The organism is Amphritea sp. 1_MG-2023 (assembly GCF_030547545.1).
GTDB lineage: Bacteria > Pseudomonadota > Gammaproteobacteria > Pseudomonadales > Balneatricaceae > Amphritea.
Genome location: NZ_JAUOQE010000015.1, coordinates 1 through 57,671, shown reverse-complemented (window position 1 = coordinate 57,671; position 57,671 = coordinate 1). Strand labels below are relative to the sequence as shown.

Sequence of the window (57,671 nt, the reverse complement as noted above, 5' to 3'; positions counted from 1 at the left end):
AGCGATCTTCTAGGCTATCGTTTAAAAGATTTAGCTGCTTATACCGGCGATGCCTTCTTTGCGCTGTTCCACCCTGATGATCAGGTCAAAGCGCGGGAAACGTTTGCACACTTGAAGCATGGTGGTGTGGGTGATGTGCAGGCGGTTAGCTGTCGCTTTAAAATACTGAACTCCGATGATTATCTGCCACTGCATACTAATCAGACGGTGTCTGATATTGATGAGGTGACGGGACAAGTCAAACAGCTATTGATCACTTTCTTTCGTTCAGAGGCCGTTTAAATGACCCAGCCGTTGGGGGAGAGATTCATGAAACAGGTTGATGATAGTGCGCAGGCGTACTTGATGGATCATGACCCCGCCTCGTTGGAACAGTTCTTAACGCAGTTGCAACAGTCTGAACTGTTGTTAGATCAATTACCGATACCCTATCTGATTTTGGATGAAAAGCTAAACATAGTGTTTTGTACCTATGAGTTTGCCTCTCTTCTGGGATTGTCGCTAAAGAGTATTGATCCTTTTAAGCCGAGGCAAACGTTCGCCAAGTATATTAATAGTAATCTTCGCGCCTTTATTGACTGGATCGCTGATGAACATAGCATTCAGGGCTTTGAAATCCTTTTACATACATCGCTTGAGGCGCGCTTTATTGCTTTTCGCAGGACGCAATCGTTTGGGAGAAAGAAACTCTATCACCTGAAATGTGTCCCCAGTGAACAGTTTCTCCTGTTGAACTCAGAGGTGAATGTTTATAAAACGGTTTTTAATCATGTCGATAAAGCGGTCTTTATCACGGATCAGAACGGTAAAATTCAAACGGTAAATCCTAAATTTACCGAACTCTTAGGCTATGAAGCCAGAGTCGCCGTTGGCCGTCGTTTTGATTATTTGTTCGATGATAAGGGGCGTCTTGTCAGGGATGAAATTGAGATCAAATTGCTGGAACAGAATCGCTGGCGGGGCCGAGTGTCGCTCATCACTCAAAGTCAGGGGACGATGACTTTTAGCCTTAGTGTTATCCTACCGGCCGCCAATGTCGAGCAACTTGAGCGGGTTGAGCGGGTGTATATTGCCGAGAGTATTGAGGATCAACTCGACCTTGAAGACGAATTGAAAAAACGGGCAGAAACGGATGCGCTGACGCAGTTACATAATCGGACGGCATTTAATCGTTATTTTACGTCTGCGTTTACTGAGGCGCAGCGTACAGGCGATAAGTTATCTTTAATGTTTATTGATCTGGATAGTTTTAAACGTCTCAATGACAGCTATGGTCATGATAAAGGCGATATGCTGCTGAAAATGTTGAGTGAGCGTTTACTGAATTGTATCCGCTCGAGTGATTTTGTGGCTCGCTTAGGGGGGGATGAGTTTATCATCATGCTTGAAGGCGAAATGGAAGAACGTTTTTTAGCCGGTATTGCTGAGAAAATTTTGGCAGCGATCAATGCGCCGTTTCAACTCGGCGATTTGCTGTATCAGAGTTCCGTGAGTATTGGTATAGCTGCGTATCCTCAGGATGCGCTGGATGAAAGCGGTTTGTTGCGAGCCGCCGATAGCGCGATGTATGTGGCGAAGAAGAACGGCCGTAATCGGTTTCATTTTTATGATAATACCGAGTTAAAGCATGAAAATAAGGGCCCTGAAATTCGCGATGAGATAACGCAAGCATTAGCTAGCGGTGCTATAAAAGCATTCTATCAGCCGATTCATAATATAGAGACGGGTCGAGTGGTTGGCTTTGAAGCATTAGCGCGGTTGGTATTGTCTGATGATGATATTCGTCTGCCGGGCTATTTTTTGCCGCATATTCAGGGTGATGCGTTGATGCTTCAGCTGGGGATGCATATCGCGTCGTTAGTGTTTGCGATGGCGGATATCTTGGTGGCTCGAGGGTATGAGACGTATATTACGCTTAATCTATCGGCCGATCAGTTACGTTCCGTTAAGCTAATTGATCATCTAGAATTATTGACCACCAATCATCCCACTGGACGGTCACTGGTTAAAGTCGAGATCACCGAGGTGGTGTTGTTTGAAGATGATGAGCAGGTGGCTCTTAATATCGAAAAGCTGATCGGGCTGGGTCTCGACATTGTATTGGATGATTTTGGTACTGGGTACGCCTCCATTCTGGCGTTAAAGAAGTTTAACTTCTCAGCGATCAAAATCGATCGAAACTTCATAAGAGATATCCAAAATCCTAAAAGTGTGAGTTTATTAGAAGGGATGATTTCACTGTTACAAAGCCTGAGTCTTGATATCGTTTGTGAAGGCATTGAACAGGAGTCTCAGCTACAATTTTTGAGAGAGCATGGCTGCACCTTGGGACAAGGGTTTTACTATGCCAAAGCATTTCCGAAAACGAAGTTGTTAAAATATTATCGCGATCACTGTTGATGCGTCAGTTTTTCAGGAGAGACGATGTTAAATAAAAAGCCACGGATACTCATTGTTGATGATGAACCCTCAACGATTGAATTGCTTTGCGCTTTGTTAGATGCGAGTGCGGAACTGTCTATTGCGATTACGGCAGAGAAGGCCTTAGCGCTGGCTCAGGCTCAGTTGCCAGACCTTATCTTGCTGGATATCGAGTTACCTGACGGTAGTGGGTTTGATGTTTGTCAGCAATTACGTAGAGCATCCGATACGGCGCATATCCCCATCATTTTTCTGACCGCTTTTACAGATATTATGTTCGAAGCACGGGCTTTTGATGTCGGTGCAGTCGATTTTATTACCAAACCAGCCAGCCCGTTTCGTGTCATTATGAGGGCGAATGCCCATCTTAAAGAAGAGCTGAAAATATCCAGAGATCATATACGTCAGATTGCCCAGGGTATTATGCCTCCGCAGTCTGAGTGATAGATTAATCCAAGTGTCTGAGAAACCCTGTTTGCGTTAGGGAGTTAGGATTCGAGCGACGCCTCTTGGTTTATGTGATGCCTGACCGATATCGGTGTTAATCCTTTGCACGGTGTCAATTATGTTTCGGATACCCTGAGTTTGGCATTAATAAAATCTCGGTGTGATACATGAATAAGGTCGGCTATGCGGCGAATCACGTGCTCTTCGTAATGATGTAGTTCACCGTCGGCATAAGCGACCCGCCAGAGGTTCTCGATGAGCGTTACTTTTTCGTCAGGCTTACACAGCTCATTGATCTGTGAAGTGAAACGAAAGTAATCGGTGGCATCATGCTGCGCTTTTTCGGCCTGAGTGAGTAGTGCTTGCGCGGTGGCTTGATTGAGTGAAAAGGTATTTTTTAATACATCTATCAGGGTATCGTTTTCTTCGGGTTTGCGTTCATAATCAGAGATTAGCACTTCAACCATCAAGGCCGCCGAGGCCAGTGAAAGCAGGGCTTGTGGATTTTCATCGGCATCCGTTTCGGGTAAAAAGGCTGCCAGAAAGGATTTTAGCTTGGCTATCATTATCATTTCTCCAGTACCGCCAGTAGACAAACAATCGTCGGTATAAGTTCCGGTATACGTTGTTATATCATGACCGATGGTTATCAGTTCAATTGTTCGTATCCGTTAAAGCATTTTTGACAAAATTTAGCTGCCATGGCAGTATTTTATTTTCTTTTAGCTGCCTAGGCAGTTAAATGACGTTTATCAGAGCATATCTCATGATCCATTTTAACGAAGACAATGTGCCTACACGGCTGAGCATTGCGCATCTTATTTTTCTCTTGAATCAGCACAAAGACAGATTATTGGAGAAATACCTTAAGCCGTTCAATATCACTGGGCCTCAGTTTCGGGTGATGCGATTGATTATGGTCGAGGGTATCGAGACCCCCTCAGAATTAACTCGATTACTGTCGATTGATAGTGGTGCGATGACGCGAATGCTAGATCGGCTCGAGCAGCGCAATATTTTGGTCCGTGAGCGCTGTCCCCATGATCGTCGGCAGGTGCGCCTAAAACCGACAGCAGAAGGGCTTGCATTGAGCGATCAGGTACAGGGTCTCGCCGCAGATTTACTGAATGAGCTGACCGCTGAACTCAGTCACGATGAATTAAATGAGCTAGATCGGCTAGTCCGTAAAATGTTGGTGCCGACGGGCCTATTAGACGAGCCTAAGCAGCAGACAAACCTGAATCAAGAAGAGTGCGGAAGTCAGTCATGAATGACAGTAATGCTCCGGTCGAAAGTCGGCCAGCTTCAGCTAAACGTAGTCGCCTGATCTTACTGAGCGGCTTATTTTTTATTGTGCTTATTATCGGTGTCTCGGTGTTTGCCTATGAACACCTTTATGGTCGTTTTTACGAAGCGACGGAGGATGCCTATGTCGATGGTAATCGGGTGCAGATTGGCTCGGGTATTAACGGCACAGTGATTCGTATTAATGCGGATGACGGCGATTATGTTGAACAGGGGCAGGTGTTAGTTGAGTTGGATCCGAGTGATACGGCTATTGCGCTTGCTGCAGCGCAGGCCGATCTGGCGGCGACGGTACGAGAAGTGCGAGGCTTGTTTTCCAGCGTGGCTAACCACCGCGCTCAATTAGCCACCCGTCAACTCGAACGGCAGCAGGCTTATAGTGATTTTAATCGTCGGGATAAGCTGGCAGCGGCGGGCGTGTTGTCGCAAGAAGCAATGTCTCATTCTCGGGATGCATTGGGTCAAACGGAGAATGCACTCATTATTGCGCGTCAGCAGCTGTCGAGGTCGCAAGCGCTGGTGGAGGGGACTAGCCTCGAGACGCATCCACAAGTACAAGCGGCCCGCGCGAAATTGCATCAAGCCTATATTAATCATGCGCGTACCCATCTGTTGGCGCCGGTGAGCGGTTATGTGGCACAACGGCGTGTTCAGCCGGGGGCGCGAGTGGCGGCAGGGCAGGCATTGATGGCGGTGATACCATTGCATCAAGTATGGATTGAAGCGAACTTTAAAGAGACGCAAATGCGGCAGATGCAGATTGGTCAGGCGGTGGATATTACGGCTGATCTGTATGGCAGTGATGTGCATTATCAAGGACACATTGAAAGTTTAGGCGTGGGCACGGGCGGTGCTTTTGCGTTGCTGCCGGCACAGAATGCCAGCGGTAACTGGATTAAAATTGTTCAGCGGGTACCGGTACGAATCGGTTTACAGCCAGAGGCGTTGCAGACGCACCCATTACGTTTAGGCATGTCGACCAGGGTTGAAGTCGATCTGCATCAGCAGGATGGAGATGTGTTGGCGCGTCGGGCAGACCCTACTGCGCGCTACACGACCGATATCTATGACAACCTGCTACAAGAAGCCGATCAACTTGCGACGCAATTGATTCAGGCGAATAGTACGGCATCGATAGAACATAGTAGCGCGGTATCGCAGATCCAATGAGTGCGATCAGATTTGTGCCAGCCAATTTGGTACTCGCTACGATTGGTTTAGCGTTGGCGACCTTTATGCAGGTGTTAGATACTACGATTGCCAATGTTGCACTGACATCGATCACAGGGAATCTCGGGGCCAGCAGTGAGCAGGGCACTTGGGTGATTACCTCGTTTGCCGTCTGTAATGCGATTGCATTGCCGTTAACCGGTTGGATGGCACGTCGTGTTGGCGAAGTGCGTTTGTTCATTGGTTCGGTTTGTCTCTTTATGTTCACCTCTTTTTTGTGTGGTATCGCCACGTCTCTGCCGGAGTTAGTGTTCTTTCGTGCGCTACAGGGGTTTGTTGCCGGGCCACTTTATCCCATCGCGCAGACGTTACTGATTGCCATCTATCCTGCGGCACGGCGCGGTATGGCATTGTCGCTGTTAGCCATGGTTGCGGTGGTGGCTCCGATTCTGGGGCCTATTTCTGGAGGCTGGTTAACCGATAATTATTCTTGGCCGTGGATCTTCTTTATCAATTTGCCTATCGGTCTATTTGCGGCGCTGGTGGTTTGGTCGCAGTTACGCAATCGGCCGGAAGAGACTGAACAGAAGCCGATCGATTATGTTGGGCTTGCCCTGCTGGTGTTAGGTGTGGGTCTACTGCAGGTGGTGCTCGATAAGGGTAATGATCTCGACTGGTTTGAATCAGAATTTATTATCTACAGTGCGGCGATCGCGGTCATTGCGTTAATGGCGATGCTAATCTGGGAGATGACCGAGGAACACCCCGTGATTAACTTGAGGCTGTTCAAGCATCGTAACTTTACCTTTGGCACGATTGTGTTGGTGCTGGGCTATTCCGCCTTTTTTGGGCTCAACTTGCTGTTACCGGTGTGGCTACAAACACGTATGGGTTATACCGCGGTTTGGGCGGGGTTGGCCGCAGCGCCGATCGGTATCGTGCCGGTGATACTCTCGCCCATCGTAGGGCGGTTTGGCTATAAAGTGGATATGCGATTACTCACCAGCCTTGCGTTTCTCGCCATGGCGCTATCCAGTTTTGGCCGGGCCGAGTTCACCTTAGGGGTGGATTATTATCATATCGCGATGATTCAGTTAGCCATGGGGTTAGGTGTGGCGCTGTTCTTTATGCCTGCGACGACTATCTTACTGTCGAGCTTATCGCCTCGAGAGATTGCTGATGGTTCCGGCTTGGCGACATTTTTACGTGTGCTTGGCGGTAGCTTTGCTTCATCGTTGACCACTTGGTGGTGGCATCGTCAGGCCGCGGTGGAGCATGCACGGCTGACTGAGCATATCACTCCATACAGTGCTGCAACGCAACACTATCTGGATCAACTAGGTGGGCCGACATTGCAGCATTACGGACGTCTTGAAGAGTTACTCGAGTCGCAGGCGTATATGATCTCGACGGTTGATTATTTTGCCTTGCTGGGATGGATCTTCTTGGCGCTCATGGCGGCGGTTTGGTTTGCTAAACCGCCGTTTCTATCCGCCGTTTCTATCCGCCGCTAAGGGACGTTAATGAAGTAAATTAAGCGGTGAGTCTGCGAGCTTGACGGGCGGCATACAACACCGCTTTAAGCCTTTTCTTCGCCGCGATAGGCGTAGGTGTTATTGAAGCAGTAAATCATCCACTCACCAGCTGAAATGGGTTCATATTTAGGGGGAGTCCCTGGTAAACTGCAGTTTTCTAAACAGCTAACGTCGGTGTCAAAGTCGGGTTCGACAAAAAAAGGCATGGAGTAGCGTTCGCGGCCACTCGGGCTAAATACGCGGTGCGGCGTCGATTTATAACGATCGTTGCTCCAACGCGCCATCATATTGCCGATATTAATAACAAAAGCACCATCGATGGGCGGTGCATCAATCCAGTTACCGTTGCTGTCTTGTACTTGCAAACCACCGGTTTCATCCTGCCAGAGAATCGTAATGCAGCCATAATCGGTATGCGCTCCTGCGCCGATATGCGGTGCGCCATCCGTGGATACTTCGGGATAGTGAATAAAGCGCAAGACACTCAATGGATGTTCAAACTTATCCTCAAAGAAGGCTTTATCGATGCCTAAAGCCATCGCCAGTGCGCTGAGGATGGTTTTGCCTAAGGCTAGCATATCCCAATAATGACGTTCCATTTTTTGCTGGAAATCCGGCGGCGTGAGAGGATATTGATTCGGTCCGTAAAGTGGCCGCTCTGAGCCAATCAGGGGGTGATCGGCGGGAAGGTTTAACGCCATATCGAAGGTTTCTTTGATATCACTCGGGTGATGCGGATCGAGTTGTTCTGCCTTCATGCGGCCATAACCACGATGATTGCTTGAGCGAGTGATATCAATGGTTAATTTTTCGGCTTCAGGAAGGGCAAAAAAAGCGGCCGACAGGGCGCGCATCTCATCGATACGGGCCTGACTAATGGGGTGTCCCTGAATATAGAAAAAGCCACTTTCTCGGCAGGCGGTATCGATTGCATGAGCGACCTTCAGTTGTTCCGCTTTATCGTCGGAATAGAAGCTCGAAATATTGATCAGAGGAATGTTCATAGCAGTATCGGTCATTAGTGAAAGGAGACTGACCACCATCGGTGATAGTGGTCATAGGGTAGCGGGTTTACTGCGGAATATCAGACTCAATGCCTTCGACATACCAGTTCATTTTTTCCAGCTCTGCGTAAGTCATACGCGCACCTTCCGGCACCATTAACTGACCGGCTTTGTTTTTAATCGGACCGGCAAAGGGGTAAACACTGCCATCTTTAATGCCCGCAATTAATTCTTCTGCGTGAGCGATTACATCGCCAGGGATGCTTTCATTGAAGCTTGGAATCACGATAGCCCCCTCTTTCATCCCTTCGACATTCGCTTTGGGTTTCCAAGTATCGTTCATGACCGCATTAACGGTATTGATATAGTGAGGGCCCCACTCATCAACAACCGATAGCAGGTGCGCCTTAGGGCCGAATGATGACATATCCGATGCCTGACCAACGGCATAGGCGCCACGGCGTTCTGCTGCTTGCATCGCGGCGGGGCTATCGGTGTGTTGGAGAATAACATCGACACCCTGATCCATCATCGCATTGGCGGCATCGGCTTCTTTACCTGGATCAAACCAGCTATTCACCCAGATGATTTTTAATTCGGCGTCTGGATTATATTTATTGAGAGACAACTGCACCGCATTGATATCACGAATGACTTCAGGGATAGGGAATGAGGCGATATAGCCTATTTTGTTACTTTTGGTGACTTGTGAAGCGACATAGCCGGCTACGTAACGACCTTCGAACGTGGTGGAGATATAGGTGCCGACATTTTTCGCCATTTTGTAGCCGGTTGCGTGTTCAAATACCACATTAGGAAACTGTTTAGCGACCTTCAGAGTGGGGTTCATGAAGCCAAACGAGGTCGTGAAGATGAGTTCGTGTCCTGTTTTGGCGAGGTTATAAATGACTCGCTGAGCATCAGCACCTTCGGCCACGTTTTCAACGTAGGTGGTTTTAACCTTGTCTCCAAATTCGGCTTCCACAGATAAGCGCCCTTGATCATGCTGATAAGACCAACCGTGATCACCAATCGGGCCGACATAAACAAAGCCGACTTTGAGCGGATCAGCGGCTTGCACAGAAAGCGATAAGGCGGTCATGCATACACCGGCGGTAAGCCCGGCAACCAGTTTATTAAATTGACGACGTTTCATGCGTCCTTCTCCTGTTGAGACATTGATTAGCGACAGGCTAAAAAGTTGACCGGTGGGTCAGCTATGGTTATATAAGCAAAAATCCGACCAACTCAATATTATCGCCGTTAACGTGGTGAATTCCGTATCATCGGGTTGATAGTAGATCATTAGTAAGCCATTCCGAACGGCTGTCATTACGTTTAGTTGCTCCTAAATAGTGCGTAACGCTTAAACTATTGTAGCGGTTTTCATAAAACAGGGCGTTGCTCTGTTCTAGCCTTTGGCGTAAAAGGGTTTTCCTAGCGACATGGGCGCCACCAATCGGCTTCGAGTTTGATTGCTTGAGAGTATGACGAGCACCACAACGGTGGCTAAATACGGCAATATGGCCAGTAGATTAGGCGATACGGCAAAGCCAAGCCCTTGAAAGACTAAGTGTAGAATACTGGCTAAGCCAAACAACCAGGCACCCAGCAGTACGCGGCCTACTTTCCAGCTCGCAAAGACAACCAGGGCTAACGCAATCCAGCCGCGTCCAGCGGACATATTTTCAGCCCACAGCGGAGTATAGGCCAAGGATAGATAGCCGCCGGCTAATCCCGCCATAGCGCCGCCAAAAATAATCGCCAGATAGCGGGTTTTCATGACCGGTAAACCAATCGCATTGGCGGCATGAGGGTTTTCGCCGACGGCTTTAAGTATTAGCCCCGGGCGAGACGTGTTAATAAACCAATAGACCGCCCCAAACAAGAGGAAGGAGAGGTAGACGACAAGGTCCTGACCAAACAGCATCCGCCCAACAATGGGTAGATCGGTGAGGCCTGCAATAAACACAGGATCGAGTCCGGTAATCGGTTTACCCACAAAATCACTGCCAATAAAGGCGGATAGGCCGGTACCGAATATGGTCAGTGCTAGCCCAGAAGCAACCTGATTGGCACTCAGTTCCATGGTGATTAAGCCGAAGATGAGTGACATCAACACGCCGGCTAGCATCGCCAGTAGGAACCCCAGTAACAGGCTGCCGGTGGTTAAGGCGACAATAAAGCCGATCACAGCGCCCATCAACATCATGCCTTCTTGTCCTAAGTTGAGCACGCCGCTTTTTTCGCATACCAGTTCACCCAAGGCGACAATCAATAGCGGCGTACCCGTGCGGATCATGGCGTAGAGTATGTTGGTAATTAGATCGATATCCATGGTCTTATCCTTGAGTCTCAGACGCTAATGTTGATAAGCGAGGCGATGTGGTTATTTTCTTGGGCTTCAGGCGGATACGGAAAGAGATCAGCACATCACAGGCCAATAAGTAGAATAGCAACATGCCTTGAAACAGACCGGTGAGGGCCAGCGGTAAGCCTAGGCTAATTTGCGCCATTTCACCGCCCATATATAGCAGCGCCATTAATAAGCTCGCCAGTAAAATCCCCAGCGGATGAAGGCGACCTAGAAAAGCCACAATAATCGCGGCGTAACCGTAACCGGGTGAGATTTGTGGAATTAACTGACCTATCGGGCCGGCGACTTCGCCCACGCCAGCGAGACCTGCTAAGCCACCACTGAGTAATAGCGCAAAATAGGTGAGACGCTTCTCTTTGAAGCCTGATAGACGGGCGGCACCCGTATCCATGCCCATGACTTTAATTTGAAAGCCATAAAAACTGCGACTCATTAATACCCACACCGCCACAACGGCGAATAAGGCGAGCGCCATACCAAAATGTACCCGCGTATTGTCAATTAATATGGGCAGTAATGCGGCATCACCAAACAGGGCTGATTCGGGGAAGTTATAGCCATCAGGGTCTTTGAGCGGCCCATGCACGGCCCATAGGAGAATATTTAAGGCGATATAGTTCATCATGATGGTGGTGAGTATTTCATTGGTGTTGAAACGAACTTTCAACAGCGCGGCAATTCCCGACCAGCACATCCCGCCAAGGACGCCCGCGATGAGCACTAGAGGCAATACCCAGAACGCCTCGACCTCAATGAACTGTAACGCCATATAGCTCCCGAATAAGCCACCCATTAATAGCTGACCTTCGGCGCCGATATTCCATATTTTCGCTTTGAAGACCACCGACAGGCCTATCGCACAGAGCAGAATAGGGGCGGTTTTAACGCACAGTTCAGCCAGACCATGGGTGTCTGAGATGGGTACGTAGAGAATGGTGATCAGCGCTTCGACAGGATCAACGCCCAGCAGCGTGAAGAGGATCAAACCGGTTAACATGGTTAGCAGCGCGGCTAATACCGGTGATAGATAAGCCATTGTGCTGGAGCGTTCACCGCGCGGTTCCAGTTTAATCATGAGTTGACCCTCTCGTTGCTGTTGGATGGGCTAAAGTCGCCTGCCATCATTCTGCCTAACTGCTCGATGGAGGATTCAGGCGTTGGTTTTATGGGGGACAGTGCGCCATCACAGATGGCACCGATACGATCCGAAATGAGGAACAGCTCATCGATATCCTCAGACACCACCAGAATGGCCGCGCCTTGATCGCGCAATTGAATCAGTGCTTTATGAATCGCCGTGGCGGCACCGATATCAACGCCCCATGTTGGATGGGCGGCGATCAGAATGCGAGGGTTTTGCATGATCTCCCGTCCGATAATGAATTTTTGTAGATTGCCGCCGGATAAACTGTCGGCTTGCGCCTGACGTCCCGCTGTTTTGACCTTATATTGCGCGATAATGTTATCGGCAAACGTTTCTGCTTTTTGCCATGCCACCATGCCTTTGCTAACCATACCGGTGAGAAACCCTGTGAGCAGCGCGTTTTCAGTCAGGCTCATTTCCGGAACCGCACCACGTCCTAGACGCTCTTCTGGCACAAAGGCGAGACCCCATTGGCGGCGCTGATCGGGCGGCTGAGTACCCATCGGTGTTTGAGCAAAGGTAATCGTACGCTCATCCTGACACGGAAGTTCTCCACTCAGGCTGGCGAGTAACTCCTCTTGACCATTGCCCGCGACACCGGCAATGCCGACAATTTCACCGGCATTAACCGTTAGGTTGATATGCTTGAGGTCAACCCCGAAAGGGTCGGGGCTAGCACGGTTGAGATCGATGATCTTGAGTAAGGGCGTGCTACCCTGTCTTTTCGGGTAGGTGGTGCTGATAGGCGTGTCATCACCCACCATCAGCCTAGCCATACTGGTGGTATCCTCATCGGCGGGTATGCATTCCCCCGAGACTTGGCCGGCCCGTAACACGGTCGCTTTATGGCACAGGGCTTTGACTTCGTTGAGTTTATGGCTGATAAAAAGAATTGAACAGCCTTCATTGGCGAGTTGTCGTAGAGTAATGAAGAGGGTATCGACCTCTTGTGGTGTCAACACCGATGTCGGTTCATCAAGGATGAGTAATTGAATGTCTTGCACTAGGCAGCGGACGATTTCAACTCGTTGACGCTCACCCACGGAGAGCGTGTGTATCTCGCGGTCAGGGTTGATCGCCATACCGTATTTTTCTGACACCGCGCGAATCTTTTCAGCCAAGGCATTTAGTTCACCGGCTTCATTGCCGAGTGCTAGAGCGATGTTTTCGGTAACGGTTAGGGTTTCAAACAGGGAAAAGTGTTGAAAGACCATACCGATTCCTAGCTGACGCGCATGCGCTGGGTCTTTGACCTCAATCGGTAAACCATCCCAGAGAATCTCGCCTTGATCGGGTTTAACTAAGCCGTAAATAACTTTCATCAGGGTGCTTTTACCCGCACCATTCTCACCTAGCAGCGCATGAATCTCGGCGGCAGCGATATCTAGATGGATATCATCATTGGCTAGGCAGCCGGGATATTGTTTACTGATGCCGCGTAACGTTAGTCGCGGAGGGAGTGTGTGCTGCACGCTGGCTACCTCGCCTCTATAGAGAGCTAAAAGAAAACTATACTCAAACGGGATGCTCGAGTCGCCTATGACTGAAACAAAAGCAAAAAGCTGGCCAATCGGTCAAAAAATATTAGATTATTCAGCTTGACGTAGTTAGTGGCGCATCCTCATGGGCAGTATTAGCCGATAGAAGAGTAGAACAGGGAGCGATGATAATGCGTCAAGCGATGATCGCACCAGATTAACTCGCCGTTGAAATTAGCGCGCACTCTCATGATGCGTTAGTGATTTTAACTGAGCCATTGGTTTGTAAGCAATCTAGGCTTGGCGATTTTAGTTGGCGGCGGTGATGCCGCAGCCTTTCAGAATAATGTGTGTGAGGGTGCTGATCGCCTGCTCGTAGTCACGGTTATCGAGTTGTTGTTTGCCTAGTGCGGAAGATACTTGCAGGGCAAAGTCAGCATAGTGCTGTGTACTCGACCAGAGAAGAAAAATAAGATGACTTGGGGCAATCTCTTTATCGAGCTTACCCTGTTGTTGCCATTGCTCGAAAACCGCCGTGCGAGATCGAAACCAAGCTTCATACCCTTCACTAAAATAGTCGTTTAAATTAGCGCCACCGCTAATAATCTCACTCGCAAAGATGCGCGAAGCTAATGGGTGATCCCTAGAAAACTCGATCTTTTTTCGCAGATAATAGGTGAGGCTTTCGATTGCGTCATCTTCGGGCTTCAGGTGGCTGAGTGTGCCATCCCATAGATCAATAATATCGCTGAGGACGGCAAAATAAAGCCCCAGTTTATTTTTAAAATAGTAATGGATATTGGCTTTCGGCAAGTTGGCTCGTACAGCGATCTCTCTAATACTGGCCCCTTTATATCCACAGGCGGCAAACTCATGCTCTGCTGCCGCTAGAATCCGTTGCTCGTTTTGCTGACGAATGCGGCCTGCGGGCTTTTCGCCGGTGTGTGAATTGATGTCTAACGGCATGACAGGGTCTCAGGTAACAAAGTGATGGCGAATTATAGCGTAAAAAAAACATCCGTCAGGCGAGCGGCGGCTATTTTATTGCGTATTGACTGTATTCCTGGCTGTGATTGAGGTGAATGAAGGGTAGGGCGGTGTTAAAAACGCCTCAGATGACGCTATGCTGTCTCATAATTGAAGTAACATGACGCGAGGGTGATCTTTTTTATACGGTCGATATACAGTTATGATATCGTTTCACTGAAACTTTACAGTTGGGGTCAAGAGCTTAATGACACAGGATTTTCTGACCACGCCGGCAAAAATATTGATTACTGGGGTGGATGGCCAGATTGGCTATTTTTTAAATCAGGCAGCACAGGCAGACCCTTTTTTCTCCGTGGTTGCCTTTACGGATGCCAAGCTGGATATCAGTCATCGTGCGCAGGTGCAAAAACAGCTAGATGAACATCAGCCCGATTATGTCATTAATACCACCGGTTTTAATGCGGTTGACCGAGCAGAAGCCTCTGCGGAACGTTGTTTTGCGTTAAATCGTGATGCGGTGGAAAATTTGGCGTTAGCCTGTGGTGATTTGTCGATCCCGCTGATTCATCTATCATCTGATTATGTTTTTGATGGTCACTATGCCAGCGGCTACACCGAAGATGATCAAGCGCACCCGCTTGGACTCTATGGCGAGAGTAAGTGGCAGGGTGAAGAGTTGTTACGGACGGCATTGCCACAGCATGTGATTCTTCGGGTGAGTTGGGTGTTCAGTACCATCGGTGATAATTTTATGCGCCGTGCACTGCTACAAGCTAGACAAGAAGAGGAAATATCCGCCGCGGATGATCGGCGCGGCTGCCCCACCTCCGCCAACGATATTGCTCGAGTCATTATCGCGATTTTGAAGCAGTTACATAATGGCGCAGAAAACTGGGGCACTTATCACTATTGCTGTGCCGAGGTAACCACCCGTTATGGCTTTACTGAGGCGGTTTTAGCCGCCGCAGGGCAATATGAGAAGCTTAAGGTCGATAAGCTGATTCCGATTAGTTCATCAGATATGGGTAGCGATGCTGAGCGTCCGGCCTCTTCTGTGTTGGTGTGTAGTAAACTATTGAATCATTTTGGGATTCGACAGCGCCCTTGGCGAAGTCAGCTAGTGGCGATGATTCGCGAACAGTATCAAAACGAAGAGATTAGTCATATTTCGGCTTAGTTTCACCAAGGGAGGTTAACACCCTCCCTCTTGAACATGAGATTAGAGCCAAGGTAAGGCCGAGTGCTTGAATGCCACCCAGACGATATATGCCACACATGTCAGTGCCATCAGCAGTGCTAAGAGCCTGATGTTGCGAGTTTTCCCTCTCTTTAGGGCAATAGTGCCTAACACAATATAAGCGATCAGTCCGAGCAGTTTGGCCGTAAGCCAGTCATGTGTAAAGGGATATTGATTGATGCTAACGGTCAATGCAATGGCGCTTAGTAGCAACAGAGTATCGATAATATGCGGTACAATTTTGACCCAGCGGCGTTGTAGTTTTTCCGGCGTCGTCAGCATCCAAAAGCCGCGCAGGCTGAAAAGTAAGATACTCAAGACGGCAAAGGTGATGTGCGTATGTTTCAGTGCTAAATACATTCGTTAGAGACTCGTTTAGAATAGAGGGTATAACCGATAAAATTGGTCGGGTATATTTTTGCCGAAAAAACTTTGAGATACTAGCCCGAAAATGATTCAGAAGCATAAAAATACGGTGAATAGACTGGTTGATCGCTTTGGTCGACAGGTGGATTATATTCGTCTATCGGTGACTGATCGTTGTGATTTTCGCTGCGTCTACTGCATGGCTGAAGAGATGGAGTTTCTGCCTCGCAGTGAAGTCCTATCGCTGGAAGAGCTCTATCTGGTTGCGCGAGCTTTCGTTGAGTTAGGCGTGAATAAAATTCGTCTCACTGGCGGTGAGCCGCTGGTGCGGCGTGGCATTCTTAAGTTGATTGAGCAGTTAGGGCAGCTCCCCGTCGAGCTATTGATTACCACGAATGGCTCTCAGTTAGCGGGCATGGCCACCGACCTGAAACGCTTAGGCGTGGATCGTCTGAATATTAGTCTAGATAGTTTGCAAGAGGATAAGTTTAAACGGCTGACCCGTACCGGGCGTTTGCATCAGGTATTGGCGGGCATTGATGCGGCAATTGCCGCAGGCTTTCAGCGGATTAAGCTGAATGCGGTGGTGCTGAAGGGCCGCAATGATGATGAGGTATTAGATCTAATTCGTTTTGCTCGAGATAAAGGCGTCGATATTACCTTTATTGAAGAGATGCCGCTGGGCGCGATTACCGAACACGATCGTGCAGAAGCTTACTGCTCTAGTGATGAACTATTAGCCTTGATCAAACCTAGCTATCCGTTACTCGATTGTACTGAGAAAACCGGTGGTCCATCGCGTTATTACCGGATGGCTGATAGTGATAGTCGAGTGGGCTTTATCTCACCCCATAGTCATAACTTTTGCAGTGAATGCAATCGAGTGCGGATGACAGTGGAGGGACGTTTACTGCTCTGCTTAGGCAACGAACATTCGATGGATCTGCGTCAGGTGCTGCGAGAGCATCCCGGCAATATTGAACGGCTAAAACAGCAACTGATATCTGCGATGGACCTGAAACCCGAGCAACATCATTTCGATTTGGATGATCAGCAGCCACAGATTGTCCGCTTCATGAATATGACTGGCGGCTAATATCGGGGATTTAAGCTAAAGAATCGTTATTGTTCGCTGAAATTATTCCTATCTCCCTGTAAAATACCCGCCTCGATATTTTCAATGCCCAGGAGGCAGAATGCCAGTCAGCCCTAGCAATGATCCATTTCAGAACATTCGACCCTATCATGACCGTGAGGTCAGTGATGTTCTGAACCGGCTGATACATGATGAAGAGCTTATCTCGGTGTTAACCCGTTATCAGTTTCCACAGCTGGCATCGTTGTTCGGTTGGTTGTTGAAGCCTGCTGTGCGTATCTTTCTGGCACAAAAAACCGGCGATATCGAAACCATTCAAGGGTTTCAGACGCTGATTGCCGGTTATATGACGAAGATGATTGGGCGTACCACAAGCCGTCTCTCCTGTAGTGGTATCGATGCACTATCAACCGATGAGGCCTATTTGTTTGTCTCTAATCATCGCGATATCGCTATGGATCCTGCCTTTATTAACTGGGCGCTGTATCAGCATGGCTTCGATACACTGCGTATCGCCATTGGCGATAATCTTTTACGTAAGCCCTATGTCTCTGATTTAATGCGCTTGAATAAAAGCTTTATTGTCAATCGCTCAGCCAAAGGGCGAGAAGTGCTTACCGCTTTGAGTCAGTTATCCGCTTACATCGATCATTCGTTAGTTCAGGATGAAGCGAGTATTTGGATTGCACAGCGGGAAGGGCGAGCCAAAGATGGTAATGATTTTACCGATCCGGCTATTTTAAAAATGTTCTACATGGCGCATCGTAAACAGCGTAGCTTTGCTGAATTTATCGCGCGAGTAAAAATCGTGCCGGTATCGATCTCCTATGAGTATGATCCCTGCGATCGGGCTAAAGCGCTGGAGCTTGATTCTAAGCAGCAGGGAGGCGCCTACGAGAAGTCTCAGTTTGAAGATATCGAGAGCATTGTTGCCGGCATTAACGGTAACAAGGGTCACGTACATGTGGCCTTTGGTCAAGTGATTGCCCCGATGGATACGCCTGAAGAACTGGCTGCGGAAATCGATCGACAGATTATGGCAAACTATCACCTGCATCCCTCTAATTTATTGGCCGCGGGAATTGAGTCGGATGACATCGATGCCACGCAAAAGGCCGAATTTGCGGCGCGCTTTGAGGGCTTATCGGCTTCGACGGCAGATATCTTGAAGCAGATGTACGCCAATCCCGTTTTGAATAAGCAGCGCTATCAGGAGGCGGTATGAGCCGGCTAACGCATCTGGATGAGCAGGGTAACGCGAATATGGTTGATGTGTCGGCTAAGGCCGTCACCCATAGAGAAGCGACGGCACAGGCGGTGGTGAGCATGCAGCCAGAAACGTTGCGCATGATCACGGCAGGAGAGCATAAAAAGGGCGATGTATTAACCGTCGCGAGGATCGCTGGCATTCAGGCGGCTAAGCGATGTGCGGATCTGATTCCATTGTGTCACCCATTGATGTTGAGTAAAGTTTCGCTTGAACTGCTGCCGCAAGCTGATTCTGATTCGGTATTGATTTTAGCGACCTGTAAGTTGGCGGGTCAGACCGGTGTTGAGATGGAGGCGCTGACGGCCGCTTCCGTGGCGGCGTTGACGATTTATGATATGTGCAAAGCGGTTGATAAAGGGATGATTATCTCTGAGATCCAATTGTTAGAAAAGAAAGGTGGTAAAACGGGACACTGGAAAGTGACCCCTTAAGGCCGCGATTAATTGATTCTCATACCGGAAAGGATAGTGACTAGGCGATGATCAGGCAACCTACTCTGTTTTTGTATCTGCGAGCAACGCTGTTTTATATCGGTTTTTATCCGGTAACAATACTGTTTGCTGCGTTTTGTTTGCTGGTGGGCTGGGCATTGCCCTTTCGCCCTCGGTTTAAGCTGTTTACCTTGATGAACTATTTCAGTATGGCTTGGCTGTATCTGTGTTGCGGCGTTAAATATCGTATTGAAGGTCGCGAAAACTTACCACAAGGGCAGGCATACGTGGTGGTGGCTAATCATTCGAGTGAGTGGGAAACACTGTTCTTGCAAACCTTGATTCGTCCGCAGAGCACGGTGTTAAAACAGGAGTTATTAAAAATACCGTTCTTCGGTTGGGCGTTGGCGATGCTGAAGCCAATCGCGTTGGATCGAAGTAAGCGCCGAGGCGCGTTAAAGCAACTGCTAACGCAAGGTAAAGCGCGCCTAGAAGACGGAATTAATGTGGTGATCTTCCCGCAGGGCACGCGCGTTGCAACGGGTAAGCTGGGTAAGTTTAATAAGGGCGGCGCGATGCTGGCCGCGAGTGCGCAAGTGCCGGTTGTACCGTTGGCGCATGATGCGGGTTTATTCTGGCCGGGTAAGAGCTACGTTAAATACCCCGGTACGGTGACGGTGCGAATCGGGACGGCGGTTGCCTCGGTGGAGCGGAGCATCGATGAGATTCACAGTGAGTCGATTGGCTGGCTAGAAGCACAGATGCATGCGATGCATCTGATTGATGATTAACGCCGGCACGCTTAACTAAATAATAAAAAACCCGCTCATGTAAATGGCGGGTTTTTTTATTGTCTTGTTTTTAAGGCGCTGGCTTAGTCAGTGAATTTTTGGAACACCAGTGTCGAATTGGTGCCGCCGAAGCCAAAGCTGTTAGACATAACACGTTGCAGATCAACATTGTCTTTACGTTCAGTGACAACAGGTAGGCCTTCAGCCGCAGGATCTAGGTCATCGATATTAGCCGATGCGCAGATGAAGTTGTTTTCCATCATCAGTAAGCTATAGATCGCTTCTTGAACACCAGTAGCACCCAGAGAGTGACCTGTGAGAGACTTAGTCGAGCTAACCGGCGGCATCTCAGAGCCGAAGGTTTCTTTCATCGCCTTCAGTTCTTGAATATCGCCAGCCGGCGTTGATGTGCCGTGGGAGTTAATGTAGTCGATGTTGCCATCAACGGTGCCCATCGCTTGTTTCATGCAACGCACGGCCCCTTCGCCGGAAGGTGCAACCATGTCGTAACCATCAGAAGTAGCGCCGTAGCCAACCAGTTCGCCGTAAATTTTAGCGCCACGGGCTTTCGCGTGTTCTAGTTCTTCTAATACCAGCATACCGCCACCGCCAGCGATGACGAAACCGTCACGGTTGGCATCGTAGGCGCGAGACGCTTTTTCTGGGGTCTCGTTATATTTGCTAGACAGGGCACCCATCGCATCAAACATCATGCTGAGTGACCAGTGCAGTTCTTCACCGCCGCCAGCAAAGACGATATCTTGTTTGTTTAGCTGAATCTGTTCCATCGCGTTGCCGATACAGTGGGCGCTAGTGGCGCAGGCAGAAGTGATGGAATAGTTAATCCCTTTGATCTTAAAGGGCGTAGCCAAGCAAGCGGATACGGTTGACCCCATAGTGCGAGTAACTCGGTATGGGCCGACGCGACGCACACCTTTGCTGCGCAGAATATCGGCGGCTTCGACGATATCGGCAGATGATGCCCCGCCAGAACCGGCGATCAGTCCGGTGCGCACATTGGATACTTGATCTTCGCTGAGATTAGCATCTTTAATGGCTTGATCCATTGATAGGTAGGCGTACGCGGCAGCATCACCCATGAAACGAACCAGTTTACGGTCGATCAGATCGGTATAATCTAGATCGATACTGCCAGCTACCTGGCTACGGAACCCAAGCTCTTTGTACTCTTCCTGAAATTTAATGCCGGAACGGCCTTCTTTCAGTGAGTCCAAGACGGCTTCTTTATCAGTACCCAGACAAGATACGATACCCATTCCGGTAACAACGACACGTCTCATAGGATGCCTCTTTTATTCAGTAAAACGTTGTAAGTATAGATCTACCGCGGCGCAATGTCCGCTGAATGCTTCGTTGACTCAGAAGCTATCGGTAGACACGAACAGGCCTACCCGCAGATCTTTTGCTGTATAGATCTCGCGGCCATCGACGGATACGCTACCGTCAGCAATGCCCATGACTAATTTGCGCTCTATAACCCGTGATAGATCAATACGGTAGGTCACTTTCTTAGCGGTTGGCAGAATTTGGCCGGTGAACTTGACTTCACCGCAACCCAAGGCGCGTCCACGACCCTTATTGCCACGCCAGCCGAGGAAGAAACCAACGATCTGCCACATGGCATCAAGGCCTAAGCAGCCTGGCATAACGGGATCGGTGGGGAAATGGCAGTCGAAAAACCAAAGATCAGGATGGATATCCAGCTCTGCTTCGATATAGCCTTTGCCATATTTTCCGCCTTCGCCGGTGATCATAGTGATGCGATCCATCATAAGCATATTGCCGACAGGTAGACGGGCATTGCCCTCGCCGAACATTTCGCCGTTACCACACTGAAGGAGTTCTTCTCTGTTGAATGAGGAAGGATTTGTCATTTGAGCTGTATATCCACTTTTTATAGCCAAAATATCGGAGGGATTATACCGGTTTAGCGGTCTGGGATCACGGCCTGTATCATTAAAAAGGAGAGATTCGAATAGATTTGGTCGTTTTTAAGGGAGTTTATTGCAGTATGCACAGTGAATTTTGGCATAAGCGGTGGGAAACAGGGCGTATCGGTTTTCATCAGTCACAAGTGAATGCGTTGTTAAAACGTTATTGGGTAGCGTTGCAGTCTGCCGGTGAAGGGCGGGTGCTGGTGCCGTTATGTGGAAAGAGTCTCGATATGATCTGGTTGCGAGAGCAGGGGCATGAAGTGACCGGAGTTGAGTTAAATGCGCAGGCGTGTGAGGCTTTTTGGCAGGCGCAGTCGAGTAACGATAGCGTGCCGATCACGCTGTATCAGGGCGCGTTTGCCTGTCGCGAAGTGGAGGGGCTGCGAACGCTCTGTGGTGATTTTTTTGCCCTACCGGTTGATGAATTTAATTCGATCGCCTGGGTTTATGATCGCGCCGCTTTGATTGCCTTCCCTGAAGCGATGCGCCGGCGTTATGCGCGAAAGCTCAGCAAACAATTACCTGCGGGTGTGGGAATACTGCTTATCACGCTTGAATTTGAGGGGTGCGAGGGGCCGCCGTTTGCAGTATCAGAAGCGGAAGTGCATGAGCTTTACGGTGAGCGATTTGAGATTCAGCGGTGTCACTCCGTCTCTTTAGAGAGGCGGGATGCGGAGCGCTCAGAAGTGGTGTATCTCTTGCGAGATCGAATGGCGATTGCGTAGTGGTGCAAAATTAAGTGACCGTGGCTCGAGCATCGATGCGCTTTGATGGCTCACGGCAGGCAGATTTTCTGCCGTGAGCCACGCATAAAACTTTAGCTGCTGCGCTTAACGGCGAGGTCGGCTAATTGGATCATGGTTTGTTTGAATGAGCTTTCAGGCAGAGCATCGAGCGCTTCGATCGCTTTATCCGCTTCGGCATAGGCGATAGAACGGGCGTATTCGATAGAGCCTGTAGACTGGACGATATCCATAATCGGTTGTAAATCGTCAAGCCCGCCTTTACGGATCGCTTGACGGATCAGCGTGCGTTGTTCTTCGCTACCATGCTGCATAGCATGGATGAGCGGGAGAGTGGCTTTGCCTTCGGCAAGATCGTCGCCGACATTCTTACCCATCTCTTCGGCGCTGCTCAGATAATCCATAACATCATCGATGATTTGGAAGGCGATGCCGATATGTCGGCCGTAGAGGCGTAAGGCTTCTTGCTCAGCTTTGCTGGCATCGGCCAAAATTGCACCCACTTCAGTGGCAGCCTCAAATAGCATCGCGGTTTTGCCTAGAATAACCTGCATATAGGATGCTTCGGTGGTATCTGGGTTGCGGGCATTGAGGAGCTGCATGACCTCGCCTTCGGCAATAATGGTGGTGGCGTTAGAGATAACGGCCATGATATCCATCTTGCCAATCTCTACCATGATCTGGAACGAGCGGGAGTAAAGAAAGTCACCTACGAGTACGCTAGGCGCATTGCCCCACTTGGCGTTAGCGGTATCATTGCCGCGGCGTAATTCTGAGTTATCCACAACATCGTCATGCAGTAGCGTCGCGGTATGAATAAATTCAATGACCGCGGCCAGAGAAACATGTTGCTTGCCTTTATAGTTAACGGCATTGGCTGCCAATAGCACTAATAGCGGTCTTATCCGCTTGCCACCGCTTTCAACAATGTAATGTCCGATTTTTTCAACCAGCGGTACACCCGAGTGTAAGTGATTGATAATATATTCGTTTACCGCTTCGAATTGCGGTTCGATAACTGGATTTAACTGATGTGGCAGCATGTGAACTGATACTAGGCTCGTCAATGGGTATGGGCGCATGCTAGGGGGAGAGTATCCGAGTGTCAAGAAAGTAAGGTTATTATCTCTGATTATGCTTGAGTCGTCGCCTAGGTTTCTATATAATCTCGCGCCCTAACCCATCCAAATTCGCTCCCTACCATATGGTTTAACCATTTGAAGTAGGCGTCTTATTTAGTAGCAGGGTGGGTTTTAAACTGGAGATTGAAATGTACGCAGTAATTGTGAGCGGTGGTAAGCAATACCGAGTTCAGGAAGGCCATACGCTGAAACTGGAAAAGCTGGCTGTAGAAGCGGGCGCTAATGTTGAATTTGACCGCGTTTTGCTGGTTGCGAATGGCGATGATGTTAAAATCGGCGCGCCAGTCGTTGAAGGTGCTAAGGTTACAGCTGAAGTTGTAAGCCACGGTCGCGCTAAGAAAGTTCATATCATGAAGTTCAAGCGTCGTAAGCATCACATGAAGCAGATGGGTCACCGTCAGCACTTCACTGAAGTAAAAATCACTGGCATTAATGCCTAAGACTGTTTGATAGGAGAGTGACAAATGGCTCATAAGAAGGCGGCAGGTAGTACTCGTAACGGTCGTGACTCCGAGTCGAAACGCTTAGGTGTTAAGCGTTTCGGTGGTCAGGTAGTAACGGCTGGTAACATTCTGGTACGTCAGCGCGGAACTAAGTTCCATGCGGGTGTAAACGTAGGTATGGGTAAAGATCATACTTTGTTTGCGACTGCAGATGGCGTTGTTAAGTTTGTTGTGAAAGGCCCGCAAAAGCGTAAGTATATTACGATAGAAACCGCTTAATACGGCTTGTATACTTAAAAAAGCTCCGCGGTTGCGGGGCTTTTTTTGTTTTTAATGGCTAATTAAGCTTGTTGTTGAAAGGGTCTGCGAGGCGGGCGTTATCAACAGCCGGTTTATTGCCGGTGGCGTGCACAGAATGCCAGTATAGCTGGAGGTGTAGGATGAAATTTGTAGATGAAGCGACGATTACGATCGAAGCGGGTAAAGGCGGTAACGGTACCCTGAGTTTTCGCCGCGAGAAGTATATCGCTAAAGGCGGTCCAGACGGTGGTGATGGTGGTGATGGCGGTTCCGTCTATGTTGAGGCGGATGAGTCGCTGAATACGTTGATCGATTATCGTTTTCAGCCACGCTATAAGGCGGAAAACGGTAAGGGTGGTCAAAGTCGTAACTGTACCGGTTCTAAGGGCGAAGATCTGATCATGAAGGTGCCCGTCGGTACGACGGTCGTCGATATTGATACAGATGAAGTGCTGGCCGATATGACTAAGGTGGGTCAGGTCGAGAAGATTGCTCAGGGCGGTTTTCATGGTTTGGGTAATACGCGCTTTAAGAGTAGTGTGAATCGTGCGCCGCGACAGACGACCAATGGTAGTTTGGGTGAAACTCGTAACGTTAAGCTAGAGTTGAAAGTGCTAGCGGATGTCGGTTTGCTGGGGTTGCCTAATGCGGGTAAATCAACCTTTATTCGTTCGGTTTCGGCGGCGACGCCAAAGGTAGCGGATTATCCGTTTACGACCTTGGTGCCAAATCTAGGTGTGGTGAGTGTTGAGCAGCATAAGAGCTTTGTGATTGCGGATATTCCCGGAATTATTGAAGGTGCGGCTGAGGGGGCGGGTCTAGGTATTCGTTTCCTCAAGCATCTAGCGCGTAACCGTATTCTGTTGCATCTGGTCGATATGGCGCCTTGGGATGGTGAGGCACCTGCTGATTCGGCTTGTGTGATTGTTCGTGAGCTGGAAAAGTTTAGTCCGACGTTGGCGGCGCAGCCGCGCTGGTTGGTGCTGAATAAGCTGGATATGGTGCCAGAAGAAGAGCAGGAAGAGCGCTGTCAGGCGGTGATTGATGCGTTGGGCTGGGAAGGGCCTGTGTATCGTATTTCTGCGATTAATAAGATGGGTACGCAGCAGCTGGTGCAGGATGTTCAGGTATTGCTCGATCAGTTGGCTGAGCGGATGGCGGAAGAGCCTGAGCTGGTTGAAGCTGAATTGGAGTTGCGACGTGCTATTGATCGTGAAGGGCGTGAGCGTATCGAGCAGATGCGTGACGAAATACGTGCGAAGCATCGTGGCGACGATGATTTTGATGACTTTGACGACGATGATTATGACGTTGAAGTTGAATATGTAAAAAATTAAGACTGACTTGAGGTGCCTGGCTGCAGTAAGTGGTCGGAAAGGAAGTGGCCTTTAAGCGGTCTATCGAGAGAGTAGTGATCCGTGAGCTCAGCGCGAAGTAGACTGAAAGCATCCCGTCGTTGGGTTGTTAAGATTGGCAGTGCATTGTTAACTAATGATGGTGCAGGGTTGGATTTGGTGGCGATCGGTCGCTGGGTCGATCAGTTGGCACAGTTACGTCGCAGCGGGGTTGAGATCGTGCTGGTGTCCTCTGGTTCGATTGCTGAGGGCATTGTTCGTCTGGGTTGGAAGGAACGGCCCTATGAAGTGTATAAGCTTCAGGCGGCCGCCGCTGTTGGGCAGATGGGGTTGGTGCAAGCATACGAGGCTAATTTTAGGCGACATGATGCATTAACGGCGCAAATTCTGCTGACGCATGAAGATCATTCCAATCGTAAGCGTTATTTGAATGCTCAGGCCACGCTTAAGACGTTGCTGTCGGTGGGTGTTGTGCCGGTAGTGAATGAGAATGATACCGTTGTGACTCAAGAGATTCGCTTTGGCGATAATGATACCTTGGGAGCGTTGGTGGCTAACTTGGTTGAGGCGGATGCGCTGATATTGCTAACCGATCAGCATGGATTGTATACCGCTGATCCGCGCTCAAATCCGGACGCGACGTTGATTTCTGAAGCGATGGCGGGGGATCGGTCATTGGTAGCGATGGCTGGCGATGGTGGTCGTTTGGGTCAGGGTGGCATGGCGACGAAGGTGCGAGCGGCCAAGCTGGCGGCGCGATCCGGTGCGGTGACGGTGATTGCCAGTGGGCGAGAAGATAATATCTTGTTGCGCCTGCGCGAAGCTGAAGAGTTGGGTACTCTGTTAGTGCCGGAGCAGTCGCCGATGGCGGCACGTAAGCAGTGGATTGCAGGCCATCTTCAGGCGCGCGGTACATTGATCTTAGATGATGGTGCCGTGCGAGCCTTGGTTGAGCGTGGTAAGAGTCTTTTGCCGGCGGGCGTAAAGGCGGTTGCGGGTTCTTTTTCTCGTGGCGAGATGGTGGTGATTGCGAATGAGTCGGGTCGGCCGATTGCTCGAGGTTTGGTGAATTACGGTATTGAGGATGCGCAGAAGATTATCGGTCATCCTAGTTCATATATCGAAACGGCGCTGGGGTTTGTGGGTGAGCAGGAGTTAGTGCATCGAGATAATTTGGTCTTGGTTTAAGCGGTTTGCTTTCCGTATCGTTTGTTAAAGCAAAAAAAACCGGCCTAGGCCGGTTTTTTTAATGGCTTGTCTCTCGAAGAGATTAGGCAGCTAGCTTCTTGATAGAGGCGTTCAGGCGGCTCTTTTTGCGAGCAACCTGGTTTTTGTTGAAGATGCCTTTGGTTACTGCGCTATCCATTAATGGCTGAGCGGTAACGAAAGCAGCTGTTGCAGCAGCGTGATCGCCTGCTTCAATAGCAACTGCAACTCTTTTAACGTAAGTGCGAACCATGGAACGCAGGCTCGCGTTATTTTGACGGCGCGTCTCGGCTTGGCGAGCGCGTTTACGGGATCCTGCGGAATTTGCCACAATCCGACTCCTCTAAACAGTGTAAAAGTTGATCGATATAAAATAATCGATATTGAGACGTCCATGGTTCATTATTGAACTGTTGGGCATCTAAAATTAAGACGCGAGATTATTCATGTTTGTGGCGCTAGTGTCAATAGCTAAGTGTTAATTAAGTCGCTGGCAGGGGTGTTCTTATTGCGTTGCGGCTTGGTTTGCGCAAGCATTTTGAGGACTTAATCGGTATTATCAGCCACAATTCATTTTCGCTGGCAGGAAAGCAGAGCATTGAGCAGAACAGAACCGCCATCAGCAGGGGCTGAATCGATTAGCCCGCAGCCCGATCAACCCCCTCAGGATAAGCCGCCGAGGTCTCGCAGTTTATTACGCTCGAGCGCTCTGGTCGGCATGATGACGATGCTATCACGCGTGCTAGGTTTGATGCGTGATGTGGTCGTGGCTAACTATTTTGGTGCGGGAAGCAGTGCCGATGCGTTTTTTGTGGCGTTTAAAATTCCTAACTTTTTGCGGCGACTGTTTGCTGAGGGGGCTTTCTCTCAGGCGTTTGTGCCGGTGTTATCTGAATATCGCAGTCTCAAAGATCTGGCGGCAGTGAAACAGCTGGTTGATCGAGTGGCGGGAAGTCTCGGCGTAGTATTGGTTGCCGTGACCGCGCTAGGGGTGTTGGGGGCTCCCGTGTTAGCCGCCATCTTTGCGCCTGGGTTTTATCTGCATGATCCGCTGCGTTATGGTTTGGCCGTGGATATGTTGCGCTATACCTTTCCCTATCTATTGTTGATCTCCTTAACGGCCCTGGCAGGTAGCATTCTTAATAGTTATGAGCGCTTTGCGGTGCCGGCGTTTACCCCTGTGTTATTGAATCTGTCATTGATTGGCGCGGCTATCTGGATGCAGCCGTTATTTGAACAGCCGGTGATGGCGTTAGCTTTCGGTGTATTGATTGCAGGCTCGGTGCAATTATTATTTCAGATGCCGTTTCTTTGGCGACTGCAGTTATTACCTGCGCCTAAGCTGGGGTTTCAGGATGAGGGCGTGAAGCGGATTCTTAAGTTGATGATTCCGGCGTTGTTTGGCGTGTCGGTGAGTCAGATTAATCTGCTGCTCGATACCTTGTTGGCCTCTTTTCTACAAACAGGGAGTGTCTCGTGGTTATATTATTCTGATCGTTTAGCGGAATTGCCGTTAGGGGTGTTTGGTATTGCGATCGCCACGGTTATTTTGCCGAGTTTATCGCGTAAGCATGCTGAGAAAAGTACCGAGCATTTCTCGCGCACCCTCGATTGGGCGATGCGAATGGTTTTGTTGATTGGTTTGCCGGCTGCGATGGCGCTATTGGTGTTGGCTGAGCCGTTGTTGGCAACGTTGTTTCATTATGGTGAGATGACCGATCACGATGTCAGCATGGCGGCGATGAGTTTGCGTGCCTATGCCTGTGGGTTGTTGGCCTTCATGCTGATTAAAGTATTGGCGCCAGGTTATTATTCTCGTCAAGATACCAAAACGCCGGTGAAGATTGGTATCTATGCGATGGTCGTTAATATGGGCTTAAATCTATTACTGATTTGGCCGTTGGATCATGTCGGTTTGGCGTTGGCGACGACCCTGTCGGCCTTTTTGAATGCTGGCTTGTTGTTGCGTGGTTTACTTAAAGAGGGCGTGTTCTGCTGGCAGTCGGGTTGGTTGCGTTGGCTTGTCCGCATGGCGTTAGCGAATACGGCAATGATTGCGTTTCTGTTGTTGCTAGCCGGTACACCGGAGCAGTGGTTAGGGTTTACGCTATGGCAGCGAGTCACTCAGATGACTATTCTGGTGGCGGGCGGAGGCGTTATTTATCTGCTGGTATTGGCAGGAATGGGGATGCGACTGCGGCATCTACGTCATTAATCCTGCGATATCGCGGTTGATTGATAGCGAATATTGCTCTAACTGGGGTATAATTTCGCGCTTATTTTATTTGCCAATGAGACTGAGGTGACATGGAGCTAATTCGGGGCTTGCATAATCTGCGTGACAAGCATAAAGGCTGTGTCGCAACGATCGGCAACTTTGATGGCGTGCATCTGGGTCATCAGCAGGTGCTGACGCAGGTGCTGCGTAAAGGCAAAGAGCTCGGCTTGCCTGCGGTCGTGATTATTTTTGAGCCGCAGCCGAGGGAATTCTTCGCCGGTCAGCATGCACCACCACGCTTGACGCGCTTTGATGAGAAAGTGCGGTTGTTGCAAGCGGAGGGTGTCGATCGGGTGTTATGTCTGACCTTTAACGAACGCTTGCGTAGCATGAGTGCAGATCAGTTTGTTGATGAGTTGTTGTTAAAAGGCTTGGCCGTGCGGCACTTTGTCGTGGGTGATGACTTTCGTTTTGGCTGTGATCGCAGCGGCGATTACAACATGTTACGTCAAAGTGGTGAGCGTTACGGCTTCAGTGTTGTGAATACAGACACCTTCGATGTAGCCGGTGAGCGGGTGAGTAGTACCCGTGTCCGTCATGCGCTACAACATAATGACTTAGCACAGGCTCAGAGATTGTTAGGGCGCCCCTACAGCGTCACCGGGCGGGTCATGCACGGACAAGAACTGGGCCGTACCATCGGTGTACCGACCGCCAATGTGCGGATGCACCGGTTTCACGCGCCTCTCAAGGGCGTCTATGCCGTTACGCTGACGGGGAAAAACCTGTCGGCTCAAGGTGTCGCCAATATTGGTATGCGGCCAACGGTGAATGGCAAGCAGCCGGTACTTGAAGCACACCTGTTCGATTGGCAAGGTGACCTTTACGGTCAATTACTGACGGTAGAGTTTAAAGCGTTTATCCGTTCGGAACAGAAGTTTGACGGGTTGAAAGCGCTGAAGCAGCAGATAGATAATGATATTCAACAGGTCAGGAACTACTTTCTGACAGGTGCCTTGTAAATTAAGGCCAAATTAGACGATTCAGAAGCGATACGACAATGACCGATTATAAACCGACCCTGAACTTACCCAATACTAAGTTCCCGATGCGCGGCAATCTGGCTCAGAAAGAGCCGCAGATGCTGAAACAGTGGCAAAAGATGGATCTCTACCAGAAGATTCGCGAAGTCAGTGCGGGTCGGCCAAAATTTATTTTGCATGATGGCCCACCCTACGCGAATGGGGATATCCATATCGGTCATGCGGTGAATAAAATACTCAAAGACATTATCGTTAAGTCTCGCACCATCGCCGGTTTCGATGCGCCATATGTGCCGGGTTGGGACTGTCATGGTTTGCCGATTGAGCACAATGTTGAGAAGAAAGTCGGCAAAGCCGGTGTCAAAGTCTCGTACAGCGATTTCCGCAAGAAGTGCCGTGAATATGCGACGCGTCAAGTCGAAGGGCAGAAGAAAGACTTTATCCGTTTGGGCGTGTTGGGCGACTGGGAAAACCCCTACCTAACCATGAACTTCGCCACTGAAGCCAATATCATTCGTGCCTTAGGCCGTATCGCTGAAAACGGTCACTTAGTGAAAGGCTATAAGCCGGTTTACTGGAGCGTCGTCGGTAGTTCTGCGTTGGCTGAAGCGGAAGTTGAATATCAGGATAAAACCTCGTTAGCCATCGATGTGCGTTTTGCCCCGGTTGATCAAGCGGCATTCTTAAGCTGTTTTAACGACCTTGCCGGTGAAGGCGAAGCCACGGTTGTTATCTGGACCACGACACCCTGGACGCTGCCTGCCAATCAAGCGGTATCCCTGAACGCCGAGCTAGAATATGTGCTGGTGCAGGTGGATGGTGAACGGCTATTGGTGGCTGAGGCGTTGGTTGAAGATGTGATGCAACGTTATGGCATCGAAGAATACAGTATTGTCGGTCACTGTAAGGGTGAGGCGCTGGAACATCAGTCGTTACAGCATCCGTTTTACGATAAACAGGTGCCGATCATTCTTGGCGATCATGTCACTACTGAGGCGGGTACTGGTGCGGTGCATACGGCGCCCGATCACGGCGTAGAAGACTTTAATGTTGGTCGTGCTTACGGTATCGAGACATTAAATCTAGTCGGCCCCGATGGCGTATTTACCGAGCATGCCGGTGAGTTTGCTGGTCAACATGTGTATAAAGTTGAAGATACGATTGTCGCGGCGCTGGAAGCTAACGACCGGTTGTTATTGAAGAATAAATTCAGCCACAGCTACCCTCATTGCTGGCGCACCAAGACACCTCTGATCTATCGTGCGACACCGCAGTGGTTTATCAGTATGGAAGCGAAAGGCCTGAAAAAAGATGCTTTAGAAGCGATTAAAGGCGTTGAGTGGTTCCCTAGTTGGGGGCAGAACCGTATTGAATCGATGGTTGAGCAAAGCCCTGACTGGTGTGTATCCCGTCAGCGTACTTGGGGTGTGCCGATTGCGTTGTTTGTCAATAAAATCACCGCCGAACTGCACCCTGAAACCCCGCGCTTGATTGAAGAAGTGGCGTTGAAGGTTGAGCAAACCGGTATTGATGCGTGGTTTGATTTGGATGCTAGCGAGCTGTTGGGTGATGAAGCCGATCAATACGAAAAAGTACTCGATACTCTCGATGTATGGTTTGATTCCGGTGTGACGCATTACTCTGTACTGGATCGTACCGAAGGCCTGCAGTTCCCTGCGGATATGTATCTTGAAGGTTCCGATCAACACCGTGGTTGGTTCCAATCATCGCTGAAAACCAGTATCGCCATCAAAGGCTGTGCACCTTATAAGCAGGTGCTGACTCATGGTTTCACCGTGGATGGTGATGGTCGCAAGATGTCGAAGTCGGTGGGTAATGTTGTTTCGCCTCAGGAAGTGATGAATAAGTACGGTGCGGATATCCTGCGTTTGTGGGTGGCATCAACTGATTTTAGCTCTGAAATGACGGTCTCTGATGAGATTCTAAAACGGACTGCCGATGCATATCGCCGCATTCGGAATACCGCCCGTTTCTTATTAGCTAACTTAGACGGGTTTAATCCAGAAACCGATATGGTGGCGCCAGCCGAGATGGTGGCGCTGGATCGTTGGGCGGTTGATCGTGCAGCACGGTTGCAGGAAGAACTGGCGGGTCATTATGATCAATATCAGATGCTACAGGTCTATCAGAAGATTTCACATTTCTGTTCATTGGATTTGGGTGGCTTCTATCTGGATATCATTAAAGATCGACAATATACCGCGAAGTCGGACTCGATTGCGCGTCGCTCGTGTCAAACGGCGTTGTACCATATCGTCGAAGCGATGGCCCGTTGGATCGCGCCAATTCTAAGCTTTACCGCGGATGAAATCTGGAAAGAACTGCCGGGTGAGCGAGCGGAATCCGTGCAGCTATCAACTTGGTACACGGGGCTGACGGTGATGGATGACGCGACGACGATGGGGCGTGATTATTGGCAGCAGGTGATGGCTGTTAAAACCGCGGTTAACAAAGAACTTGAAAATCAGCGTAATGCGGGCCACATCGGTGGTAGCCTTGAGGCTGAAGTCACCCTGTATTGTGCGCCAGCGTTAGCCGTTCAGTTGGAGAAATTGGCCGATGAACTACGCTTTGTACTGATTACCTCAAAAGCAGCGGTACGGCCTGCGGCTGACGCTGTGAATGCGGTGGCGACTGAATTGGACGGGCTGAGCATTGCGGTGGTTAAGAGTGAACAGGCCAAGTGTGGTCGCTGTTGGCACCATCGTGAAGAGGTTGGCAGTCACGCGGAACATGAAGAGCTATGTAATCGTTGCGTGGAAAACGTGATCGGTGACGGTGAACAACGTCGTTTCGCCTGAGGTGAGCACTGTGAGTTCGTCACGCAGCGCCTTGCCTTGGTTATGGTTAGCGGCGCTGGTTATCGTGCTGGACCTATTCACCAAGTATCAGGCGAGTCGCTTGTTACCTTATGGGATTGCGCATCCTCAGCTACCGGTCTTCGATCTAACGCTGTTACACAATACCGGTGCGGCCTTTAGCTTTTTGGCCTCGGCGGGTGGCTGGCAGCGTTGGCTGTTTGCTTTGATTGCATTGTTGGTGAGTGTGGTATTGGTGATTTGGATCGCTCGTACGCCGCGACAACAGCGTTGGCTGGGAGCTGGATTAGCGTTAGTATTAGGCGGCGCACTGGGTAATCTGTATGACCGTGTAGTGCATGGATACGTCGTTGATTTTATCTCCCTGCATTATAATGGTTATTACTTTCCGGCGTTTAATTTGGCGGATACCGCGATTACGATTGGTGCAGGCATGTTGATTATCGATATGATATGGTCTACTGATAATCAAAATAAATCTAAATAAAGGTCTGAGTTATGTCACAACAGACAATTGTTCCTGATGCAACGGTGACGCTGCATTTTGCTATCAAGTTGACTGACGGTCAGGTGATCGATTCCAACTTTGAGAGCGCCCCTGCGACATTTGTCGTGGGTGATGGGCAGCTGCTAGACGGCTTTGAAAATGCCTTGCTGGGTATGCAAGCAGGCGATGAAGCGGTGATTGATATCTTGCCTGAGCAGGGTTTCGGTATGTCTAATCCGAGTAATATGCAACGTTTGCCGCGTAAGCAATTTGGTGATATGGCGCTAGAACCTGGGTTAGTCGTTTCATTTGCCGATGGTTCTGATAGCGAGTTACCTGGCGTGGTCACCGAGTTCGATGAACGCATGGTGACGATCGATTTTAATCACCCGTTGGCGGGAAAAAACTTAAAATTTGAAGTGAAAATTCTAACAGTCGAATAGATCAACGGCTGTTTCCTGTCGATATCCGCTGTATCAGAGCGGCTGACTGACTGGCGCTGTTAACTTTTTTGGACTACATTATCTTCATTAATTACGACAAGGATGTTGTGATGTGTAGACAAGGACGTGGGTTAAACCATTCTTTTATCGGCCGTACGTTTACGCGGCTGGTATCGTATCAATCATATTTACCCTCTGCTCAACGCGGCGTCACCCTGATTGAAGTGTTGGTCACGCTGGTGCTCGTTGCTATCGGCCTCTCTGGCATGATGGCGATGCAAGCGCGCGGTGTGCAGCAAAATCAGAGTGCCTATCTACGCACGCAAGCGGTATCGATGGCCAGTGATATGGCCGATCGTATGCGTCTCAACCGTCAGGCCGCGCTGGCCGACGCTTATTCCCTCAAACTTTCTCAAACCGTCGATGGTTTCAGCAACACGGCAGGTTTGGCGGCAGCGCCTAAATTAGCCGCTAACGATATCGCCGATTGGTTAGCGCGAGTGACAGCCTACCTGCCTGATGGCGATGCCGAAATTTCCCGCAACGATCAAACTATCTTTATCACACTCAGTTGGAATGGCCGTCGAGATGATGGCAATCGCTCTAGCTATCAGCATGAGGTCGCGCTATGAAACTCGATGACCATACTCGTTGTCGTCCTAAACTGAAGGGGCAGCAAGGCTTTACGTTGATTGAACTGATGATCTCTTCAGTGATTGGGCTGTTGTTAACCACCGCGATGTTAGCTGCTTTTGTAGCCTCTGCGCGTACCTATCAATTACAAGATGCCATGTCTGAGGTGCAAGAAAACGGTCGTTTTGCGATGAATCTGTTGCTCAAAGATCTGCGACAGAGTGGTGTCGATAGTACTGTCGATGAGGCGGTATTGGGCATTAAGAGTAGTAAAGCAAAGGTTGAAGACTTCGAGCAAGAGTACGGCAACCTGGTGATATCTCAGCGCAATATTAAAAGTAATATCATTTATTTGCCAGGGCTGGAGGCCGATGATGTGACTTATTATATCGGCGATACGGATGCCGGACGTGTGTCTCTATATCGAAAAAAGCAAGCGCAAGTTGAGGGGATAGAAGGGCTAGTCTTCGAGTATGGGGTTGATAGCGATGACGATGCGCTAGTGAATCATTACAAAGCGTTGGCGCAAATGACGGCGACGGATTGGAGCGCTGTGATCAGCGTTCGTTTTAGTTTGTTGGTGAGTAGTTTTGCTGCAGGCATCACCGATCAGGCTCAAGTGTTAGTCTCGCCTTTCGATACGGTCGATACCTCTAATCGACGCCTCTATCAAGTCTATACAGCAACAGCGTTGCTCAGGAATGCGGTGCTTTGATGATGAAAATTATGGTTTGTTATGCTGTGCGACAAGGGGGAGCCACCTTGATTGTGGCGCTGATTTTGTTGTTAGTGATGACGTTAATGGCTTCCACCTCGCTAAAAAGTAATGTGCTGCAATCGCGCATGGCGGCCAATATGCAAGATCAGGCGATCGCTTTTGAAGCAGCGGAGGCGGGGCTAACTTATTCCGAAGAGTGGCTTGCTGCGCAAGTTTCGACGCCGGAGCTGGTGCAGTATGACGATCTCAAAGCGGGATTGTCTGATTTTGTGGTCGATAGTCGCAGTAGTAGTGAGCTCAAACATAAATTATTAGATCTAACGACGCTTAGTCAATGGGATGCTGGCGCTCAGCCGGTGACCGCCTTTAATGCTCAGGCGTTGAGCACTGTCTATGAGCAACCTCAGGTTTCCCTCGAGCTGACAGACTTTACGCCGGATGACAAAACTCAAGGCTATGACTACGGCGAGACGACTGGGGTGAGCTTATTTCGTCACCTAAGTCGTAGTACGGGCAAAAGCGGTGACAGTGAAGTGATCCTCCAAAGTGAATATCGCAAACGTTTTAGGTGAGACTATTTAGGTGAGACGATGAAGAGAACAAGGATGTTAACGCTAATTGTTGCTGCCTCTGCATTAATAGCTACCTCGGCTATCGCTGCCGATTACACAATTAGTAATGTGCCCATCGATGTAGCAGAAACTGCAGAGCCTAATGTGATGCTGCTGATGGATACTTCGGGGAGTATGGGCGATTATCCTGACGGTTACTCTTCAGGCAAAACTAAAATGGAGCAAGCGATTTCGGCGGCTACCGCGGTTATTCAAGCCGGTGATGGTATGCGGATTGGATTAGCAGAGTTGAATTATGATGAAGGTGGAAGGATTGATCTTGAATGCGGTAGTAGTGAGACTGATTTAATAACTCAACTCAATGATTATGAAGCTTATGGTAGTACGCCTGTTGCTGAAGCGTATTATGAGGTCACTCGTTATTTTCGAGGCATGACAGGGCATTTTTCAAATTACAGTTTAACTAATAGGCATTGGGTTGGCTCGTGGTGGGGAGGCCATTATGAATATGATAAAGTTTATGACATCTACGAATCACCCATTACCAGCCAATGCCAGAAAAATTTCACGGTGGTGATCACCGATGGTGAACCTCAGAGAGATGAAGGTTTTGATGACCTGAATGATCCCGATGACCCGAATGGTAAGCTACCGAATTGGGATGAATTTGATGACGATACTCAAGAGGATCGGAACTATTCTAACTATTACCTTGATGATCTAGCAATGTTCGGCTGGGATACCGATATGAGCGATCAGTCGGGTCTGCAAAATATGTATAGCTATACGGTAGGCTTCGATATCAATCTCCCCATGCTGGAGGATGCCGCGGAAAACGGGCATGGTGAGTACCTTATCGCCGGTAATGAGGATGAATTGCTTACCTCGCTGAGAAGTATTTTTGCTGATATTAGTCGTAAGTCGTTCAGTAATACTCGTCTGAGTGCAAACAGTGGTTATGTCTCCAGCGGGCTTGATATTTATCAGGCGAGTTTTAATACCACGGATTGGAGCGGTGAGCTAAATGCTTATAGCACGACGGTGAATAGCTCAACGGGTTTGTTAGAGGTGGCGGATACGCCTGTATGGGAGGCCTCTGCTGAAATCCCAGCCTGGAGTCAGCGAAAGATTATAACTAATCAAGGTGACACTGGTACTTCTTTTCGTTGGCGGAGTTTTTCACCAGATCAGAAGACTGCATGGTTTGTTCAGCAGAGTATGCTTAAATATATTCGAGGAAAAGATGTTAGCGGTTACCGAAGTCGTAATACGTTACTCGGCGATATTGTTCATTCAAACCCTATCTATGTCGCTAGCCCTTCAGCCTATTACAGTTCAGCCGGCTATCGGGCGTTTAAAGAGACTTACACTGCCCGCGAACCGATGATCTATGTTGGCGCAAATGATGGCATGCTACATGGTTTTAGAGCATCGGACGGCCAAGAGTTGCTGGCATATATTCCATCCATCTTATTGCCCGAGTTAAAAGACCTCGCCGATCCTGAGTATAGCCACCGTTATTATGTCGATGGCACGCCGACGGTTCAGGATGCCTATGTTCGTGACGGTGATGGCGAGTGGCGCACCCTGCTAGCTGGCGGGTTAAATGCAGGTGGTCAGGGCGTTTATTTGTTGGATGTAACCGATCCAAGTCGTTTTTCCGAGAGCGCGGCCGATGATATGTTCTTGCGAGAGTTTACCGATGCTGACGATCAAGATATGGGTTACAGCTACGCTCGGCCCGCTATCGTCAAGCTAAGGGACAATCAATGGTATCTGGTGTTTGGGAACGGTTATAACAATACAGTAGACGATGGTCATGTCAGTGAGTCGGGTGATGCGGTGATCTATCTGCAAGGGCTCGATAGTGGCTCCTCCTTGATTAAATTATCCACGAATACTGGCCTTGATGAAGCGCCGGAAGGCCTCGACCGTCCCAACGGTATGTCGACCTTGGCACCGGTCAGTGATGATGGGCAAACGGTCAATGTTATTTATGGTGGTGATTTATATGGCAATGTGTGGAAGTTTGACCTGAGCAGTGCTGATCCCAGCGAGTGGGCGCTGGATTATAAGGTCTTTCAGGCGTGTACAGCTACTTCCTGTCATGCTGATGAGATTCAGCCAATAACTTCACGTTTAGCGGTAGCAGAGAATTCATCCGGTGACAACATGATCTATTTTGGCACCGGTAAGGATTTTGAGTTTAGTGATAAGTCATCGACAAGCCTGCAAACGTTTTACGGCATTGTAGATGAGGGTGTCGAAATAAGTTTGGGGCGGGATGCGTTACTAGAACAAACTATCTATGCTCAAGGCTTCTACTCCTTCGGTGATGAAAGTCGGGAGTTGAGGTTAACAAGCCACAATAGCCTTGGTGCTACTGATAAGGGCTGGTATATGGATCTAGAAACACCTCACAGCTCTGGTGTGGCGGATCAACTGGGCGAACGGGTGCTGAGTACACCGGTACTGCGCGGGTCGCGAGTGATCTTCTCAACCCTAACCTATACCAATGATCCCTGTGAGGCGGGTGGATACGGCTGGGAGATGGAGTTGAATCGCTATACCGGTGGCCGTCTTAGTTATGTTTCGGTGGATTATAACGGTGACGGAGTGTTTGATGAGAACGATAAAGTCACCGATGCTGATGGCACAAAAGTCAGTGTGTCGGGTATGCGAGCAGGCAATGGTACTGGGGTGACTGAATTGGTCGATGGTGATGGCCTGCAGCGTATTCATAATGATGAAGAGCTTGATTCTGAGTTAGTGCAGTCTGCGCCGGAAGAGACTGGTCGGGCCAGTTGGCGCTATTTGGAGCGTAATTGATGAGTAGATCTTCTCGGCGCACAGTGCGAGGTTTTACCCTGATTGAGTTAATGATTGCAGTGGCGATTATCGGTCTATTATCGGCTATCGCCTATCCCTCCTATATGCAGCATACACAACAAAGCTGGCGAGAGTCCGCGCGGTTGTGTCTGCTGGATATGGCGCAACAGATGGAGCGCCGTTATGCGGCCGAGCTTGGATACAACCTGATTGATAGTAACGCCGATGGTAATGATGATGTATTAATGGGGTTATCCTGTGTTGCGGGGGATATGGCACGACATTATCAATTTAGCGGGGGGCCTAATAACACCGGCTATCGTGTGCTGGCTACGCCTCTTGGGGCACAGGCAACGGATGAGTGTGGTGCGTTAGGGCTAGATCAATCCGGTAGTCAGACTGCATCAGGTTCTGCTGGGGTTGCAGATTGTTGGTAAACGGAGGCGGTATGGTTAGTCAAAAACAGCGTGGCTTTTCGCTCATCGAATTAATGGTGGTGCTGAGTATTTTAGTGATTTTAATCACCATCGGCGTGCCCTCATTGTCAGGCTATCTCAACTCTCAGCGGCTTAATACCGTCACTCAACTGATAAAAGATAGTTATAGTCAGGCGCGATACGAAGCGGTAAGCCGAAAAAAAGCCGTGACCTTGTGTCCTTTGGATATCTCAACGGTCAGCTGTGGAAAACAGTGGGGGGAGGGGGTGATGGTGTACATTGATGAAAACGGTGATGGCGCTTTTAATATGGCCGATGATCAGCGGTTAAGGCAAGCCGACTTCCCCGAGGGCGTCACGGTGACGCTCAAGAATCGATCTCAAGTGCGTATTTCAAGCAGCGGTGCCACAAGCGATAGTGGCACTTTTCTTATCTCCGTCTCAGGGAGTACGACGCAAAATAGCTTGATCATCTCCTCTGCCGGACGTATCAGGCTCGGCTGAAGCCGCTCACTTCATCCCCCCCCCTCTTTTTTTGGCTTAAAAATATGCGCTAAATCAGCGTCAGTGTTGCTTGAATTGATTTAATTCTATTATTAGTTGACTTGTACTACCTATTTTGGGTATTTCTTATGCTAGGGTGGTTGTAAGAGAGTCTAAAGTATAGTTAGTGTGATCGAATAGATTGCTTCAGAGATGTTTTATGCGATGAAGGAGTAACGGTGATTCTTGTGTATAAGAATAGACAGCATGGATTTACGCTGATCGAGTTGATGGTATCGGTGGCGGTGGCGGCAATTTTAATTGCCATCGGCGTTCCGAGTTTTAGTGAATTTATCAAACGAGGTCAGATAACGGAACAGCGAGATATGCTGTACTCGTCGTTGATGTTCGCACGATCTGAAGCAGTTAATCGGGGGCATAGTGTCAGTGTTTGTGTCAGTAGCAATCAGGCCACCTGTAGTACCGTTGGAACGGGTACCGTTTCTTGGGCCTCGGGATGGTTAGTTTTCACAGATGAAGATGCGGATGGGGCCTTAGACTCTGGTGATACTGTTTTGCAAGCCGTTCAAAGCATTGAAGGCGGTAATACACTCGAGTGGGATGATGGAGGGGTTATTATTTATAATAATGAGGGTGGTTCGGCTAACGCGGGTACTTTTACGCTCTGTGATGCGAGCAAAACGCTTAGTTATGCTCGAGCGATTATTATTTCCAGCTCAGGGCGTATTCGTCGAGATACTTTAAATGCAAGTGGGGGTGTCTTGACATGCAACTGAATGGCTGGCGTAAGGTGCAGTGTGGTGTGGGGATGATTGAGGTGCTAATCGCGTTGGTGATTATCTCTGTTAGTATGCTGGGATTGGCTGCGCTGCAGATCAATAGTGTTCGCTTTAATCATCAGGCTTATCTTCGATCACAGGCGACTTATCTAGCTTACGATATTCTTGATCGAATGCGAGCTAATGAGACTCAGGCGGAGTCAGGTGCCTACTCGATTACATTGAATGATGATAGTAGTGGTTCAACTGCTTGCGATACTGGAACATGTTCGACGACGGCATTAGTGAATTATGACAAAGCTCAATGGTTAGCTATGCTTAAGGAAGAGTTACCTGAAGGTGACGGGGTCGTTTCCATGTCTGGTAGCAAAGTCACTGTGTCTGTTCAATGGGATCAAAGTCAGGGACAAGACAGTGAAACGATCCAAACTTATACGTTAGAGGCTTTGTTGTGATAATGATAGTTACTGCAAAAGCAAAGCAGTCTGGGTTATCGCTGATTGAGTTGATGATTGCGATTACCATTGGTCTTGTTATGACAGGTGCTGTTATTCAAGTTTACGTTCAGAGTAGTAGTTCATATCAGCTTCAGGATGAGCTTTCTTATATTCAAGAGAATGGTCGATATGGTCTTTCTGAAGTAATCAAAGAATTACGTATGGCGGGGTATTCTAGTTGTGGAAGTGGCGCAAAAGTAGCTAATTCTGTAGAAAGTGGCGCAGATATGCAGTTTGCCTATGGTTTGATTGGTTATGGCGTAGATTCAACCGATAGTATGGTAACAACAGGGGCTATCGCAGTTTCTGATTATCCGGCAGAACTTACCGATGCTTGGGACGGCACCGATGCGTTGCAAATTTACAAAGCAAATCCAGATAATGCGCTATACGTTACATCACATAATCCTAATTCGGCAACAATTCATATTAAGGGAACTCATGCTTATAAGCCGGATACGATAATGGTGCTAGTCGATGAAGGCTGTAGCCAGGTGGGTATTTTCGCTATAACGGGTCCAACGAATAACAACGACAATGCTAACCATCTGAATCATAACACCGGCTCTGGCACTGTAGAAAATTGTACCAAGTTCCTTGGAGGTCAATTTACCTGTTCAAGTGGGGCTCCAGAGTCAAAAGAATATGGGCCAGGCTCAAAGGTGATGTCGATAGATAGAACTCTCTATTATATTCGCAACTCAGGCGATGATGCTTCTATTCCCGGCTTGTATCGTTCTGTATTTGATGGAGCTACAGAGGAGGTGGTTCAGGGAGTAGAGGATATGATGATATCTTTCGGCTTGGATACCGATGATGATGGCGTCGCCAATCAGTATCTGACAGCACGGAATATTAAAGAGACCGAGTGGGTTGATGTTATGAGTGCCCGAGTGTCTTTCGTTATGCGAAGCCGTAATCAGGTTGATGGCGATTTTGTACGAAAAACGCTAACAGCGACAACGAAGCTACGTAATCGAGGTGTCGAATAATGTATAGACAGCGAGGCTCGGTACTTGTTGTGAGCTTAATTTTTGTTGTCTTGATGTCTCTAATTGCTGTTTCTGGTATGCAGCTAAGTAGCCTTGAAGAGAGAATGGCAGGAAACCATCAGGATAAAGATCGTGCATTTCAGGCAGCAGAGGCAGCGCTTGTCGAAGGGGAGCAGTTTGTACTGACGACAGATTTTGATCGGGAAGTCCATTTTAAAAAGGCTTGCAGTGGTTCGCTTTGTTTTGATGATAGTTGCGCGGGTGGTCTTTGCTTAACAGGCCGAATCACCAGTGGTTGTGAAATTCGAGATACAGAAAATGAGCCTTGGCTCGAGGATGACAGTAATCAGTATAGTTTTCCGTTGACGGATGGCAACGATGGGGCCGGTGATCTGATTAATGTCTGGACGACGACGGGCAAACACCGAACGGCTACACAGGGACTTAACAGTGTTACATCCAGTGCTAAGTATATAGTTGAGTTTATTTGCTTTACACAGAAAGATCCCGATGCGCCTGCACCAGATGCATACCCTAATGACTCTGCCGAATGGTCTGAAATGTACCGTATAACGGCATTAGCGACCGGTGCCCAGAGCACAAATAAGGTGATGCTACAATCAACGTTTAAGAAAGACTGACGATTTGTTGTAGGGTCAGCAACGAGGTACAGTAATGAAAAATTCTAAGCTTTATCAAAGGACTATGTTGTGGATAATTGCTGCATTTAGCTTTATTCATGTCCCAAATGCGGCCGCTGTTACCTCGACAGACTTTCAGGCTGCGCCTGCGTTAGTCTCTCAGGCGGCAACCCCTCAAGTTATGTTAGCGATGTCGGTCGACCATCAATTGTTTTTCAAGGCCTATTCGGATTATCAAGATCTGGATGGTGATGGCGCGATTGATACCAGCTACAACCATAGTTTTGATTACTATGGCTATTTTGATAGCTATAAATGCTATAGCTATAGCAGCAAGCGCTTTGATCCCGTTTCATTGACCGCGGATAAATACTGCTCTGGAAGTCAATGGTCGGGTAATTTTCTGAACTGGGCCAGCATGACCCGTATAGATACAGTAAGGCGTATACTTTATGGTGGTCTACGTAGTACTGATACGGCCTCTGTAACAATTTTAGAAAGAAGCTATTTGCCTAATGATGCACATAGTTTCGCTAAATACTTTTCTGATACGGCAGAACTGCCAAAACTCACACCTTTTACTGCTTCTAACGCGCCATCCGGTATTACTATTTGCAATACGACAGTTTCTTCAACCACGTGGTCTCAATATGTGACGGATGCACCGCTCATGCGCGTGGCTAAAGGCGACTATGCGCTCTGGTCTGCTAATGAGCGCTGGCAATGCCGTTGGAATGAGGAAAAGGCAGCAGCGAGTGGATACAATAATGGCAATGACTCTGCAACATCTGGGTTAGGTTCTGAGTCCAGTAGCCCATCCAGAGTCAGCCAGGGTTTGGGGGAAGTTGATTACGTTGCTCGAGTGAAAGTCTGTGATAGTAGTCTAATAGGAACAGAAGATTGTAAGCAGTATCCTGATGGTAATTATAAGCCGGTTGGAGTACTTCAAAGTTACGGTGATGAGGGGGCTGTTGATTTTGGTTTGTTGAGCGGATCTTATTCAAAGAATAAATCCGGCGGGGTATTAAGGAAGAATATCAGTTCTATTGTCGATGAGGTCAATGCAACGACCGACGGTACTTTTAAGACAGCACCGGCGGACGGTAATATTATTGATACGCTCAATAATTTACGGCTCTATGGCTATAGCCATGATTCGGGTACATATAATGAAAATGGTAGCGGTGATGATTGTGAGTGGGGGAAAAACTCCTTTAATAATGGCAAGTGTACCAACTGGGGTAATCCCGTAGCCGAAATTCTTTCAGAATGTTATCGCTATTATGGTGGAGAAAAGGCTGAGTCGGACTTTGTTCCTTCGAGTAGTGGTCCTGATAACGATTTAGGTTTGCAAGCGGCCACTTGGGATGATCCTTTAGATGCTATAAATCAGTGCGCTAAGTTAAATCTTATAATGTTTAATGCCAGTACCGTTTCCTATGATAGCGATGAACTGAATAGTTTTGATAAAGACTTTAGTGCTAAGGCTGAGGAGCTTACTGATAGCGTTGGGGATGGCGAAGGAATTACTGGCAACGATTATTTTGTGGGTGAAAGTGGGTCGGATGATGATCAGCTCTGTACTTCGAAAACGATTGATGCATTAGGTGATGTGAAGGGGACTTGCCCCGACTCCCCCCGTCTTGAAGGTAGCTATCAGATGGCTGGAGTCAGTGCGTTTGCACATTTGAATGATCTACGTAGTGACCTTGATGGAGTGCAGAGTGTTGATACTTACGGTGTTTCACTGGCGCCGGCTATCCCATCGGTAGACATTCAAGCGGCAGGCAGTAGTGGCAAGACTGTCACTTTGTTACCTGCATGTCGAAATGATGATGCAAAAGGCAATTGCGCCATTGTTGATTTTAAAATAGCAGAGGCTTATCACCAAGACACTGCAAATCCTGGCGAGTATATTGGTACGCTTTATGTCAATTGGGAAGATAGTGAGCAGGGAGGCGATTTTGACCAAGACATGTGGGGTACTATCCGTTATCGAATAACGGCTTCTGAGATAGAGATAACAACCGATGCTATTGCGCAATCTACCCCTTACGATATGGGCTTTGGTTATATTATCAGCGGTACTACGAATGACGGATTTCATGTTCATTCGGGTATTAATGGATTTAAATATGATGAGACTAAAACAAAAATTGATTGTAAGGATGGTTGTTCGGTTGGCGATGTTGCAACGACGAGAACTTATACGCTTGGAACGTCTGATACACAGTTGCTAAAGCAACCACTATTTTATGCGGCTAAATGGGGTGGATTCACTGATGCTGATAATTCGGGAACACCTAATAGCGATAGTGAATGGGATAATAAGAATAATGCGGATGGCTCTTTGGTGCCTGATGGTATACCCGATAATTATTTTTATGCAACGGACCCCTCACAGTTAAAATATCAACTGCAACAGGTCTTGGATTCTATTATTAACCGGATATCATCCGGAACAAATGCATCGCTTGTCTCTAATAGTAATACAGGGGTTGGCGCTATTTATCAGGCACTGTATCAGCCTAGTGTTAAGTCTGAAAATCGCAATATTTCTTGGGTTGGCATACTGCATTCTTTATTTATGGATGGCTATGGTCGGTTAAGAGAGGATAGTAATGCTAATGATCAGCTTGATAGCGCGGATAAAGCTATAGATATTTATTATGACGCATCTTTAGAAGAGACGCTCATTCAGCGATATACGGTGGGCTCTGATAACGAATTGACGGTTAGTGGTGCCCCAGTTGATATAGATGAAATACAGACGGTTTGGAATGCAAGAGATCAACTAGCAGCAATCAATAATGGGCAAACTCGGACGCAGCGGACTTATGGTAATAATGATGGCACTCGTTATATCTTGACGGCTATTGATGGTATATCAACAACCGCTGATGGGAAAATTGATAATGCTGATGTTGTTGATTTTATTCCGAGTACATTCACGACAGCAAATCGATATCAGTATTTAGGTGACACGATCACAACGTCTGCCTTGGCGACAGATCTGGTTAACTATATTCGTGGTGACGATAGTGTTACAGGAATGCGATCTAGAACCATTGACTTTGATGGCGATGGCGCTGACGAAGTATGGCGTTTAGGCGATATCATTCATTCGACTCCTTCAGTCGTTGGAGCCCCATCAAGTAATTACAAGGCGCGCTATGGTGACTCAAGCTATGATACCTTTTGGGAGCAGTACGAATATCGTCGGCAGATGGTGTATTCCGGTGCAAATGATGGAATGTTGCATGCTTTTAATGGCGGTTTCTGGAATTTAAATACACTGGGTTTTGATACTGCAGTCACTGGTAAAGCAAATCATAAGCTGGGAGCAGAAATGTGGGCTTATGTCCCCTACAATTTGCTACCTCATCTCCGTTGGTTAGGCGAACAGGAGTATCCCCATGTTTATTATGTTGATGGAGAAACAACCACCTTTGATGCCAATATTTTTTCAGATGATAGCGATCATCCAGGTGGATGGGGGACAGTACTCGTTGTCGGCATGAGAATGGGGGGAGGAGAGCAAACGCTTTCAATTGGAGGGGATTCTACTAATTTTAACTCCGCATTTTTAGTTTTTGATGTGACAAATCCGGAAGTGCCCCCTTCTCTGATTGCAGAGATTTCTCATGCTGATATGGGATTGACAACGAGTAAACCTGCGGTATTGAAGCGACGAGTTGCGAAGACTGATATTTCAGGTTCCCCTGACTGGAGCCTAGGCGCACAAACGAACGAGTGGTATCTTGTTATGGGTTCCGGCCCCATAGGCGCGGGGGCGATAGAGGACGCCAGTAGTGACCAAAATGCTAAACTCTTTGTCTATGATTTAGTGAACAAGGAGTTTGTTTCTGGCGCGACAGGCCTGAATATTGAAAGTGATGGACATAGCTATCTTGGAGACATTACCGTCGTTGATTGGGACAGCGACTTTGTTGATGATGTTATTTATGTTGGGTCTGTTAGTTTAGATCCGACAGATATGGTTCCCGCAGATTCGGTATCAGGCAACTTGAATCGGGTTGTGTTTGATCCTACATCAACAACATTCACTCCTTCTCGCTTTGTTAAAGCGGATAAACCCATTGTTGCTGCGCCTTATACGATTCTTGATTCTAACTCTCAGCCTTGGGTTTATAGTGGAACAGGGCGAGTGATAATTGGTGATGATAACCGAAACTCTGAGCAGCAGTCTTTCTATGGTGTGAAAGAATCTATGGATTCTAGCGGTAACATTATTAGTAATCTCCTAGAGAGGAGTGACTTGATTGATTCGACAAATACAGTGGTTTTCGAAAATGGAATGGTTAAGGATTATGCAAGCGGGTCAGCACAAACTTTAACCATTGATTCAACCGACATTACGTCGTTTAGTCAGTTGAAGACTCAGATGGAAAGTGAAAGTGGTTGGTATTTGGATTTTGAAAATACAACAAACCCTTCAGGTAGAAATGTAAACACCTCGGTTAGTGTGTTCTCCTTTTTGTTCTTTACTGAATACATTCCGCCAGAGAATATCTGTGATATTGATGGAGAGAGTTTTCTTTATGCTTTAGATTATCAAACAGGTACAGCATCTTATTTGGCACCATTTGGCACAACTTATAATCGGAAGGTAGTAGATGCACAAGGAGATGATGTGCCTGAAGCTCAAGGTAAAGTGAGTTTGGGTGATGGCATGGCGTCCGCACCCGTTATACATAGGGGCGTAGAAGGCGTTACCCATATCATCACCCAGAAATCAACTGGTGCGATTGGTTCTAATGAAGCAACAGTTGATCCGGAAGGTGGACGAATGAGTTGGCGGCAACTGTACTAATTGAGATACGACATAATGACTAAAAGTAAAGGATTCACGCTGATTGAGTTGATGATAGTGGTTGCGGTTATAGGAATACTTCTTTCTATTGCTTATCCATCTTTTATGGAGCAAGTTCGTCAGAGCCGTCGTTCAGATGGTTATGCCGCATTGATGCAGGCTGCTGCGATGGAAGAACGATATTTTACAGTGAATAATAGTTACTCATCGACATTAAGTGATATTGGAGGTGCTTCATCACCAGAGGGCTACTACACAGTTAGTGTAGTAGTTTCTGGTGGGGGGTACACTTTAAGTGCGGCGGGTAGTGGCTCGCAGGCAAGTGATACCGACTGTACTCCTCTAGTCTTGTCGCATACCGGTGTTAAAACGCCAGCAGGTTGTTGGTAAGCTTTTACGGAAAGACACTTTTCTTTATAAATAATGCGCGCCTAGGGCGCGTTTTTTATATACTCATGCCTCTTTGTACCAACCATAAGGCTTAGAAATGTCTGACTACCTGATTATTGGGGCAGGCGTGATGGGCATGCTGACGGCCAGGGAACTGGCTCAGTCGGGTGCGAGTGTTACGCTTGTGGAGATGAACAACTGTGCGCAGGAAGCGTCTTGGGCGGGTGGAGGGATTGTATCGCCACTGTATCCCTGGCGTTATTCAGATCCGGTCACGGCCTTGGCAACGTGGTCGCAGACGGGTTATATCCACTTGGCACAGCAGTTATTGGAAGAAACCGGCTTAGATCCTGAGTTGCGCCTTAAAGGGATGTTTATGGTGGGGGTTGATGATGAGGATAAGGCGTTGGCGTGGGGGCGGCGATATAACAAGCCAATGGAGCGTGTTAACCCTGATTTTCTTTATCAAAAAGAGCCTAACTTAGCGGCAGGCTGTGAGTCTGCGTTGTGGATGCCCGAGGTGGGCAGTATACGTAACCCCCGTTTAGGGCGCTCGTTGCGCCGCAGTATGGAAATCTCCGCCAATATTAATCTCATCGAGCAGAGTCGGGTAGAGCGTCTGCTGGTTGAAAATGAAACCATCACCGGTGTGCAGCTAGCCGATCAGGTGCTCTATGGGGATAAGATCGTGGTGACCGCCGGCGCGTGGAGTCGTGAGTTATTGCAACCGCTAAACATTGATCTGCCTATCGAGCCGGTGAAGGGACAGATGATGATCTTTAAGGCCCCTGTTGGGCTGATTAATCGTGTTGTACTAATGCAGAATCGATACCTGATTCCACGTAATGATGGACGTATTTTGGTCGGTAGCACGTTGGAGCGGGTGGGCTTTGATAAGCAGCCGACAGAGGAAATCAAACAATCGCTGTATCAGACGGCATTGAATATCTGTCCGGCGCTGGAGAACTGTGAGCTAGAGCGTCATTGGGCGGGATTACGGCCTGGTTCGCCAGAAGGGATTCCCTATATCGGTGCAGTGCCTGGTTATAACAACTTGTATATTAATGCCGGTCACTTCAGAAATGGTTTGGTGCTGGCACCAGCCTCTACTCGGTTGCTAGGCGATATTTTGCTTCAGCGACAACCGGTTATCGATCCCGAACCTTATCAAATGATAGGGCGGGTATAGCATCGCGATACCCGCGTGATAAAAAAGGTCTCATATGAGGCCTTTTTTTAATCGTAAATGGTCGGCACCGGCTGACGTTTGTGTTCGGTACGGCGATAGATTCCGATCAGTTTATCTTCGACTGCTTGACTTACAGGTTTGCCTTCGAGGAAATCATCGATTTCATCGTAGCTTAAGCCTAAGGCCGCTTCATCCGCTTTTTGTGGCGTATCACATTCGAGATCTGCGGTCGGGGTCTTATGAATCAGTTGCGTTGGTGCACCGAGTGCTTCGGCCAGCGCCCGAACCTGACGTTTACTGAGCCCAAACAGAGGTGCTAAATCGCACGCGCCATCGCCGTGTTTGGTATAAAAGCCGGTGACATTTTCAGCGGAATGATCGGTACCTAGTACGAGGCCGCCGAGCAAACCGGCGATTTCATATTGAATGCTCATACGGATACGCGCTTTGACATTGCCTTTAGCAAAGTCGATGTGTGCGGGGCTGCCCGCCTCAATATCGGCCTCATTTAACGCCGCTAAGGTGGCCGCGTGAACACCGTCGGCACCGGGTTGAACATTGGCGGTCAGGCTGACCGATGGCGCGATAAAGGCAAGCGCCGTTTGTGCATCCTCTTCATCTTGTTGTGTATTGTAGGGTAGTCGCACGGCAACAAAACGATAATCGTTGCTGTTGCTTTCTTGATTGAGTTGTTTAATGGATAGCTGAGCAAGACGGCCACAGGTCGTCGAATCGACACCTCCACTAATACCTAAAATAAGATGCTTACAACCGCTAGCGACGAGGGTTTGTTTAATAAAGTCTATACGTCTTTCGATTTCGACGGTGGTATCGATGTGCGGTTTAACCTGCATCGCTGCAACAATTGAAGCTCTATCCATTATGTATTCTCGCGGTCTTTTTATGAGTCTGTTATTTATTCTAAGGGAAAGTTTGGCAGGCTGTGAAGTGCTTTTGTGAACGAGGCAATGTTTGCACTAGGAGTGGGCGTCATGCGCTATAAAAAAGGCGCCGAAGCGGCGCCTTGAACAGAAACTGTGCGGTTATTCGGTTGCTTGTGCTTCGCTATCGAAAAGACCAAACGTCAGGCGGCTAAACCAAGAACGTTGTTGAGGCTCAGCAGGTTGGCTTTGAGGCTGCTCGACGGGACGTGAAATGGTGGCGCTGCCAAATAGACCAAAGGTTGCCGAACTGAGTAGGGATTCTTTTCTTGCCAGTTGTATATTGGATTGATATCCAGGGAAGTTGGTATCCAGTACCGCTTGTGCATCGGCGGCTAAGTCGGTCATACCTAACTCATTATACGCCAGTACCATTACGGACAGAGCATCCGGTAGCGCGGGTGTTTGTTGGTAATTTTCTAAGACATAGCGGCCACGGTTAGCCGCCGCAACCCACGCTTCCCGTTTCACATAGTAGCGGGCAACATGCATTTCGTGGGTAGCAAGCCGATTTTTCAGGTAGGTCATCCGTTTTTGCGCATCCGGTGCATATTGGCTATTCGGAAAGCGGGAGACTAGTTGTTGAAAGCTCTGGAATGAATCCAGTGCGCTGCCTGGGTCTCGCTGAGTTTCATCGATGGGTAGATACTTCTCGAAGAAGGTGCGATCTTTTTCAAAAGCGGTTAAACCTTTGAGATAGAGGGCATAGTCTATATTTTCATGATTAGGGTTTAAACGGATAAAACGATCCGCTGTTGCCCTCGCCGCATCCGACTCGTAATTCTTGTGGTAAGCGTAGATTAGCTCTAGTTGTGCCTGATCGGAAAAACGACCAAAAGGGTAACGAGATTCGAGTAGCTGGAGTTTTTCAACGGCGGCGACATAGTTTTCCCCCTCGAGCATATCAAGGGCTTCTTCATAGAGCTGTTGTTCCGGCACATCCGGAGCCTCTTTTTCGTCACCACCAAACCATGAACAACCCGAGGCCATCAGAGTGATCGAAATAATTGCGAGCAACTTTGCCAGGCGCATAAACATTTATCCTGCTATTAGTGAGAGTTTCCCGTTAGTTAACAGCGGCTACTGTTCGTTTCGGGTATACTGTGCAAAATTAATTCGGCCTATTTAACCATAACCGAATGGCAAGCCAAAGCGTCTCTGCGTTTTCCTTGCGATAAAGCCTATATTTTCTTAATTTTTCCGAGAGTTAGATAAATCATGACTGAGAAGGTTCAACTTAATGCAACAGTATCGGATGATCTGATTGGCAAACGATTAGATCAGGCGGTTGCCGAACTTTTCCCCGAATACTCCCGTTCACGGTTGCAAGGCTGGATTAAAGAGGGGGCTTTGACTGTCGATGGTCAGATCAAACGGCCTCGGGATAAACTGTTTGGCGGCGAGCAGTTAGCGATTGATGCTGAACTGGACGTGATTGATCAGTACAAAGCGGTGGAGATGCCACTGGATATCGTCTACGAAGATGATGATATTATGATTATTAATAAACCAGCTAATTTGGTGGTTCATCCGGCGGCAGGCCATTGGGAAGATACGTTGCTGAATGGCCTGTTGCACTACTGTCCAGAGATTGCACAAGTGCCTCGGGCGGGGATTGTGCATCGTTTAGATATGGATACTACTGGATTGATGGTGGTGGCTAAAACCATACAGGCACAAACCGAACTGGTGTCTCAGTTGCAAGATCGTTCGATGGGACGTGAATATGAAGCCGTCGTTGCTGGCGTGATGACGGGTGGAGGCACGGTAGATGAGCCTTTAGGTCGTCACTCGCGTAACCGGCAAAAGATGGCCGTGGTGGGGTTGGGAAAAGAAGCGGTGACTCATTATCGCGTGTTAACAAAATTTCGCGCGCACACCCATATTCGTTTGAAGCTAGAAACGGGCCGTACCCATCAGATTCGAGTGCATATGTCCCATATTAACTATCCGCTGGTGGGTGATCAGCTTTACGGAGGTCGTTTCCGTCTGCCTAAAGGTGTGACACCGCAACTGTTGAGTAAGCTAAAAGGCTTTCAGCGTCAGGCGCTGCACGCTAAGCGGTTGGAGTTATTTCACCCAGCGACGGGCGAATTAATGTCTTGGGAAGTCGATCTACCCGAAGATATGCAGCGTTTGTTAAACAGTCTGAAGAAAGACGCAGAGTATCACGAGATTGATCTGTGAAAATGATTAGCGCCGATTGGTCTGCGCCAAGCCATGTGCAGGCGTTCACGACCACTCGGCTGGGTGGTTGCAGTGAAGGCGCGTATCAATCGCTTAATTTAGGCGATCATGTGGGGGATCTCTCTGCTCGCGTTGCGGCTAATCGTGAGCGACTATGTCAACAGCATCAATGGTTAAAGACTCCGCAATGGTTATCACAAGTGCATGGGACTACCGTGTTGAAAGCCTCAGAACAAGGTGTTGTTGAGGCGGACGCTTGTTGGACGGATGCTATTGGTCAACCCTGTATCGTTATGACGGCTGATTGTTTGCCGGTATTTTTTACGGATCGAGCAGGGTCTCGGGTAGCGATCGCACATGCGGGCTGGCGAGGGCTTGTTGATGGCGTGCTAGAACAAACTTTATCGGTGTTTTCAGATCCTGCTGATGTACAGGTTTGGCTGGGCCCCGCCATCGGGCCGCAGGCCTTTGAAGTGGGCGATGACGTGCGCGAGCGGTTCTGTGATGTTGATGCCGCGTCCCATGCCGCCTTTATCGCCGCGAAAGCGCCGCATAAATGGCTGGCTAATATTTATCAACTGGCTCGATTGCGCTTGAATGCCGCAGGGGTGCAAGAGGTGACGGGCGGCAATTATTGCACTTTCTCTCAGTCTGAACTGTTCTATTCCTACCGCCGCGAGGGAGTGACGGGGCGTATGGCCAGCATGATCTGGATTAATTGATCTATATCAATGAAACCTGTATCAAGGCTATTGATCTATCTTAGTGTGTATATGATAATGGTTATCATTCATATTTAAGATGTTTTCGATGACACTTCCCGAATTAAAGACTCGTCAACAGGCCATCATTAAGACGATCGCAGGGCCTGAGCCGTTGCGTCAGCGCTTGGTGGCGTTGGGTGTGTTAAAAGGTTTAAACATCTCGGTAGCAGCGACCTCTTTACTGGGTAATCCCCGGGTCTACTCCATTGGCAAACAGCAGATTTGCTTGCGTAGTAAAGAAGCAAGTTATATCGAGGTGGAATTGCAATCCAATGGCGGATAAAAAAACCTCTTATACGATCGCGTTACTGGGCAACCCGAATTGCGGTAAAACATCGCTTTTTAATCAGTTAACTGGGGCGCGACAGCGTACTGGTAATATGGCGGGGGTGACGGTTACCAGTCGGGAAGGCCATAAAAAATGGCGAGGTATCGATTTTCATTTTATTGACCTTCCGGGAATCTATTCGTTGGCGAATAGTCGCGTAGAAGAGAGGGTCGCGCGCGACTATCTTCTGGCAACGCCGCCCGATCTTATTCTCAATGTTGTTGATGCCAACAACCTAGCCCGTAACCTTGCTTTGACAACCCAACTATTAGAGCAAGGGCTACCGATCGTTATCGCACTCAATATGCTGGATGAGCTCGAAAAACAGGGTGGCAGTATCGATCTGCATGAGTTGAGTTTAGGTTTGGTCAAGCCATTGATGGCGAGTGATGGGCGCAGTAATCATCATATCGCTGAATTAATGGATCTGTTATTGGAGAACCTCGAACAAGCGAGTGAGCCATTACTGATCGCTTATGAGCCACATATCGAGTGGGCTATTAATGCGTTAACAGAGGTTGGTTTGACTCGCTGGCAATCCATCCGCTGGTTGGAATCCTGTGGTGATGGAGTCATGCTCAATCATGATGAGCAAGTGAAGACCGCTCAGGAAGTGCTAGTAACACTGGCTAATCGTCATGATGAGTCGTTGGCTGAAATGATTGCCGAAGGGCGTTATGGCTATATTCATGGTTTGTTACATAAAAGTAGCAGCGAGCATCAAGATCAATCGGTAGCCGATCATTGGTTGGATCGTGTGACACTAAATCGTTGGCTAGGCATGCCGATTTTTGTCTTGTTACTCTGGGTGATGTTCGAGGCGACCTTTACCCTGGGTAGCTATCCCGCCGACTGGATCGATGCGAGTGTCAGTTGGGTTGGTCAGCAGGTCGGTGCATTGATGCCGGCGTCGCTGTTAAAAAACCTGCTGGTGGAAGGTTTGATTGCTGGCGTGGGTGGGGTATTAGTGTTTCTACCAAACGTGGTGCTGTTGTTTTTCTTTATTGCGCTGCTGGAGCAGAGTGGTTATATGGCTCGTGCGGCCTTTCTGACCGATAATCTGATGAGTAAGGTTGGCTTGCATGGCAAGGCTTTTGTGCCATTGGTGATGGGGTTTGGCTGTAATGTGCCAGCGATTATGTCGGCCAGAACCATTGAGGAGCCGCGAGCGCGTCTTATTACTATTTTAATAAACCCTTTTATGAGCTGTTCTGCTCGGTTACCGGTGTATGTGCTATTGGCGGGTATTTTCTTTACAGATAACGCGGGCACGGTGATGTTTAGCCTATATATGTTAGGAATCTTGGTCGCCTTTACAATTGCCGCGCTATTGGCTCGAACGATTACCTCTCATCACGATGAGACATTCATTATGGAGTTGCCTCCTTGGCGATTTCCGTCAGGGCGATCCATGGCGTTACATGTATGGGATAAGGCGGCCGACTTCCTGAAAAAAATTGGTGGCGTTATTTTGGTTGGCTCCATCCTGATCTGGTTGCTACAGAGTTTTCCGTTGCACGGTACGCCATGGTTAGAGCAACTAGGTCGCTTCGTCGCACCGTTATTTGCGCCGATGGGGTTTGGCTGGCAGGAAACGGTCGCTCTGCTATCAGGGTTTATCGCTAAAGAAGTGATCGCCGCATCGTTGGTGGTTGTGTATCAAACGGATATGAACGATATGGCTGGGCTGCAAGCAGCGCTGGGTAGTGCCTTGGCGCCTGCATCGGGTTTAGCCTTGATGGTGTTTACCTTGTTATATATGCCTTGTCTGGCAACGATTGCCACCATTCGTCGAGAAACGGGGAGTTGGCGTTGGGCGGCTGTCTCGATCATGATGGGCTTGGTGTTGGCTTGGATAGGTGCTTGGTTGGTCTATAACGTGGCGTCATTGTGGATTTAGTGAAAAGGTAACTATATGACACTATTTGACTGGTTCGTGCTGGTGGCAGTGGTGGTGCTATTGGGTATATGGTTTTGTCGCTACCTCTATCGTACCTTTAATCGAAAATGTAGTAGTACGGGATGTAGTAACTGCTCGGGTTGTGGCAACGCTAAAAAGAAGTGACGTGAATAAATCGGTAAATATATAAGTAGTTGCTTATATAGCCTTGAATTTCTCCCAATTTACCCATACTTATTTTAGTAAGAGTAAAACCCTGTCATCAGCTTTAATCAAAGCGCAGAGTTGGCCGGGTAAACAGATTAGGAGGGGACGATGCAACCCGAACGTTTTACCAGCAAATTACAATCAGCCCTAGCGGATGCCCAATCGCTTGCGGTGGGTAAAGATCATAACTATATAGAACCCGTTCATCTTTTGTTGGCGCTATTGGATCAGCAAGGAGGCTCTATTAAGCCTTTGTTGGCCAAGTCAGGTGCCAATGTTGAGCAAATGCACTCAGCGGCACAGCAATTGTTCAATGATTTGCCTCAAGTCGCTAACAGTGACGGCGAGGTACGCTTCTCGCCTGCGATGGGGAAATTATTCAATCTGACCGATAAGCTCGCTCAGCAACGTGGCGATCAATATATTGCCAGTGAGCTGTTTGTACTGGCGATGCTTGAGGATAAGAGTGGCGTGGGTAAGCTGCTTAAAGCGGCAGGCGTGACCAAGCAACAATTGGAACAAGCGATAGGACAGATGCGAGGCGGTGATAGCGTGAATGATCCCAATGCAGAAGAAAACCGGCAAGCGCTGGATAAATTTACCATTGATCTAACGGAGCGAGCCGAGTCAGGCAAACTCGATCCCGTTATTGGGCGCGATGATGAGATTCGTCGTACGATTCAAGTACTGCAGCGTCGAACTAAAAATAACCCCGTATTGATCGGTGAGCCGGGGGTTGGTAAAACCGCTATTGTTGAAGGTCTAGCACAACGGATTATTAACGGTGAAGTGCCTGAAGGGCTGAAGAACAAGAAAGTGCTGTCTCTCGATATGGGAGCCCTGATTGCCGGTGCTAAATTCAGAGGCGAGTTTGAAGAACGGCTTAAGTCTGTTCTCAATGAGCTTGCGAAGCAGGAAGGTCAGATCATCCTGTTTATTGATGAGTTGCATACGATGGTGGGTGCCGGTAAGGGTGAAGGCTCAATGGATGCCGGGAATATGCTCAAGCCGGCGTTAGCGCGAGGTGAATTACATTGTGTTGGCGCGACAACGCTGGATGAATATCGTCAGTATGTTGAAAAAGATGCCGCGCTTGAACGGCGTTTCCAAAAGGTGCTGGTGGATGAGCCAAGTGAAGAGGATACCATCGCGATTCTTCGTGGCTTAAAAGAGCGCTATGAGATTCACCATGGTGTTGATATTACCGACTCGGCCATTATTGCCGCGGCCAAACTATCACAGCGTTATATTACTGATCGGCAACTACCAGACAAAGCCATTGACTTAATCGATGAGGCTGGTAGCCGTATCCGTATGGAGATCGACTCTAAGCCTGAGAGTATGGATCGGCTTGAGCGTCGCTTGATTCAACTGAAAATGGAACGCGAGGCGCTTAAAAAAGAGAAAGATCAAGCGGCCATTAAGCGTTTAGAAGAGTTGCAAAGCAATATCGAGGCGGTAGAGAAAGAGTATTCTGATCTCGATGAAATCTGGAAAGCAGAAAAAGTTGTGCTGCAAGGGTCTCAGCAAATTAAGGAAAAGCTGGATCAGGCACGAACTGAATTAGAGCAGGCGACTCGTTCAGGTGATCTGAGTCGTATGTCTGAACTGCAATATGGCGTCATTCCTGAGCTTGAAAAACAGTTGCAAGCGGCAGCGGATGTGGAAGATCAACCGCAGCAGCATCAGTTACTGAGAAACCGTGTTGGCGAGGAAGAGGTGGCAGAAGTTGTCTCTCGTTGGACCGGTATACCGATCTCAAAAATGCTAGAAGGCGAGCGCGATAAACTATTGCGTATGGAAGATGCCCTGCATCAGCAAGTGATCGGGCAGCATGAAGCGGTGCGTGCCGTGTCAAACGCGGTGCGACGTTCTCGGGCAGGTTTATCCGATCCTAATCGGCCTAATGGATCATTTCTGTTCCTTGGGCCCACGGGGGTCGGTAAAACAGAGCTGTGTAAAGCGCTAGCCGGTTTCTTGTTTGATACAGAAGAAGCGATGGTGCGGATCGATATGTCCGAGTTTATGGAGAAGCACTCAGTCGCTAGATTGATCGGTGCGCCTCCAGGCTATGTGGGTTATGAAGAGGGGGGGTATCTAACCGAAGCCGTGCGTCGCAAACCGTATTCGGTATTGCTGTTGGATGAAGTGGAAAAAGCGCATCCTGATGTCTTCAATATACTACTGCAGGTGTTAGAAGATGGCCGATTAACCGATGGTCAGGGGCGAACCGTCGATTTCCGTAATACGATTGTGGTGATGACCTCTAACTTAGGTTCCGATCTGATTCAAAACTTTAGTGATGATGACGATTATGACTTAATGCAAAGTGCGGTGATGGAGGTGGTGGGCAATCACTTCCGCCCGGAAGTGATTAACCGGATTGATGAAGTCGTGGTTTTCCACAGCTTACGCAAAGATCAGGTTCGAGGGATCGCTGAGATTCAACTGAATCGTCTGCGTCAGCGCTTAACCGAGCGAGAGCTTACTTTAACACTGACATCAACCGCTATGGATAAGCTGGTGGATGTTGGTTTTGAGCCGATCTATGGTGCTCGCCCGTTGAAGCGAGCGATTCAACAATGGATAGAAAACCCATTAGCGCAAGAGTTATTGGCCGGTAAGTATCTTCCAGGCACTGAAATTGGTGTTGATGTCGAAGCAGGACAGTTTGTTTTTCGATAAGGATGATTGTTGCGTCTGACTGCGGGGGTAAGTGAGCTGAGTCTATCGCAGGGTGACTGAGATTACAGGATCTTGCGAGAGTGTTATTCGGGCTGTGCCCTTTCATAAAACCGCCGTCAGGCGGTTTTTTGGTTTTAAGGGGATGATCAGCGTTATAGAAGCCCGTTCTGCTTATCAACAGCATCGCTATTACGCTTATCAAGGGGCTTCGCTAACGGCAAGTGAGTCGAGCAGCACTATTGAGTAGTGCTATATAGCGCCGCGTGGTTAATGAATTCACCGTTTTTCATAAATTATTCACTTTTTCGTGTTGTCCCTGTTGACTCTCTGTCTGTCCGGTGTAGAATGCGCCTCCTCGCTTGAGACAGCCACCGGAAACGGTCGCTGACACAAACCGAGCTGTTTGAT

At 48.5% G+C, this 57,671-nt stretch carries 54 protein-coding genes (1 of these 54 running past the window's edge); 40 read left to right on the top strand and 14 right to left on the bottom strand.

The window, feature by feature from the left end; genetic code table 11:
- The 3 genes in view from Q4488_RS09770 to Q4488_RS09760 are tightly spaced (at most 27 nt apart) and all read left to right on the top strand, a layout consistent with a single transcriptional unit that may run on beyond the window.
- Positions 1–282 carry the 3' portion of a chemotaxis protein CheB gene (locus tag Q4488_RS09770; RefSeq protein ID WP_303580293.1) on the top strand. 2,736 nt of this gene lie to the left of the window's left edge, so the window shows 282 of its 3,018 coding nt (coding positions 2,737–3,018); the start codon falls outside the window, past its left edge; its stop codon occupies positions 280–282.
- Between the two features lie 27 nt (positions 283–309).
- The gene (locus Q4488_RS09765) at positions 310–2,400 is read left to right on the top strand and encodes a bifunctional diguanylate cyclase/phosphodiesterase (RefSeq protein ID WP_303580292.1); all 2,091 of its coding nucleotides are present in this window, start codon (positions 310–312) and stop codon (positions 2,398–2,400) included.
- Positions 2,401–2,424: 24 nt separating this feature from the next.
- Complete coding sequence (locus tag Q4488_RS09760; RefSeq protein ID WP_303580291.1) at positions 2,425–2,865, top strand: two-component system response regulator; 441 nt, start codon at positions 2,425–2,427, stop codon at positions 2,863–2,865.
- 119 nt (positions 2,866–2,984) lie between these two features.
- On the opposite strand, the gene Q4488_RS09755 is transcribed toward Q4488_RS09760, so the two are convergent.
- The gene (locus Q4488_RS09755; protein WP_303580290.1) at positions 2,985–3,434 is read right to left on the bottom strand and encodes a TerB family tellurite resistance protein; all 450 of its coding nucleotides are present in this window, start codon (positions 3,432–3,434) and stop codon (positions 2,985–2,987) included.
- 200 nt (positions 3,435–3,634) lie between these two features.
- On the opposite strand from Q4488_RS09755, the gene Q4488_RS09750 reads away from it, so the two are divergent.
- The 3 genes from Q4488_RS09750 to Q4488_RS09740 are packed head-to-tail and all read left to right on the top strand — an operon-like array spanning position 3,635 to position 6,857.
- On the top strand, positions 3,635–4,138 hold the full coding sequence (locus tag Q4488_RS09750) for a MarR family winged helix-turn-helix transcriptional regulator (RefSeq protein ID WP_303580289.1): 504 nt from the start codon (positions 3,635–3,637) through the stop codon (positions 4,136–4,138).
- Positions 4,135–5,343 carry an HlyD family efflux transporter periplasmic adaptor subunit gene (locus Q4488_RS09745; protein WP_303580288.1) on the top strand — a complete coding sequence of 403 codons (1,209 nt, stop codon included), beginning with the start codon at positions 4,135–4,137 and terminating at the stop codon, positions 5,341–5,343. The genes Q4488_RS09750 and Q4488_RS09745 overlap by 4 nt, the downstream gene beginning before the upstream one ends.
- Complete coding sequence (locus Q4488_RS09740) at positions 5,340–6,857, top strand: DHA2 family efflux MFS transporter permease subunit (RefSeq protein ID WP_303580287.1); 1,518 nt, start codon at positions 5,340–5,342, stop codon at positions 6,855–6,857. The genes Q4488_RS09745 and Q4488_RS09740 overlap by 4 nt, the downstream gene beginning before the upstream one ends.
- A 65-nt stretch (positions 6,858–6,922) precedes the next feature.
- On the opposite strand, the gene Q4488_RS09735 is transcribed toward Q4488_RS09740, so the two are convergent.
- The 6 genes from Q4488_RS09735 to Q4488_RS09710 form a co-directional block, all read right to left on the bottom strand.
- Positions 6,923–7,882: an isopenicillin N synthase family oxygenase gene (locus Q4488_RS09735; protein WP_303580286.1), complete on the bottom strand. Its 960-nt coding sequence runs from the start codon at positions 7,880–7,882 to the stop codon at positions 6,923–6,925.
- Between the two features lie 67 nt (positions 7,883–7,949).
- On the bottom strand, positions 7,950–9,038 hold the full coding sequence (locus Q4488_RS09730) for a BMP family ABC transporter substrate-binding protein (protein WP_303580285.1): 1,089 nt from the start codon (positions 9,036–9,038) through the stop codon (positions 7,950–7,952).
- 255 nt (positions 9,039–9,293) lie between these two features.
- Positions 9,294–10,220: an ABC transporter permease gene (locus Q4488_RS09725; protein WP_303580284.1), complete on the bottom strand. Its 927-nt coding sequence runs from the start codon at positions 10,218–10,220 to the stop codon at positions 9,294–9,296.
- Positions 10,221–10,224: 4 nt separating this feature from the next.
- Positions 10,225–11,334 (bottom strand): ABC transporter permease, encoded by a 1,110-nt coding sequence (locus tag Q4488_RS09720; RefSeq protein ID WP_303580283.1) that lies wholly within the window; start codon positions 11,332–11,334, stop codon positions 10,225–10,227.
- A complete protein-coding gene (locus Q4488_RS09715) occupies positions 11,331–12,875 on the bottom strand; it encodes an ABC transporter ATP-binding protein (RefSeq protein ID WP_303580282.1) in 1,545 nt (514 codons plus the stop codon). The genes Q4488_RS09720 and Q4488_RS09715 overlap by 4 nt, the downstream gene beginning before the upstream one ends.
- A gap of 315 nt (positions 12,876–13,190) precedes the next feature.
- Positions 13,191–13,847 carry a TetR/AcrR family transcriptional regulator gene (locus Q4488_RS09710; protein ID WP_303580281.1) on the bottom strand — a complete coding sequence of 219 codons (657 nt, stop codon included), beginning with the start codon at positions 13,845–13,847 and terminating at the stop codon, positions 13,191–13,193.
- 268 nt (positions 13,848–14,115) lie between these two features.
- Between Q4488_RS09710 and rfbD the strand changes: the two genes are divergently transcribed.
- Positions 14,116–15,048, top strand: coding sequence for a dTDP-4-dehydrorhamnose reductase (rfbD, locus tag Q4488_RS09705; RefSeq protein ID WP_303580280.1), 933 nt, complete (start codon positions 14,116–14,118; stop codon positions 15,046–15,048).
- Between the two features lie 42 nt (positions 15,049–15,090).
- On the opposite strand, the gene Q4488_RS09700 is transcribed toward rfbD, so the two are convergent.
- The gene (locus tag Q4488_RS09700; protein WP_303580279.1) at positions 15,091–15,468 is read right to left on the bottom strand and encodes a SirB2 family protein; all 378 of its coding nucleotides are present in this window, start codon (positions 15,466–15,468) and stop codon (positions 15,091–15,093) included.
- 91 nt (positions 15,469–15,559) lie between these two features.
- Here Q4488_RS09700 and moaA point away from each other — a divergent pair, with 91 nt between their 5' ends.
- The 4 genes from moaA to Q4488_RS09680 all read left to right on the top strand — a co-directional run bounded on the left by moaA (position 15,560) and on the right by Q4488_RS09680 (position 19,062).
- The gene (gene moaA / locus Q4488_RS09695; RefSeq protein ID WP_303580278.1) at positions 15,560–16,570 is read left to right on the top strand and encodes a GTP 3',8-cyclase MoaA; all 1,011 of its coding nucleotides are present in this window, start codon (positions 15,560–15,562) and stop codon (positions 16,568–16,570) included.
- A gap of 100 nt (positions 16,571–16,670) precedes the next feature.
- On the top strand, positions 16,671–17,795 hold the full coding sequence (locus tag Q4488_RS09690; RefSeq protein WP_303580277.1) for a 1-acyl-sn-glycerol-3-phosphate acyltransferase: 1,125 nt from the start codon (positions 16,671–16,673) through the stop codon (positions 17,793–17,795).
- Entirely contained in the window at positions 17,792–18,271 is a 480-nt protein-coding gene (gene moaC, locus Q4488_RS09685; RefSeq protein ID WP_303580276.1) for a cyclic pyranopterin monophosphate synthase MoaC, read from the top strand. The genes Q4488_RS09690 and moaC overlap by 4 nt, the downstream gene beginning before the upstream one ends.
- A gap of 47 nt (positions 18,272–18,318) precedes the next feature.
- A complete protein-coding gene (locus tag Q4488_RS09680) occupies positions 18,319–19,062 on the top strand; it encodes a 1-acyl-sn-glycerol-3-phosphate acyltransferase (protein ID WP_303580275.1) in 744 nt (247 codons plus the stop codon).
- Between the two features lie 83 nt (positions 19,063–19,145).
- Here Q4488_RS09680 and fabB read toward each other — a convergent pair whose 3' ends face one another.
- A complete protein-coding gene (fabB, locus tag Q4488_RS09675; RefSeq protein ID WP_303580274.1) occupies positions 19,146–20,363 on the bottom strand; it encodes a beta-ketoacyl-ACP synthase I in 1,218 nt (405 codons plus the stop codon).
- Between the two features lie 78 nt (positions 20,364–20,441).
- On the bottom strand, positions 20,442–20,957 hold the full coding sequence (gene fabA / locus Q4488_RS09670) for a 3-hydroxyacyl-[acyl-carrier-protein] dehydratase FabA (RefSeq protein ID WP_303580273.1): 516 nt from the start codon (positions 20,955–20,957) through the stop codon (positions 20,442–20,444).
- A 137-nt stretch (positions 20,958–21,094) separates the two neighbouring features.
- Here fabA and Q4488_RS09665 point away from each other — a divergent pair, with 137 nt between their 5' ends.
- Positions 21,095–21,742 (top strand): thiopurine S-methyltransferase, encoded by a 648-nt coding sequence (locus Q4488_RS09665; RefSeq protein WP_303580272.1) that lies wholly within the window; start codon positions 21,095–21,097, stop codon positions 21,740–21,742.
- Between the two features lie 92 nt (positions 21,743–21,834).
- Here Q4488_RS09665 and ispB read toward each other — a convergent pair whose 3' ends face one another.
- Complete coding sequence (ispB, locus tag Q4488_RS09660; protein WP_303580271.1) at positions 21,835–22,803, bottom strand: octaprenyl diphosphate synthase; 969 nt, start codon at positions 22,801–22,803, stop codon at positions 21,835–21,837.
- A 227-nt stretch (positions 22,804–23,030) separates the two neighbouring features.
- On the opposite strand from ispB, the gene rplU reads away from it, so the two are divergent.
- The 4 genes from rplU to proB all read left to right on the top strand — a co-directional run bounded on the left by rplU (position 23,031) and on the right by proB (position 26,188).
- Positions 23,031–23,342, top strand: a complete 312-nt coding sequence (gene rplU, locus Q4488_RS09655; RefSeq protein ID WP_303580270.1) for a 50S ribosomal protein L21 — start codon at positions 23,031–23,033, stop codon at positions 23,340–23,342.
- Positions 23,343–23,366: 24 nt separating this feature from the next.
- Entirely contained in the window at positions 23,367–23,624 is a 258-nt protein-coding gene (gene rpmA, locus Q4488_RS09650; protein WP_126159393.1) for a 50S ribosomal protein L27, read from the top strand.
- 161 nt (positions 23,625–23,785) lie between these two features.
- The gene (gene cgtA / locus Q4488_RS09645) at positions 23,786–24,982 is read left to right on the top strand and encodes an Obg family GTPase CgtA (RefSeq protein ID WP_303580269.1); all 1,197 of its coding nucleotides are present in this window, start codon (positions 23,786–23,788) and stop codon (positions 24,980–24,982) included.
- A gap of 81 nt (positions 24,983–25,063) precedes the next feature.
- Positions 25,064–26,188 (top strand): glutamate 5-kinase, encoded by a 1,125-nt coding sequence (proB, locus tag Q4488_RS09640; RefSeq protein WP_303580268.1) that lies wholly within the window; start codon positions 25,064–25,066, stop codon positions 26,186–26,188.
- Positions 26,189–26,270: 82 nt separating this feature from the next.
- Here the strand turns inward: proB and rpsT are convergent, their stop codons facing one another.
- Positions 26,271–26,537 carry a 30S ribosomal protein S20 gene (rpsT, locus tag Q4488_RS09635; RefSeq protein ID WP_303580267.1) on the bottom strand — a complete coding sequence of 89 codons (267 nt, stop codon included), beginning with the start codon at positions 26,535–26,537 and terminating at the stop codon, positions 26,271–26,273.
- Between the two features lie 306 nt (positions 26,538–26,843).
- Between rpsT and murJ the strand changes: the two genes are divergently transcribed.
- The 18 genes from murJ to thiO all read left to right on the top strand — a co-directional run bounded on the left by murJ (position 26,844) and on the right by thiO (position 48,251).
- On the top strand, positions 26,844–28,421 hold the full coding sequence (murJ, locus tag Q4488_RS09630; RefSeq protein ID WP_303580330.1) for a murein biosynthesis integral membrane protein MurJ: 1,578 nt from the start codon (positions 26,844–26,846) through the stop codon (positions 28,419–28,421).
- Positions 28,422–28,513: 92 nt separating this feature from the next.
- Complete coding sequence (gene ribF / locus Q4488_RS09625; RefSeq protein WP_303580266.1) at positions 28,514–29,446, top strand: bifunctional riboflavin kinase/FAD synthetase; 933 nt, start codon at positions 28,514–28,516, stop codon at positions 29,444–29,446.
- 38 nt (positions 29,447–29,484) lie between these two features.
- Positions 29,485–32,289: an isoleucine--tRNA ligase gene (ileS, locus tag Q4488_RS09620; RefSeq protein WP_303580265.1), complete on the top strand. Its 2,805-nt coding sequence runs from the start codon at positions 29,485–29,487 to the stop codon at positions 32,287–32,289.
- Positions 32,290–32,299: 10 nt separating this feature from the next.
- Entirely contained in the window at positions 32,300–32,794 is a 495-nt protein-coding gene (lspA, locus tag Q4488_RS09615; protein WP_303580264.1) for a signal peptidase II, read from the top strand.
- Between the two features lie 11 nt (positions 32,795–32,805).
- The gene (locus Q4488_RS09610; RefSeq protein WP_303580263.1) at positions 32,806–33,237 is read left to right on the top strand and encodes a peptidylprolyl isomerase; all 432 of its coding nucleotides are present in this window, start codon (positions 32,806–32,808) and stop codon (positions 33,235–33,237) included.
- Between the two features lie 110 nt (positions 33,238–33,347).
- Entirely contained in the window at positions 33,348–33,869 is a 522-nt protein-coding gene (gene pilV, locus Q4488_RS09605) for a type IV pilus modification protein PilV (protein WP_303580262.1), read from the top strand.
- Positions 33,866–34,585 carry a PilW family protein gene (locus Q4488_RS09600; RefSeq protein WP_303580261.1) on the top strand — a complete coding sequence of 240 codons (720 nt, stop codon included), beginning with the start codon at positions 33,866–33,868 and terminating at the stop codon, positions 34,583–34,585. Before pilV (Q4488_RS09605) ends, Q4488_RS09600 begins: the two co-directional genes overlap by 4 nt.
- The gene (locus tag Q4488_RS09595; RefSeq protein WP_303580260.1) at positions 34,585–35,160 is read left to right on the top strand and encodes a PilX N-terminal domain-containing pilus assembly protein; all 576 of its coding nucleotides are present in this window, start codon (positions 34,585–34,587) and stop codon (positions 35,158–35,160) included. The genes Q4488_RS09600 and Q4488_RS09595 overlap by 1 nt, the downstream gene beginning before the upstream one ends.
- Positions 35,161–35,193: 33 nt before the next feature.
- Complete coding sequence (locus Q4488_RS09590) at positions 35,194–37,989, top strand: PilC/PilY family type IV pilus protein (RefSeq protein WP_303580259.1); 2,796 nt, start codon at positions 35,194–35,196, stop codon at positions 37,987–37,989.
- Positions 37,989–38,426 carry a type IV pilin protein gene (locus Q4488_RS09585; protein ID WP_303580258.1) on the top strand — a complete coding sequence of 146 codons (438 nt, stop codon included), beginning with the start codon at positions 37,989–37,991 and terminating at the stop codon, positions 38,424–38,426. The genes Q4488_RS09590 and Q4488_RS09585 overlap by 1 nt, the downstream gene beginning before the upstream one ends.
- 11 nt (positions 38,427–38,437) lie before the next feature.
- Positions 38,438–38,929 carry a GspH/FimT family pseudopilin gene (locus Q4488_RS09580; protein WP_303580257.1) on the top strand — a complete coding sequence of 164 codons (492 nt, stop codon included), beginning with the start codon at positions 38,438–38,440 and terminating at the stop codon, positions 38,927–38,929.
- A gap of 227 nt (positions 38,930–39,156) precedes the next feature.
- A complete protein-coding gene (locus Q4488_RS09575) occupies positions 39,157–39,705 on the top strand; it encodes a GspH/FimT family pseudopilin (protein ID WP_303580256.1) in 549 nt (182 codons plus the stop codon).
- A complete protein-coding gene (gene pilV / locus Q4488_RS09570; RefSeq protein ID WP_303580255.1) occupies positions 39,696–40,163 on the top strand; it encodes a type IV pilus modification protein PilV in 468 nt (155 codons plus the stop codon). The genes Q4488_RS09575 and pilV (Q4488_RS09570) overlap by 10 nt, the downstream gene beginning before the upstream one ends.
- Before the next feature lie 2 nt (positions 40,164–40,165).
- Positions 40,166–41,197 carry a PilW family protein gene (locus Q4488_RS09565; protein ID WP_303580254.1) on the top strand — a complete coding sequence of 344 codons (1,032 nt, stop codon included), beginning with the start codon at positions 40,166–40,168 and terminating at the stop codon, positions 41,195–41,197.
- Complete coding sequence (locus tag Q4488_RS09560) at positions 41,197–41,838, top strand: PilX N-terminal domain-containing pilus assembly protein (RefSeq protein WP_303580253.1); 642 nt, start codon at positions 41,197–41,199, stop codon at positions 41,836–41,838. Before Q4488_RS09565 ends, Q4488_RS09560 begins: the two co-directional genes overlap by 1 nt.
- Positions 41,839–41,872: 34 nt before the next feature.
- Positions 41,873–46,672, top strand: coding sequence for a pilus assembly protein (locus Q4488_RS09555; RefSeq protein WP_303580252.1), 4,800 nt, complete (start codon positions 41,873–41,875; stop codon positions 46,670–46,672).
- A 15-nt stretch (positions 46,673–46,687) separates the two neighbouring features.
- A complete protein-coding gene (locus Q4488_RS09550) occupies positions 46,688–47,062 on the top strand; it encodes a type IV pilin protein (RefSeq protein WP_303580251.1) in 375 nt (124 codons plus the stop codon).
- 97 nt (positions 47,063–47,159) lie between these two features.
- Positions 47,160–48,251, top strand: coding sequence for a glycine oxidase ThiO (gene thiO, locus Q4488_RS09545; RefSeq protein WP_303580250.1), 1,092 nt, complete (start codon positions 47,160–47,162; stop codon positions 48,249–48,251).
- Positions 48,252–48,298: 47 nt separating this feature from the next.
- Here thiO and nadE read toward each other — a convergent pair whose 3' ends face one another.
- Together nadE and Q4488_RS09535 are read right to left on the bottom strand one after the other, a co-directional pair.
- On the bottom strand, positions 48,299–49,132 hold the full coding sequence (gene nadE / locus Q4488_RS09540; RefSeq protein ID WP_303580249.1) for an ammonia-dependent NAD(+) synthetase: 834 nt from the start codon (positions 49,130–49,132) through the stop codon (positions 48,299–48,301).
- Between the two features lie 162 nt (positions 49,133–49,294).
- Positions 49,295–50,224 carry an outer membrane protein assembly factor BamD gene (locus tag Q4488_RS09535; protein ID WP_303580248.1) on the bottom strand — a complete coding sequence of 310 codons (930 nt, stop codon included), beginning with the start codon at positions 50,222–50,224 and terminating at the stop codon, positions 49,295–49,297.
- Positions 50,225–50,410: 186 nt separating this feature from the next.
- On the opposite strand from Q4488_RS09535, the gene rluD reads away from it, so the two are divergent.
- The 6 genes from rluD (at position 50,411) to clpB (ending at position 57,263) form a co-directional block, all read left to right on the top strand.
- A complete protein-coding gene (gene rluD / locus Q4488_RS09530; protein ID WP_303580247.1) occupies positions 50,411–51,379 on the top strand; it encodes a 23S rRNA pseudouridine(1911/1915/1917) synthase RluD in 969 nt (322 codons plus the stop codon).
- 2 nt (positions 51,380–51,381) lie between these two features.
- A complete protein-coding gene (pgeF, locus tag Q4488_RS09525) occupies positions 51,382–52,101 on the top strand; it encodes a peptidoglycan editing factor PgeF (protein ID WP_303580329.1) in 720 nt (239 codons plus the stop codon).
- A gap of 88 nt (positions 52,102–52,189) precedes the next feature.
- A complete protein-coding gene (locus Q4488_RS09520; RefSeq protein WP_303580246.1) occupies positions 52,190–52,426 on the top strand; it encodes a FeoA family protein in 237 nt (78 codons plus the stop codon).
- Positions 52,416–54,371 (top strand): ferrous iron transport protein B, encoded by a 1,956-nt coding sequence (gene feoB, locus Q4488_RS09515; RefSeq protein WP_303580245.1) that lies wholly within the window; start codon positions 52,416–52,418, stop codon positions 54,369–54,371. The genes Q4488_RS09520 and feoB overlap by 11 nt, the downstream gene beginning before the upstream one ends.
- A gap of 15 nt (positions 54,372–54,386) precedes the next feature.
- A complete protein-coding gene (locus Q4488_RS09510; protein WP_303580244.1) occupies positions 54,387–54,536 on the top strand; it encodes a hypothetical protein in 150 nt (49 codons plus the stop codon).
- Positions 54,537–54,686: 150 nt separating this feature from the next.
- Positions 54,687–57,263, top strand: coding sequence for an ATP-dependent chaperone ClpB (gene clpB, locus Q4488_RS09505; protein ID WP_303580243.1), 2,577 nt, complete (start codon positions 54,687–54,689; stop codon positions 57,261–57,263).
- Positions 57,264–57,671 lie beyond the last annotated feature (408 nt).

Bases quoted from the DNA above. Each gene is read 5' to 3' on its own strand.
- Q4488_RS09510 (WP_303580244.1), top strand. From the start codon at position 54,387: ATGACACTATTTGACTGGTTCGTGCTGGTGGCAGTGGTGGTGCTATTG.
- pilV (WP_303580255.1), top strand. From the start codon at position 39,696: ATGCAACTGAATGGCTGGCGTAAGGTGCAGTGTGGTGTGGGGATGATT.
- Q4488_RS09590 (WP_303580259.1), top strand. From the start codon at position 35,194: ATGTTAACGCTAATTGTTGCTGCCTCTGCATTAATAGCTACCTCGGCT.
- Q4488_RS09755 (WP_303580290.1), bottom strand. From the start codon at position 3,434: ATGATAGCCAAGCTAAAATCCTTTCTGGCAGCCTTTTTACCCGAAACG.
- ileS (WP_303580265.1), top strand. From the start codon at position 29,485: ATGACCGATTATAAACCGACCCTGAACTTACCCAATACTAAGTTCCCG.
- Q4488_RS09725 (WP_303580284.1), bottom strand. From the start codon at position 10,220: ATGGATATCGATCTAATTACCAACATACTCTACGCCATGATCCGCACG.
- moaC (WP_303580276.1), top strand. From the start codon at position 17,792: ATGAGCCGGCTAACGCATCTGGATGAGCAGGGTAACGCGAATATGGTT.
- Q4488_RS09520 (WP_303580246.1), top strand. From the start codon at position 52,190: ATGACACTTCCCGAATTAAAGACTCGTCAACAGGCCATCATTAAGACG.
- Q4488_RS09710 (WP_303580281.1), bottom strand. From the start codon at position 13,847: ATGCCGTTAGACATCAATTCACACACCGGCGAAAAGCCCGCAGGCCGC.
- Q4488_RS09730 (WP_303580285.1), bottom strand. From the start codon at position 9,038: ATGAAACGTCGTCAATTTAATAAACTGGTTGCCGGGCTTACCGCCGGT.
- thiO (WP_303580250.1), top strand. From the start codon at position 47,160: ATGTCTGACTACCTGATTATTGGGGCAGGCGTGATGGGCATGCTGACG.
- ispB (WP_303580271.1), bottom strand. From the start codon at position 22,803: ATGCTGCCACATCAGTTAAATCCAGTTATCGAACCGCAATTCGAAGCG.
- fabB (WP_303580274.1), bottom strand. From the start codon at position 20,363: ATGAGACGTGTCGTTGTTACCGGAATGGGTATCGTATCTTGTCTGGGT.
- Q4488_RS09555 (WP_303580252.1), top strand. From the start codon at position 41,873: ATGAAAAATTCTAAGCTTTATCAAAGGACTATGTTGTGGATAATTGCT.
- pgeF (WP_303580329.1), top strand. From the start codon at position 51,382: ATGATTAGCGCCGATTGGTCTGCGCCAAGCCATGTGCAGGCGTTCACG.
- Q4488_RS09680 (WP_303580275.1), top strand. From the start codon at position 18,319: ATGATCAGGCAACCTACTCTGTTTTTGTATCTGCGAGCAACGCTGTTT.
- rplU (WP_303580270.1), top strand. From the start codon at position 23,031: ATGTACGCAGTAATTGTGAGCGGTGGTAAGCAATACCGAGTTCAGGAA.
- Q4488_RS09535 (WP_303580248.1), bottom strand. From the start codon at position 50,224: ATGCGCCTGGCAAAGTTGCTCGCAATTATTTCGATCACTCTGATGGCC.
- Q4488_RS09720 (WP_303580283.1), bottom strand. From the start codon at position 11,334: ATGATTAAACTGGAACCGCGCGGTGAACGCTCCAGCACAATGGCTTAT.
- moaA (WP_303580278.1), top strand. From the start codon at position 15,560: ATGATTCAGAAGCATAAAAATACGGTGAATAGACTGGTTGATCGCTTT.
- Q4488_RS09690 (WP_303580277.1), top strand. From the start codon at position 16,671: ATGCCAGTCAGCCCTAGCAATGATCCATTTCAGAACATTCGACCCTAT.
- Q4488_RS09740 (WP_303580287.1), top strand. From the start codon at position 5,340: ATGAGTGCGATCAGATTTGTGCCAGCCAATTTGGTACTCGCTACGATT.
- Q4488_RS09700 (WP_303580279.1), bottom strand. From the start codon at position 15,468: ATGTATTTAGCACTGAAACATACGCACATCACCTTTGCCGTCTTGAGT.
- rpmA (WP_126159393.1), top strand. From the start codon at position 23,367: ATGGCTCATAAGAAGGCGGCAGGTAGTACTCGTAACGGTCGTGACTCC.
- feoB (WP_303580245.1), top strand. From the start codon at position 52,416: ATGGCGGATAAAAAAACCTCTTATACGATCGCGTTACTGGGCAACCCG.
- ribF (WP_303580266.1), top strand. From the start codon at position 28,514: ATGGAGCTAATTCGGGGCTTGCATAATCTGCGTGACAAGCATAAAGGC.
- Q4488_RS09595 (WP_303580260.1), top strand. From the start codon at position 34,585: ATGATGAAAATTATGGTTTGTTATGCTGTGCGACAAGGGGGAGCCACC.
- Q4488_RS09760 (WP_303580291.1), top strand. From the start codon at position 2,425: ATGTTAAATAAAAAGCCACGGATACTCATTGTTGATGATGAACCCTCA.
- nadE (WP_303580249.1), bottom strand. From the start codon at position 49,132: ATGGATAGAGCTTCAATTGTTGCAGCGATGCAGGTTAAACCGCACATC.
- pilV (WP_303580262.1), top strand. From the start codon at position 33,348: ATGTGTAGACAAGGACGTGGGTTAAACCATTCTTTTATCGGCCGTACG.
- Q4488_RS09665 (WP_303580272.1), top strand. From the start codon at position 21,095: ATGCACAGTGAATTTTGGCATAAGCGGTGGGAAACAGGGCGTATCGGT.
- Q4488_RS09585 (WP_303580258.1), top strand. From the start codon at position 37,989: ATGAGTAGATCTTCTCGGCGCACAGTGCGAGGTTTTACCCTGATTGAG.
- Q4488_RS09600 (WP_303580261.1), top strand. From the start codon at position 33,866: ATGAAACTCGATGACCATACTCGTTGTCGTCCTAAACTGAAGGGGCAG.
- rluD (WP_303580247.1), top strand. From the start codon at position 50,411: ATGACTGAGAAGGTTCAACTTAATGCAACAGTATCGGATGATCTGATT.
- rfbD (WP_303580280.1), top strand. From the start codon at position 14,116: ATGACACAGGATTTTCTGACCACGCCGGCAAAAATATTGATTACTGGG.
- Q4488_RS09560 (WP_303580253.1), top strand. From the start codon at position 41,197: ATGTATAGACAGCGAGGCTCGGTACTTGTTGTGAGCTTAATTTTTGTT.
- Q4488_RS09550 (WP_303580251.1), top strand. From the start codon at position 46,688: ATGACTAAAAGTAAAGGATTCACGCTGATTGAGTTGATGATAGTGGTT.
- Q4488_RS09765 (WP_303580292.1), top strand. From the start codon at position 310: ATGAAACAGGTTGATGATAGTGCGCAGGCGTACTTGATGGATCATGAC.
- Q4488_RS09735 (WP_303580286.1), bottom strand. From the start codon at position 7,882: ATGAACATTCCTCTGATCAATATTTCGAGCTTCTATTCCGACGATAAA.
- Q4488_RS09745 (WP_303580288.1), top strand. From the start codon at position 4,135: ATGAATGACAGTAATGCTCCGGTCGAAAGTCGGCCAGCTTCAGCTAAA.
- Q4488_RS09565 (WP_303580254.1), top strand. From the start codon at position 40,166: ATGATAGTTACTGCAAAAGCAAAGCAGTCTGGGTTATCGCTGATTGAG.
- Q4488_RS09750 (WP_303580289.1), top strand. From the start codon at position 3,635: ATGATCCATTTTAACGAAGACAATGTGCCTACACGGCTGAGCATTGCG.
- Q4488_RS09580 (WP_303580257.1), top strand. From the start codon at position 38,438: ATGGTTAGTCAAAAACAGCGTGGCTTTTCGCTCATCGAATTAATGGTG.
- clpB (WP_303580243.1), top strand. From the start codon at position 54,687: ATGCAACCCGAACGTTTTACCAGCAAATTACAATCAGCCCTAGCGGAT.
- Q4488_RS09610 (WP_303580263.1), top strand. From the start codon at position 32,806: ATGTCACAACAGACAATTGTTCCTGATGCAACGGTGACGCTGCATTTT.
- cgtA (WP_303580269.1), top strand. From the start codon at position 23,786: ATGAAATTTGTAGATGAAGCGACGATTACGATCGAAGCGGGTAAAGGC.
- fabA (WP_303580273.1), bottom strand. From the start codon at position 20,957: ATGACAAATCCTTCCTCATTCAACAGAGAAGAACTCCTTCAGTGTGGT.